Raw genomic sequence first — 50256 nt, 5'->3', positions numbered from 1 at the left:
CCCTGCTCGTTGCCGAGCAGGTCAGTGTTCTACGTGGGTCAATATTCGATGCAAATTACTGCGCGGGGTGGGTCAGGATTCCGTGCAAATCAACAGGTACTGCACAAAGCGATCGCGATGCCGTCACGTGGTACCGAAAGGCCGCCCAGCAGGGCAATCCGGATGCACAGATTAACTTGGGGTTCATGTACCAGGAAGGGCGGGGCGTTGACCAAAGTTCGACCGAGGCGATCAAGTGGTTACAGACGGCCGCCGATCAGGGCGATTCGACCGGTATGCTTAACTTGGGGGTCATGTACAAAAAGGGCCTGGGCGTCACAAAGAGCTATGACGAGGCGATCAAGTGGTTCCAGAAGGCTGCCGATCAGGGTGATCCACAGGGCCAAGTTGAACTAGGTTTGATGTACGAAAACGGTCTTGGCACCCTCAAGAACGGCGCAGAGGCGGTCAGGTGGTTCCAAAAGGCGGCAGAGCAGGGCTATCTAGTGGCGCAACTCAAGTTGGCTTGGATCTACGATTACGGCTTGGGCGTTCCCAAGAATGAAACCGAAGCGGCCAAGTGGTATCGCAAAGCCGCCGATCAGGGGGATGAGGGCGCTAAAGAGGCACTGCAGAAACTTGGTCACTAGGTCATTGGGCTTACGGACCTGCCCTCGCCGAACCGCCCGAAACTGAACGAAGCCGACACCTGAGTATCACCTCCACGACACCAACGAACGACTCTTCATGGCGGTAGACGGCCGCGTCCGGCGGAGGTAGCAGTTGCGTTTGGCTAAACGCAAACGTGACGCTCGGAGCTGAACGATGTAATGTGTCGCTGGCTGTTGCATACACATACCGAGCCATAACGAAATGGTAGCTGATGCTATTGCAACAGCGGGCCAACCAACGCGTGTCGGGCCCAATTTTCCCGTCAGCAGTTCAGGCCAGCTCCCATGTCTGCAGCTCGTGCAAGCCGGACCGCGTAAGGGGACAATAAGAATGCACAAAGATAATCGTAAGGAGCCGACGGCTCCGGTACTTGATGACCTCCTCCATGATGGCCGTTTGGCGCGGTTGCTCTGGAAGGACGGCCGCCACTGCGCGTTGCAACTGTGGATTTTGCAGATCAAGGCCGCACAATCGATTGAAAATCGCATCGTCTACGGCCGCCTGCTTCCCTACAGCCATTCCGACGGCCATTGGTACTCCAGCTACGACGATAACTTCTACACCTTCGAGCAAGCCCAAGCGCGGATTATCCGGCTCAACCTTTACATCAAAAGCGACCGCTGCGCGGACCTTCTACGGCTACTCAGCGCCGGCCGGACCGTCTCGGCAATCAGCGAAGAACTAGCGCTCGGGCTCTCTGACCAGTTGAAGGCGCGGTTCGGTGCGACTGCGCTTGCCGCAGACGGCGTGGTGTACCGCCCTGTGGCTTACCTGCTCAACCGCGACGCGCAAGACCGGCACTCACCTTCCAGCCCTCATGGCGGAGCAGGGGCTTTCAGCGCCTCGATCACCCAGACCGACAAAGAGGCATTTTTCCGCGTAGGTCAGGACTACGACGTCGCCCTAGCCGCGTTGGTGGTCAAGCACCTCAACGAAGATACAGGTCTGGACTTCGGTGGCGTCGACACCATCCGGTTCGGCGACCTCGAGCTACTGGTCTTTCCTGCGCTAGACGATTTAGAGCGCCCCTTGCTGACCACGAGTTGGACCGACGCCCCGCGCGCCCTGGTCGCCCGCTTCAATCCAATGCAATTGCCACATTTCAGTGGCTTCCAGTTCCGCTTAAGCATCGAGAATGGAGGTCAAGTCGTCTATTCAGCCATCACCACAGGAGAGTGCGATCGGGACGGCGTGTTCGAATGCAAGTTCGAGTTAAGCGACCAGTTACGCGCAAGGACCGACAGCACTGAACTGGAGATTTTCGGTTTTCGCGACAACAATTCCCGTGAAGGCATTCTGTGTTGCCGTTGGCGGGTTTGGTATGTTCGCGAGTTCCGCCTTCAGGGGCATGTGGTGGGCAGGGGCGTCAGCCCGGTCAAGTTTGACTGGCTGGAAAATACCGCAAGGCCGTCCGCATCCGCTCGGGTGAAGGCCGCTCTTACGATCAATCGCGGCAATATGGGATTCACCAACCTAATCGGCGAACGTGAAGCAGATCCTTGGGTCCCGGCCAACCGTGAACTCGCATCTCTTTTCGCGCGGCTCCATCCGACGAAGTCCCAAGGGCAGTTCTTTCTAAGCCGGAGCCAACTCGACGGCGAAGGACGACTGCAATTCGTAGAGTGGTTTAGGGCGCTGCTCGCCGAGTATCAGCAACACCAAGTGGCTGTCTTCGATCCTTATTTCGGTGACGCGGGCTTGGGTTTGATGATGCTTTGCGCGGCACCGCAGGCAGACTACATCGTCTTCACGTCCCTGCCCAAGCCGGTCAGGGAGGATAAACCCATGCGGCGCAAATCCGACAAGCTCCCACAGGAACGCATTAATAACCTGTTGGCGAACTGCGAGCACAACCGCCACCTGCTGAAACGCTTCAAGTTGCACATCTACGGCCTGAAGGAAGGTCGGCTACATGACCGTTACATCCTGATCATCGGACCAGACGGGCTACCGGTGGCGGGCTTTAACCTGTCCAATTCGTTTCAGAAGGCCGCAGAAAGCTTTCCGTTGCTCGTCACTCCAATCCCCGCAGATATCCTGCTCAAGGTCGCGCAATACAAGTCCGGGCTGGTACAAGAGGCGAAGGCCGCACCGTCCAATGGCGGGGCCGAGAATCCCTCCATGCGGCTTCTCTTCGACTCCAGTGCGTCGCCAGCGCCACGGCGACTCTACGAGACACTACGCTTCCTCGATAAGGCAAACGCAGGCGATGTGTTGAGCATATGGGCCGATGAGCCATCGCTCCAAGGCTTGAGCGGCGATCCGTTGAAGAAGAAAATGGCGGCGGCAGGCCTGCTCAAAGACGGCTCACTCGCCCTGCCCGAGACGGCGAGCCTGCGCAATTACCTCGTGCAGCAGGCGGGCGACTTTGCGGCCTTCACCGGGGCCTGGGAGGTGCTTGGCGAGATACTCGCAAATTCACGATCCGGAGACCGTCGGTTTAGAGAATTCGGATCACAGCATGATTTTCTGAGTTTCTTGGCACGCTTTCTCGATGCGTCATTCAACCGTACACACGACGAGAAGGACAAGGAATGGGTCGTGGTAGACGCCCGTATGTTTCAGGAACCGCTCGAAGCCCTGCTGCATACCTCTTATCAACCACAACTTTTGTTCCACGCGACAAAATACGCGGCTCTCACTTGGTCGGAGTACTTCGCCGTCAAGTTTCTTTGGTGGTATGTCCCAGACACCCTTCTGGCAATCGCGGAAGCCCAGATGACCAACTTGCCAGCGGAGCCACAGACCGCCGACGCGGTCCGGTTGTCTCTGTTGAGCCAGATTGTCAGCGACATTTCGCTCTCAGTGCAATTCGACATCAGTGACGCGCAACGGAACCGGCTCGTACACAGCGGCAGCGGTCTTCTACAATGGATGGGCTTGAACGCGATTGAACGGCAGTTGGAAAATCCGGGAGGCCTCGCTGCCGCACTGCGGTCGATGGACGCATTCGCATATACGGAGCGAATTCGCGCACTGGGCTGGATGATTAATCATGCGCAACGGAATCCAAAGAAAGCCGAGATATACACCGGCTTGGTAACAGCGCTTCACGAGGCACTGCCAGCGAAAATCCAGGCCGAAGACTTAAAGCACCTGGTCAACTCCACACGCGGTCATATGCGACAACTTGCCTGGTCTGAGCCATGGTTGTTCCGGGATGTAGTCTTTCCGTTGTTACAGAGCGACCGCGCCAGCATCGACGATGCCTGCGAAATCTGGATGCAGGAGCTGTCCCTCATGCTGGAACCGGAGTTAAAAAACCAGCCTAGGCTCTTTGACCGAGCCCGCGAGGGCCAGACGACCAATATCGCCGCTTTCCTCTTCGCGTATAGCAGCCCCGAGCGACAGCACGTCAGCCTGCAGTCTATGCAGGCGATCTTAAAGCGTCAGCGGAGGATCGTACAACAACCCCTTGCCAGCACCTCGAACTGGGCCCAGTGGGATGGCGCGCTAGTGGTCTCGATGTGGATTCTCACCTTTGCCGCTTGGGGGCAGTACTACCTACGCCAGCGCGGCACGACCGATCGCGAGCTCGAGGAACTGTCGTGGGACGCACGCGAGCTCGCGATAGTCAGGCCGATCAGCGAATGGCGATCGACGCTTGCCGGCAAGCAGGGCGAACTCGCCGCGTTCCTCGACCAAGTGGCGGAGCTCCTAGCCTCAAGCGACAAGTCAAAAAGCAAACTTGAATAGTCGGTTTAGCGGTGGCCCATACCATCGATGCTGTTGCACTTGGCTGATCTGTGCCAGCCTCCAGATTGGCTCTATGTGATCAATAATTCTTGGGACGTTCCGATACGGCGATGATTACCGAACAAGATATTGCTGCCTTCATCAACTGCGTTGATGAGGCCAAAAAGATTGACCCTTTGCAACCGAATGGTGAATCTCAGCAGGAGATTTGGACCCGTGTACACGAGACGATTTGCATTCCGGAAGGTCGTCCTGCGGGGGATATGAGAGCGCTTGGGCGAACCCTGTTTCGCCGAGCGCAACTTGAGCCCCAGCTTGGCATTTATGCTGCTCCGTCGCGCCACTTTATGCACGGTACTTCGAACGGTGAGAAGCTTCGGGATTTTTCAGAGGTGGATAAATGGTGTGAAGCAATCCGGTACCTCGACCTTCTCCAGAAATTATCCGGCCATAGGTTTGATCCTTCCAGCACTCTCGGGATGGAGCGCGACTTGGCAGTCACTGATGCTGTCGCGAGACTGAAAGGCGAAGGGTATCGGTTCTTCGCGAAGGATGAGAGGATCAACTTCGAAGAGGGGGAGCTGGAGCGTTGCGCATCTGACATTTTTGACGCGTTTCGTGAGGTTGATGGCTTTCGGATCTCGTACTTGGTGCTTAAACATCTTCAGGCCAACAAACGTTTCAAAGGCGGGCGCTACCTGACGGGAAGAATTTCCAGGTCAACAACCGAGAGGAATCCACAGCCCGCACCTCCGTTGGGATATTTGCTGAACCTCGCCGCGGCGAACCTGTCCGCCGAACGCGTCACGGGTTTTTCCGAGGAATCCGTTCGAAAAATATTGCAGAGGGCGACGGATATAGTCGCTGTGCTTGATGTCGAGACGTATACGACATATGCCCACATGGCTACCTCTCATGACCGATTGCCTATCTACCTTCAGGAACTGCTGATAGCCGATCACGTATTGGCATTTCGCCAGATTCATCCCGCCGATGCTACCGAAATGATGATCGGTCTATTCGACTGGGTCGACAACGAGGATATGCGCTCGAAGATCGGGTGGGCCATCGACGATTTGCAGGCGTTGATGCAATGGCTATTTGACTATGTTCCAGCTGAGACGATAAATGCAACTCTTAGTCGCGAGACGTTTGCGAAGGCCGGAATTCACGAGGATCGGTTGGGACGACTGCTGGCAGACGTTTCGCATGATCCGTCGACAGTGAATAAAGCTTATCGCACTCCACTTGACGCCACGAAGGCCGACGTAGGCATGAAGCCGTTGTTCGCGACTAACGACGGGCGGTATTTCCTGTTTTCGCCATCGCTGAGTTCAGTGGGCTTCTATGAGATTGCTGCAGCGAAGTTGCGAAGCGTATTTGGATCGCATGTAGATCAGGATATCGGGAACGCGATTGAACCAATGGTCGCAGGTATGTTTCGAACCCGAGGGATCGAGCCAGCAATCGTGTCGTGTAAATACGATATGCGGGGAACGGCGGGCGAGTGCGATATCGTGGTTGAAACAGATCAGGCGGTGATTCTCATTGAGCTGAAGAAGAAGTCGATGACGCGGGCAGCGCTGGCAGGGGATTCGTATAGCGGATTTGTCGATCTCTTTGGCGGAGTGCTCAGCGCCCAGGAACAACTTGGGCAACACGAAGTATTGCTGCGAGAGTTTGGACATATCAAATTCGTCGATGGTCGACAGATTGACCTTCATGGTCGTCGAGTTGAGCGGTTGGCCGTAACGCTTCTAGACTGGGGCGGTACGCAGGATGGCATGGTGCTTAGAGCTATCATGCCGACGTTGATAGGCGCATCACTTAACTATTCGGCGGCTACCGCTAAGCAATCGGATCAGCTCGCGAAATTAAACAGCACATTGGGTGCTCTTGGTACGCAGCACACTAAACTTCTGTCTCTTGGATACGAGCCACGAGACATGCTAACGAACTGGTGGTTCATGAGTGTCCCGCAGCTTATGGCGCTATTGAGGGGTGTAAATGATGCGAACGGGTTCTATGGCGCCTTAAGACGCGTCGGTTCCATCACAACCGGCTCTCTGGATTTCTATCAGGAGCTCGAGTGGCGGGTTGCACTGGAGCATAATGTACAGACCTCTGATGACTCAGGATCATCACCAGTGTCGAGATGACACTCGGTGTTGCATACGGATGCACGGCCTTCGCAGCGTTGCCATTGTCAATTAGCCATCCGGTTATAGTTTGCCGGATGGCGTACCGATGACGAGTCGACTTCTTCCCATCCCGCTCCCGCCTAGCGCTAAGTCCATATCGATTGGGAGTGGTCGCGTGGCGTGAAGATTCCTATAGAACTGAAATGTCCACCCGATCTCGTTAGTCGACTTGAATGCTTCAAAAATTAGAACGCCTGATATGTGCTTCCAGCGCTGAAAGTTTGCATCAAGTCCCTGTCGGTAAACCTCGAATGCGTCGGGAAGGTCTGTCACGTTGACTACCATTAGGTATGGGCGCGTAAGGGTCCCCTGGAACCTTCGTGCCTTTTTCTTTGCCGAATTCAGATAGCCTGTGAACGGCGCCGCGTAGCACACCTTCACGCGCGGCGGCGCTTCGGTACTGTCAGGGCCGGCTAACGTCAACGAAATTGTAAAAAGCGACACCATATCTGACGGCCACCATGACGGCTGAATCTCGACCTCGCCTGCTTTAAGGACTTCGTGAACTGGCCGCGTTGTTGCTTTGGCCGCTAGCAGCCAAGCATTCGGTTCTTCAATTGTTTGATCGATTGTGATCTCCCTCGAGGCGTCGAGCAGACGTGCCTCCGTAGCGGTGTCGAGCAGCTTCGAAACGTGAACGACAAGATCGAATTTTCCTATTGTCGAATTAATGCTTTGCGCGATCCTCTGCGCTTGAATCCGCAGCGATGTATGGACGTCTTTTGCCTCGGACTTTGTGACTTCCACCTCAATGTTCGTTTCGCTCCAAATCAGGTCAAAGTCTTGCGTTTTCTCGTGTGTTCGGTCGACAGGTGTTAAGCTCGCAGCGCCGCGACTCAACAACAACGCAGCCGCTTCCAGTTCAACAAAATCGTCCGAATTGAAGTCCGATTGCTTGGAGAAGGGTTTCGAAAATCGGGCCAAAAACGGATGCGTATATTGCTGCTCGCCTAGTATCGCAAGAGGTAGACCCCAACTGACCGCAGACGCAGCATCTATGGTGCTCGTACCGGATATGTCGACCGAATTTACCGTGAGAAATATCTCCAATGCGTCGAGACAACGACGTGCTGCCTGATCACTCTCTAAATAAGGAGGAACGGAAAGCTTATCGCGGAGCGTCATACTGGCAACCTTGGATATCGACTGGTCGGATCATTCGATGAACATAGCACGCGCACAGGTCTTCGTGTGGCAACGGTGCTTTCGCGTGGCCGTTTCTTCTGTTTAAACCCCTAGTAGTTGTCGCTGCATCGAGCATGACCATTCTAGGTGCGATTTTGTCAAAGTTATTCGCTTTGCACACATAATTCAGCTATTGATAAAATACATTATCAATATAATCGCCGCGCGCTTTTAATTCGCCAACTTTGGCGTATTCACCCAAAGACTGATTTCATTATATCCCGGTTAATCGCGTGCGGCGCAACCTGCCGGGAGAATCCGTGTCAACCAGAATCATTTCCACCCGCGACAATGCCTCTCGAGCACTCACCGCCGCCGAATTCCTCAAGTTATCGAATGTTCCTCCAGAGATCGAATGGTCCGCCAACATCGACGCGCCACAGACCCGCCGTGCTTATCGGATCGACCTACGCGATTTCATGGGTTTCGTGGGGATCGTACAGCCGGAGGAGTTTCGCACCGTCACGCGTGCGCACGTCCTCGCCTGGCGCAAACACCTCGAAGCTCGTCAGTTGTCCGGCGCGACAATCAGGAGAAAGCTGGCGGCATTATCGTCGCTCTTCGATTACCTGTGCGAACGCAATGCCGTTTTGCTGAATCCCGTCGCTAGCGTCAAGCGGCCCAAGGGTAACAGCAACGAGGGCAAGACACCTGCCATGGGAGATCACCAGGCCCGCGCCCTGCTCCATGCGCCTGACGCCGATACGCTGAAGGGCAAGCGCGACCGCGCCATGCTCGCCGTGCTGCTGTACCACGGTCTGCGCCGCGAAGAGCTATGTTTGCTCAAGGTCCGCGACATCCACCAGCGGCGCGGCGTGCTGCACCTGAGGGTGCATGGGAAGGGAAGCAAGATTCGCCACTTGCCGCTGCATCCAGCGAGTGCAGAACGGCTACACGCCTTCTTGAGATGGCGGGACATGGAAAGGAGGCGGACGCACCGCTGTTTCAGCCGCTGCGTGGAAGGGGCGCCGGAAGCGGCAAGGCGATCACCGGAGATGGGGTCTACAAGTGCGTGCGGGACTACGCGCGGCGTGCGGGGATCGCTGTTGACGGTCTCAGCGTACACGGCCTGCGCGCCACGGCGGCGACAAACGCACTGGAGCACCAGGCCGAGATCACCAAAGTCCAGTTTTGGTTAGGCCACGCGAATATCTCAACGACCCGTCTTTATGATCGCCGCCAGCAGCGCCCCGAAGAATCTCCAACCTATAAAGTGGAGTACTAATCAATACACCACAATAGACGACTGGCCGAACCAGAATGGATCACCGCGCGTCATTGCTATCGATCGTTGCATGTCGACCCGCAACGGTCTTCCATCAATTCGGATCCACCGGCTGCTTGAACTTGCTGAGCGGACGCTCGTCGCCGGGCAATAGGCGTCAAGCACGGTATTGGATCAAGCAAGGCGTGAGCGTCGCGTTGGCCGCCGAGATAATTCTTGCGAGGCTTTCCTCGCTATCCGAATAGCATTGTCGAAGCTGTTGTCGGTGGCAACGTGTCGGTTATCGACGCTCACCAGCCAATTGTCACCACTGCAACACCAGCGAATTCGCCTCTCTTCAAGGAGCAGAGCGAACCATCGCCAAATGGAAGCATCTTCGGCGTTAGCGACCAAGGCCGCCACCGCCCTAATGTGCCTCATATCGTTCAGATTACTCACCTGTCACCTCATCGACCTTGATCATCCTCGCAGCACAATCAAGACAGCATGGCCTCGAACTCCGGCACTGCCGTGAACAGATCGCCCACCAGACCGTAGTCGGCGACGCTGAAAATCGGCGCTTCCGGGTCCTTGTTGATCGCCACGATGACCTTCGAGTCCTTCATGCCGGCCAGATGCTGGATCGCACCCGAGATGCCCACGGCGACGTACAGTTGCGGCGCGACGATCTTGCCCGTCTGGCCCACCTGATAGTCGTTCGGCACAAAGCCGGCGTCCACTGCGGCACGCGAGGCACCTAGTGCCGCGTTCAGCTTGTCCGCCAGCGGCTCGAGCACCTTCGTATAGTTCTCGCCACTGCCCAGACCCCGGCCACCGGAAACGATGATCGACGCCGACGTCAGCTCTGGACGGTCCAGCTTCGTGACTTCACGGCTCACGAACTGCGACAGGCCGCTGTCGGCTGCGGCTTCGATCTTCTCGACCGTTGCGCTGCCGCCTTCTGCTGCTACCGGGTCGAAGCCGGTGGAACGCACCGTGATGACCTTGACCGGATCGCTCGACTGCACCGTTGCGATTGCATTACCTGCGTAGATGGGACGCTCGAACGTGTCGGCGGAATCCACGGCGGTGATATCGCTGATCTGTGCGACGTCGAGCTTCGCTGCGATACGCGGGGCGATGTTCTTGCCGTACGCGGTAGCGGGCGCGAGGATATGCGAGTAGTCCTTCGCAATGTTGAGCACCGTCGCTTCGACGTTTTCCGCGAGGCCCGCTTCGAGTTGCGGCGCATCGGCCAGCAACACCTTGGCGACACCTGCGACCTTCGCTGCAGCGTCCGCCGCGCCTTGCGCGTTGTGACCTGCGATCAGCACGTGTACGTCGCCGCCAATCTTGGCTGCCGCTGCCACCGTGTTCAGCGTCGCAGCCTTCAGCGACGCGTTGTCGTGTTCCCCAATTACCAGAATCGTCATTTCGTCCGTCTCCTCACAGCACCTTGGCTTCGGTCTTGAGCTTCTCGACCAGCGTCTTCACATCGGCGACCTTCACGCCAGCGGAGCGCTTCGGCGGCTCGACGACTTTCAGCGTCTTCAGGCGCGGGGTCACGTCAACACCGAGGTCTTCCGGCTTGAGCGTCTCCAGCGGCTTCTTCTTCGCCTTCATGATGTTCGGCAGCGTGACGTAACGCGGCTCGTTCAGGCGCAGATCCGTGGTGACCACAGCCGGCAGCGTCAGCGACAGGGTTTCCGCACCGCCATCCACTTCGCGCGATACCGTTGCCTTGCCATCAGCCACGACAACCTTCGATGCAAATGTCGCCTGCGGCAACCCTGCCAAGGCAGCCAGCATCTGACCAGTCTGGTTCGAATCGTCGTCGATGGCCTGCTTGCCGAGAATGATCAGCGATGGCTGTTCCTTGTCGACCAGCGCCTTGAGCAGCTTGGCGACAGCCAGCGGCTGCAGTTCTTCCGACGACTCGATCAGGATCGCGCGGTCCGCGCCGATCGCGAGCGCCGTGCGCAACGTTTCCTGCGCCTGCGTCACGCCCGCCGACACGGCGATCACTTCAGTCGCCACGCCCGCTTCCCGCAGACGCACCGCCTCTTCCACGGCGATCTCATCGAACGGATTCATCGACATCTTTACATTCGCAATGTCGACGCCCGTGCCGTCCGACTTCACCCGGACTTTCACGTTGTAATCGATCACTCTCTTGACTGGCACAACGATTTTCATGGTTCCTTCTCCGATCAGCTTGCACGCTAGTGTGAGCAATCAAACCAACGGTTGGAATTCGGCATTGTGGAACACCGCATTTCAGACCCTCGAATACCAGACACCCGGCAGCACGGAAATTCTGTACGACCGATCCATCCCGGCCGATCCGTTAACCCCAGCCTAATCGCGTCTTCCGCAATCAGTAATTGAGCAGCGACTTTTGCTGATGCACGCTATCACTCATCAAAGCACGGCAATCAATCAGCCTTGCTTGGCGCGACGGCTATCCGTTTTCATTCAACTTATCAATACTCGTCACCATGTCAGTCAACTGGCCGGAAACAATCTTCGAGCACTTCAAAGCCGCTGATGTGCGGCAAGTGGCATACGTGCCCGATGCGGGGCACAAACGTCTTATCGAACTCTGCGAGGCAGACGCCGAAATTCACGCGGTTTCCCTGACCACCGAAGAAGAAGGCGTGGCCATGATGGGTGGCGCATGGGTCGGCGGCCAGCGCGGCGTATTGCTGCTGCAGTCGAGCGGCGTGGGCAACTGCATCAACATGCTTTCACTGCAACATGAGTGCCGCATGCCCATCGTGATGCTGGTGACGATGCGCGGCGAATGGGGAGAATTCAATCCCTGGCAGGTCGCCATGGGCAAATCCACCCAGGAAGCCCTCGAATCGGCAGGCGTCTATGTCTACCGCGCGGATGATGCAGCCGAAGTCCCTGAAACGGTGCGTGCCGCGTTGAATTTTGGGTACAACACCTCCCGGATGGTTGCTGTTCTGATCGGACAGCGCGTGATCGGCACCAAAAACTTTAACAAGTGAGTACTAAAATGACTCAGCAGACGACGCCCCTGAACCGTCGACTGACGGTTAAGCGGATTCTCCGCGATCGCCAGCAGGACATTCTGGCAGTAACCAGCCTTGGCAACCCCACCTTCGATGTGGCCGCTGCCGGCGACACGGCTCAAAATTTCTACCTGTGGGGTGCAATGGGCGGAGCCGTCACCTTCGGCCTCGGCATTGCGCTTGCACAGCCTGAAAAACGCGTCATCGTGTTTGTCGGCGACGGCGAAATGATGATGGGACTTGGATCGCTAGCAACGGTGGGCGTCGATAAGCCCGCCAATCTATCGATTGTCGTGATCGATAACGAGCACTACGCGGAAACGGGAATGCAGCTGGCCCATGCAGGCCGCGGTGTGGACATCACGGCAATCGCACGCGCGGCTGGCTTCGAAAAGGCGGCGACAATCTACGCCGAAAGCGAACTCGAAGAATGTGTCGATGTGATTCTCAATGCTACCGGTCCAGTGCTCGCCACGGTGAAGGTCGGAACGGATCCCGAACCTACCTCCCTGCCGCCTCGCGACGGTCCTTATCTGCGCAGCCGCTTCCGCGAAGCGTTGCTTGGCGCCAAGGCCCACGCGAGCCAATAAGCGGACGGCTGGAAAGTCCCAACGTCATGGCGGTGGCGCGGCAACGGCCGCCCACCGCCTCACTGCATCAAGACCGATTTCACGCCCTGTACAATCGCGATCATTGTGACTTCACACTGATCCCTCTATGCCCACCAAGGCTGATTCCGATATGTTGGTGGAAGTCGTTCGACAGTTGGACCGGCAGCCCGAGATGCTCGAGCGCGTCTTTGACTGCTTTCCAGACGTGCTGTACTACATCAAGGACGCACAGGCACGCTACCTGTCCGTCAATCAAACGCTCATCGCTCGAAGCGGGCTGGCGCGCGACGACGTGATCGGCAAGACAGCCGATCAGCTATTTCCGGTGACCGGCGCCAGTACCAATGCGCAAGATCTGAACATTATCGAAACCCGGTCGCCCATCGTAGACCGGCTGCGGCTCTATTCCTCCGGATTGGGTCATCGATACTGGTGCCTGAGTTCGAAGTTTCCTGTGCTCGCCGAAGACGGACTGGCCATTGGACTGATCGGCATATCGCGAGATCTGCCTCGCCCTGATGAACGTCATCACGGCTACCGCCGCCTGCTCGCATATCTGGACTATCTGGAACGGAACCTTGGACAGAACATCCTGGTTACCGAGGCGGCGGAGCAAGTCTCCATATCTGTCGACACGCTGGAACGTCTAACCCGCGAAGTGTTTCATCTGACGCCCAAGCAACTGCTGATGAAATTGCGGATCGACCACGCATGCAAGCTGCTGGAAACGACTGACAACAGCATTACGGAAATCGCGACCGAATGCGGCTACGCGGACCATAGCGCGTTCACGCGTCAATTCAAATCTGCCACGCACCTCACGCCCCGACAGTACCGAAATGCACGAGGGCGTGGTCTGCATCCTCACTAATGCTTCGCCTGCCGGGCCCTAGTAAACACCTTCCTCGATCACCAGTTCACCCTTGGTGAACCGTGACGGCGACAGCGGCGAGAGATCCAGTGTTTTAAACTCGCCAAAGCTCAACAGTTCGGCAACAGCTCGACCAACCCCTGGGCTGTGCATCATGCCATGGCCGCTGAAACCGGCCGCCACGAAAGAGTTTTCCGCACCCGACTGCCCGACGATGCCATTCTGGTCGAGAATGTTGTATTCGTAGTAGCCAGCCCAGGCGTGTTCCACCCGTAAGGCCTCGAACGCCGGGATACGCCCTGCCAAGGCCGGCCAGATGATCTCGTCAAATTCAGAAAACTGCACGTCGAGTGGCAGGTGGTCCAGATCCGTCTCCGCCGACGGCGAAACGATACAGAGGAAATGATTCTGCTCCCTACGCAGATACACTCCCGAGGTGTCGATGAGGATCGGCATATCCGGAATCGCCGTCGGACATGACACGACAAACGCCGAACGCCGTCGCGGCCGAACCGGCAGATCCACGCCGATGCTTTGTGCAAGAGGTGCACACCACGCGCCGCTGGCATTCACGAACGCGTCCCCGGCGATTTCCCGCCCGTCCGTCAGTTCGACGTGGGTCACCCGGTTTCCGCGTGTACGGTAGCGCACCGCTTCACCCGTGACGAAATGGACGCCCGCTTCACGCGCACGGTTTCTCAACCACTGCATGACGCTATATCCGTCGAACCAGCCCTCGCCTGCCAGACCTTCGACGCCATAGGCCAGATCGCTGACATTCATCCACGGGTAGCGGCGCTGCAACGCCTCGACTGAATGCTCCTGCAGCTCCACCCCGAGCGATCGGGCAAGAGCGCTCCGCCGACGCAGCACGCTCTCTTGCTGCGCGTTGCCCACGAACAGGTATCCGCAATCCACCAGATCGACGCCAGCGCCATACCGCACCTTCTCCCGCTCGCAGGAAGAAAAAAAATCATAGCCAAACTGCGATAGCTGGATGCAGATGGGCGTTGAAAACTGCTGCCTGATCGAACTTGCCGAGAGCGACGATGATGCGATCTGATAAGTCGGATCCTTTTCGATCACCCAGATCTCGCGGCTCTCTGTCTTTTGGAGGCTCAGGAAATACGCTATTGAACAACCGATCGCCCCCCCGCCGGTGATGACAATTCTTTCGCTCATGATCTACCTTGGACGGTCGCGAGGTTTTGACGTGCGGCGCGAATGCGACCGAGCGCCTCGTTCAGGTCATCGAGTGACGCAGCATAAGAAAGCCGGAAGTAAGGCGAGAGCAGAAAGCCGGAGCCCGAAACCACGGCTACGTTTGCCTCTTCCAGCAGGTACATGACGAAGTCCTGGTCGCTTTCCAGAAGCGTGCCATTCGGCGTGCGGCTCCCCATGACACCATGGCAGCCGACGAATACATAAAACGCGCCTTCCGGCTGATTACTGTGGAGTCCCGGTATGCCGTCCAGCGCATTCACGACGAGCTTCCGGCGTTCGTCAAAGGCCAGTCGCGATGTCTCGACGAAAGACTGATCGCCATTGAGCGCTTCGATCGCAGCGTACTGCGACACCGAAGACGCACTGGTCACAATCTGACCTTGCACCAGATTCATGGCACGGATGAGCGTCGACGGTCCAGCCGAATAGCCAATCCGCCAGCCTGTCATCGAGTACATCTTGGACACGCCGTTGATGATGAGAGTCCGCTCCTGCAACTCGGGCGCGACGTTCAGGATATTGACGAAAGGACTTCCGGTGTAGATGAGCTTTTCGTAGATGTCGTCGGACAGTACCCACACATGGGGGTGTCGACGCAATACTTCCGCAATACTGCCGAGTTCGTCGGCCGAGTAAACGGCCCCCGTCGGATTCGATGGCGAATTCAGCATCAGCCACTTGGTACGAGGCGTGATCGACGCCTCCAGTTGAGCAGCAGTCAGTTTGAATCCCGCTGCCTCGTCGCACGGCACCACAACAGGCGTCCCTGTCGCCATCTTCACGATCTCGGGATACGACACCCAGCACGGTGCCGGCACGATGACTTCGTCGCCCGGATTGAGGGTCGCGAAAAAAGCCGCGAAAATTGCCTGCTTCGCGCCAACGGCGACGCTGACACCGTCCACGGGATAATCGACGCTATTGTCACGCTTGAGTTTCGCTACGATCGCTTCGCGCAACTCCCGGATGCCGGCGGCCTCGGTGTAACGCGTCTTGCCTTCGCGCATTGCGCGAATCGCGGCAGCCTGGATATGCTCAGGCGTACGAAAATCGGGTTCGCCTTGCGACAGGGAAATGACATTCTTCCCGTCCCGGCGCAGTTCTGCCGCCTTTGCCGCCATTGCCATTGTCTGCGCAGGGGCGATCTGGCCAATGCGGTCTGCAATGAAGCCCATTCTATTTGTCCCGTTCATTTGGAAAAGCTGATTCGCGCCAGGGCCGCCCAAAGGCAGCCCCAAACGACATGCGTGCTTAAAGACGCTCGGCCACAGCCTTCATTTGCAAGAACTGCAGAAGATAATCAGGACCACCCGTCTTGGTATCGGTGCCCGTGAGGTTGAAGCCGCCGAATGGCTGAACGCCGACAAGCGCGCCCGTACATTTGCGATTGAAGTACAGGTTGCCCACGTGGAAGTCGCGACGCGCCCGTTCGATGCGGCTTCGGTCATTCGAGAAGAGCGCCCCCGTCAGACCATAGACCGTGTCATTGACAACAGCCAGACCTTCCTCGAAATCCTTGACGCGAATCGCAGCGACGAACGGGCCAAATACTTCTTCCTGTGCAATGCGCGCGCGAGGGGACACGTCGCCAAAGATAGTGGGCTCAATCAGATAACCAGCGGCATTCTCTACGGCCTTGCCACCCGTTAACAGCTTGCCCTCGGTGTGGCCGATATCGATGTACGACAGCACCTTCTTGTACTGCAGTTCGTTGCAGACCGGACCGAAACTGGGATTGTCCCTGGCTTCGCTGACAACCAGTTCTTTCGCCTTTGCAACGACCTTCTCAAGCAATGCGTCGTAGACCGAATCCACTACGATCAAACGCGAGCAGGCGGAACACTTCTGGCCTGAATAACCGAACGCCGCCTGAATGACACCCGTCGCCGCGTCGTCGAGATTGGCTGTCTCGTCGACCAGAATGGCGTCCTTGCCACCCAACTCGAGGAAAACGCGCTTGAACCATTTCTGGCCTTCCGCGAGCTTCGCAGCGGACTCGTTGATCTGGGCCCCAGTCGCGAGCGAGCCCGTGAAGTTGATAAAGCGCGTCTTTGGATGAGCAACCAGATAGGAACCGATCTCCCGTCCAGTTCCAGGCAGGTAATTCACCACGCCCGGCGGCAGGCCTGCTTCCGTGAAGATGTCGAAGATCTTGGCCAGCGAAACAATCGTGTCTTCCGCTGGCTTGCAAACCACCGTGTTACCCACCACGATCGCGCCGACCGTCATGCCGGTCATTAGCGCCATCGGGAAATTCCAGGGCGAAATCGTTACACCTACCCCCAGCGGAATGTAGAAGCTCTCGTTCTCTTCACCGGGATAGTCAATCAGTGCCCCCAGGCCGCCCACGTGCTTGATTGCCTGACGCGCGTAGTACTCGGTGAAGTCGATCATTTCCGCGACTTCAGCGCTTGCTTCGACGTAGTTCTTGCCGATCTCATAGACCAGCCATGCCTCGAGCTCACGCTTGCGTCTGCGCATGATTGCTGCAGCCTTCAACATAAGACGGGAGCGATCTTCCTGGCTCCAGCGCTTCCACGATTCGAACGCGGCCCACGCAGCTTCGAGTGCGTCATCCGCATGCCGCGTCGTCGCCTTGGCGGTGTAGCCGACGATCTCTTCCGGATTCGACGGATTTGTCGAGACGAGCTTCGCTTCGGTCTGCACACGCTCACCGTTGATCAGAAGCGGATAGGTCTGGCCAAATTCCGAACGCACTCTTTTCAGGGCCTGCTGCATATGGGCTTTGGCACTTTCGGTGTCGAACAAATCAAATGGCTCGTTCTTGAACGGTGCAATCAGCATCGCTTTCTCCAGATTGAATTGGTTTGGGCTGCTCTGCCGCCCTGATGAGCACGGCATGCTTCCGTGAACCGATTGTCCGGCGCGAAAACTTTCCGGTCTTGATGCGGCTCCACCGATTTGTGCGGAATTCTGCATAGTCATAGCCATCGCTCCGTCGCCGTTGTTCTTCAATAGCCCGATAACATAGAGGCACGGACAAAACGTGCGAAAAATATCGCAAATACTGATTTGCGGATTTCTGCTATTTGCTACACTGGATCAACGGCGCGTCACTTCATTCGGAGCACGTATCATGACCATGCATTTCGATCTCGTTGATCTTCGTCTCATCACATGTATCGCCGAGACGGATAGCTTGACGCGTGGCGCCGAGCGCTTTCATATGTCCGTACCCGCAGCGAGCACCCGAATCAAGAATCTTGAAGAAAGTATGGGGGCGAAACTACTGTATCGGACTAGCCAGGGGGTGACACTCACGCCACCGGGCCAGGCATTCCTTCACCATGCGCGGGTTGTCCTGTCACAACTCGAGCAGTTGCGCGGCGACATGCAGGAGTACGCACGCGGTATCAAAGGCCACGTGAGGATCTTCGCGAACACCACGGCCACCACGGAATTCCTTCCTAACGACCTGCGAGACTTTCTCGCCGAGCATCCGGATGTGAACGTCGAGCTTCGCGAACGATTGAGTCATGACGTGGTGCGCGCGGTGAGCGAAGGCACAGCGGACGTCGGCATCGTGGCAGGCAATGTCAGGCCCGAATCGCTGGAAATCATGCCCTATCGCTCGGACCGGCTCATACTGGCGGTGTCGGAATCACACCCTTTAGCAGAGAAAACGTCTATTCCCTTTGAGGAGGCAACGGAGTTCGACTTTGTGGGGATGCCTGAAGCAAGCGCGATTCATACCTTTCTGAACCGCGTCGCGCACGATATGCACAAGAAACTTCGGGTGCGGATTGAAGTGGGTAACTTCGAGGCCCTGTGCCGAATGATCGAAGCCAACGTCGGGATAGGCGTGCTGCCTCGTTCGTCAGCGATAAGGTACGTCAAAACCATGAACATCCGGCTGGTTGAAATCGAGGATGCCTGGGCGACGCGCAATCTGCTGATCTGCGTGCGCAGCCTCGATCTGCTGCCGTCTTTCGCGCGTGAACTTGTCGACCTGCTCACCCAGAAGTGCAAAAGCGAGTGCGAGCCTCAGCCGGCCTAAGCGGCGGCAGTTAGTCTGCGTTTAAAGCCCTCTTCTCCAGACACAAATTGTAGTCAACAGGCCGGTGCGTCAATCTAGCGTGAACGACGCTATTCGATGCCCTCATGACTACCGAACTCAATTATCTGCGCACGTGGATCGGCCGAACCCAGGCTGAGCAGGAACTCGTATCCCCTCGTCTTGCGCAGCAACTCGCGGCTACGCTAGGCTATGAGGACGCGCCGCATGCCGGCTCTCCGTTGCCTCCGCTTTGGCACTGGGCACTCTTTCCTCATATCGTTTCGCAACCACAGGTTGGGGTGGACGGCCATCCCAAACGTGGTGGATTCCTGCCGCCGGTGCCGCTACCCCGCCGTATGTGGGCAGGCAGCCGGGTCCGGTTCGAGCGGCCGCTCCTGGTCGGCAGCCTCGTCACCAGAACCTCGCAGATTGTCGATGTCGCCGCCAAGGAAGGACGCACCGGAAAGCTCGTGTTTGTGCGTCTGCGTCATGAACTGGAAGACGCAGAAGGTCCGCTGCTTTCGGAGGACCAGGACGTCGTGTATCGCGAGTCCGCGACGACTGCGTATAGCCCGGCGAAAGGTCCAATTGCGCCCGAAGAGTTCACATGGAAGCGGGAGATCGTGCCAGACCCGGTCCTCCTGTTTCGTTACTCCGCCGATACCTTCAACGGACATCGTATTCACTACGACCGGTCCTATGCTCAGGGACAGGAAGGCTATCCCGCGCTGGTCGTGCATGGGCCGCTGACTGCGACCTTGCTGGTCGATCTCGTCCGACGCAGCCTTCCGGGAGAGTCGATCGCTTCGTTCTCCTTCAAGGCGGTCAACCCTCTCTTTGACGATGCCCCTTTTCATCTATACGCCGCCCGCGCAGCCGGATCGAACGAGGTGAGGCTTTGGGCGGCCAATTCCGAAGAAGTGTTGTGCGTCGCTGCCGTGGTAACGCTCACGGCACCCGCAAGTGCATTTCAAAAATGAACCCAAAGGAGTAGAGACAAGTGTTGGCTAACGTTGACCCCTATCAGGACATCCGTGAAGCGGTTCGCGATCTGTGTTCAAACTTCCCTGCCGAGTATTTCCGCAAGGTCGATGAAGAGCGAGCCTATCCCGAGACCTTTGTGCAGGCTCTTACCGACGCGGGTTGGTTGGCAGCCCTGATTCCGCAGGAATATGGCGGCTCCGGACTCGGGCTGACCGAGGCGTCGGTGATCATGGAAGAAATCAACCGCAGCGGCGGCAATTCCGGCGCGTGTCACGGGCAGATGTACAACATGGGGACACTGCTCAGACACGGTTCCGCCGAGCAAAAGGCCCGCTACCTGCCGGAAATCGCGAGCGGAAAGTTGCGGCTTCAATCGATGGGCGTGACCGAACCGACCACCGGCACCGACACCACCAGTCTCAAGACGACCGCCGTTCGCAAGGGTGACCGGTATGTCGTCAACGGTCAGAAGGTGTGGATCTCACGGATTCAACACTCCGATCTGATGATCCTGCTCGCACGGACCACACCGATCACTCAGGTGGCCAAAAAATCTGAGGGCATGTCGATATTCCTCGTCGACCTGCATCAGGCGGTCAAGCAAGGCATGACGGTTCGCCCGATCCCGAACATGGTGAATCACGAGACTAACGAACTCTTTTTCGACAACCTCGAGATCCCGGCCGAAAACCTGATTGGAGAAGAAGGCAAAGGCTTCAAGTACATCCTTGACGGCCTGAACGCCGAGCGCACGCTGATTGCTGCCGAGTGTATCGGCGACGGCTACTGGTTTCTCGACAAGGTTTGCAAGTACGTCAAGGAGCGGGTGGTCTTCGGGCGTCCGATTGGACAGAACCAGGGCGTGCAGTTTCCGATCGCACGCGCGCACGTCAACGTCGAAGCGGCCAGCCTGATGCGCTATAAGGCCTGCAAACTTTTCGACGCGAAACAACCCGCCGGCGCGCAAGCCAACATGGCAAAACTGCTGGCCGCTGACGCTTCCTGGGAAGCCGCCAACGCGTGTCTGCAGTTCCACGGTGGCTTCGGCTTCGCAAACGAATACGACGTGGAACGCAAGTTCCGCGAAACACGTCTTTATCAGGTCGCGCCGATCTCGACCAATCTCATTCTTTCGTACGTAGCCGAGCATTTGCTTGGGCTGCCACGTTCTTTCTAAGGGGCTGGGCATGAAACCGCTGGACGGCGTGAAGGTGATCACCCTCGAACACGCGATTGCAGCACCGTTTTGCACCCGTCAACTTGCCGATCTCGGCGCACGCGTGATCAAGATCGAGCGCCCCGGTACAGGTGACTTCGCGCGCGCCTACGACGAGCGTGTACACGGCATGGCCTCGCACTTCGTATGGTGCAACCGCTCGAAGGAGAGCCTCACGCTAGACGTCAAGGCTCCGCAGGCGCAGGGTATTTTCGAGCGCTTGCTCGAAAATACCGACGTGCTCGTGCAGAACCTGGCGCCCGGCGCTGCAGCTCGACTGGGTCTGTCCTACGAAGCGTTGCGTGAGAAGTATCCCCGCTTGATCGTCTGCAACATCTCGGGTTACGGGTCCGACGGTCCGTATCGCGACAAGAAAGCCTACGACCTGCTGATCCAGAGCGAGTCCGGTTTTCTCTCGATTACCGGCGGCCCGGACTCGCCCGCGAAGGCCGGCTGTTCCATCGCCGATATCGCTGCGGGAATGTACGCGTATACCAACATCCTCTCCGCGCTTCTGCAACGCTCGAAGACGGGCGTGGGAAGGGAAATCGACGTCTCGATGCTCGAGAGCATGGTGGAGTGGATGACGTATCCCCTTTACTACGCGTTCGATGGCGCATCGCCGCCACCTCGCGCCGGAGCCGCTCACGCAACCATCTATCCCTATGGGCCGTTCCCTGCCGGGGACGCGAAAACCGTCATGCTGGGGTTGCAGAACGAGCGGGAGTGGAGTGTCTTCTGCGCAAAGGTTCTGCTCGCACCTGAGCTGGCTACCGATCCGCGCTTCAGTTCCAATTCGAAACGGGTAGCGGCGCGCGAAGCACTGCGCGACATCATCGTCACCGCATTCAGCAAATTGACCTCGGAAGAGGTCATCCGCAGGCTGGATCACGCGCAGATTGCCAACGCCCGGATGAACGACATGTCCGATGTGTGGGCGCATCCGCAGCTTAAAGAACGCAATCGCTGGGTGAACATTGACTCCCCGGCCGGTTCCATTCCTTCGTTGCTGCCGCCAGGCGTCGTTACAGCAGCCGATGTCCGCCTCGACCCCGTTCCCGCATTGGGCCAACACACCGAAGCCCTGTTGAATGAGTTGGGCTTTTCGACCGATGCCATCCGCGAACTTCGTGACGCGGCCGTCGTATAACCTCCAGTTAAGGTAAGCCTGTTATGAGCAACACACAGATTCTTGCTTCGTTTGCGGCCAATCTCGAGTTTGAACAGATCCCCAGGGACGTGGTAGCACGGACGGAAGACCTCTTCCTTGACTGGTTCGGATCAGCATTGGCCGGCCGGGGAGCGCGTCCCGTTGAAACGATCCAGAAACTCGCATTGAACTTTGGTCCGCAGTCCGGTTGCTGCGAAGTATTGATCTCCCGCCGAACGAGCAGCCCGTTCTTTGCGGCAATGATCAATGCCGCTGCATCGCACTTCGCTGAACAGGACGATCTGCACAACAGCTCGGTCCTGCACCCGGCAACCGTCGTTTTTCCCGCGGCATGGGCTGCCGCTCAAGCACTGGGGAGAAGCGGAAAAGAGTTCATTGCGGCATCCGTCGCGGGCTATGAAGTGGGTATCCGCGTCGGCGAATTCCTCGGTCGATCGCACTACAAGATTTTTCATACCACCGGTACGGTTGGAACGATCGCAGCCGCGGCTGCGGTCGGCAGGCTTTTGCGGCTGAGCCGCGAACAGATGATGAATGCGTTTGGGTCCGCTGGTACCCAGGCAGCCGGGCTGTGGGAATTCCTGAAAGACGCTGCGGACTCCAAGCAACTGCATACGGCCAAGGCAGCAGCGAACGGTCTTCTAGCGGCCTACCTTGCGGCCGACGGTTTCACCGGCGCGAAAGATATCTTCGAGGGCGGCAAAGGCATGGGAGCCGGCATGTCCACGCAAACGCATCCGGACAAGCTCGTTGACGCGCTCGGAACGCGCTGGGCCCTGAGTGAAACATCGTTCAAGTATCACGCCTCCTGCCGGCACACCCATCCGGCGGCCGATGCCTTGCTGCAGGTAATCAAGCGAGAACAGATCGCACCTGACGATATCGAGACGGTGGTAACTCATGTTCACCAGGCCGCGATCGACGTCCTCGGGCCAGTGACCGATCCGCAGACGGTTCATCAGGCGAAGTTCTCCATGGGCACCGTGCTCGCCATCGCTGCGGAGTTCGGCCACGCGGGCGTACGTGAGTTCGACGCCCACTACGGGGAAAGCAGGATCGCGCACTTCAGCAAGAAGGTTTCGATGGTGCTCGACGCTGAGGTCGATGCGGCCTATCCGTCGCGCTGGATCGGCAAGGTCACCGTGCGGACCAAGGATGGACGCACTTACAAAGGTCGGGTGGATGACCCCAAGGGGGATCCGGGCAACACGCTCACGCGCACCGAACTCGAACACAAAACGATCACGCTTGGGCTGTATGGCAAGGCAGCCACTGAAGACGAACTCAAGCACTCCATCGCCTCGGTATGGGCAATTACCGATGCCCCCGTCGTACCCCAACTGCTCCCCGAATCGATATTGGAGGTTCATCATGGCTGAGCTCGCACCCCGGTCCTATCTCTTCGTTCCCGGCAACCGGCCCGACCGGTTTGCTAAAGCTGCGGCGTCGGGCGTCGACGTTGTGGTGATCGATCTGGAAGATGCCGTACCTCCCGCCGAAAAGAAGATTGCGCGGGCCGCCCTTGCCGAGTGGCTGTCCACCAATAGCACGCCGGTCGCCGTGCGTGTGAATGACGTGAACAGCGAATGGTTTCGCGACGACATTGCCGTATGCCGTGCGCCATCCGTGGCCGCTGTCATGCTGCCCAAGACCGAACGCATCGACGACATTTTCCTCTGCGAGTTCGCCGGCAAGCCGACCGACATCCTGCCGATGATCGAAACCGCCCAAGGCTTCCGCAATGTGGTCGCGATCGCCCAGCACCGGCTGACTACACGGCTCGTCTTCGGCAATGTGGATTTCCAGCTTGACCTCGGCATCGACGGGGACGATGAGCAGCTCCTGTACTTCCGCTCACAGATCGTCCTCGCTTCGCGCATTGGCAATCTGCTTTCGCCGGTAGATGGCGTCAGTACCACGCTGGACGATACCGAGCAGATCACGCGCGACACCGTCCGTGCAAAGCGGCTCGGCTTCGGCGCCAAGCTTTGCATTCATCCGAAGCAGGTGTCGGCAGTCAACGCTGCATTCATCCCGGGCGCGAAAGACGTCGAGTGGGCACAGCGGGTTGTAGAAGGCGCCGCCGCATCTCACGGAGCGGCTGTCGCGGTGGACGGCCGCATGGTCGACCGGCCGGTCATCTTGAAAGCCCAGGAAATTCTTGCAGAGTCCCAGCGTCGGCGCCTTGGCGAATGAGTCAACATCAAAGGGAGACGAAAGTCATGCAACAGTTTGAGATGTTTATCAACGGCGAATCCTGCGCGCCGGCTTCGGGCGAATGGTTCGACACCGAGAACCCCTTCACCGGCGAAACGTGGGCACAGATTGCGAAAGGCAACGCGACAGACGTCGATCGGGCTGTGCAGGCGGCGCATGCCGCCTTCAGCGCAGGACCATGGTCACAGATGTCGCCAAGCCAGCGAGGTCTGTTGCTTCATCGGGTAGGAGACCTGATCGCACGTGACGCAAAGCGGCTTGCCGAGCTGGAAGTTCGTGACAACGGCAAGCTGATGGCTGAAATGCTGGGCCAGTGCCAGTATTTGCCGCAATGGTACTACTACTTTGGCGGCCTGGCGGACAAGATTCAGGGCGCCGTGGTTCCGCTCGACAAGAAAGGCTACTTCAACTACACCCGCAACGAGCCGCTGGGTGTCGTCGCCGCCATTACGCCCTGGAACTCGCCGCTGTTGCTCGCCACATGGAAAATTGCACCCGCGCTGGCCGCGGGTTGCACGGTGGTAATCAAGCCATCCGAGTTCACTTCTGCATCCACCATCGAGTTTGCGAAGCTGTTCACTGAGGCCGGCTTTCCGCCGGGCGTAGTGAACGTTGTCACAGGCTTCGGTGCAGACGTCGGCTCTCCTCTGGTAGAACACCCGCTGGTCAAGAAGATTACCTTCACCGGTGCAGACTCCACCGGCCGGGCAATCAACGAGGCGGCAGCCCGTCAGTTCAAACACGTGAGTCTCGAACTGGGTGGCAAGTCGCCCAACATCGTTTTCGAAGATGCAGATCTGGAAGACGCGGTGAATGGCGCGGTTTCAGGCATCTTTGCTGCGACTGGGCAGACCTGTATTGCCGGTTCGCGCCTGTTGTTGCAAGAAAGCATCTACGACACGTTTGTCGACAAACTTCTGACGCTGGCACGGACCGCGAAAATGGGCGATCCGTCGAGTATGGACACGCAGGTCGGACCGATCACGACCCGCCCGCAGTACCGCAAGGTCCTGTCTTACATTGAAACCGCAACACAGGACGGCGCGACGTTGCTGCTAGGCGGAAAGCCCGGCAGCGCCCCCGAATGTGGCAATGGCTGGTTCGTCGAACCCACGATCTTCGGCGACGTTAGCAACAGGATGCGAATCGCGCAGGAAGAGGTCTTTGGTCCCATCCTCTCGATCATCAGGTTCAAGGATGAAGACGAGGCGGTTGCGTTGGCCAATGACGTGCGCTTCGGACTTGGCTCGGGTGTCTGGACGAAAGATATTGGCCGGTCCATTCGCGTTGCAGAAAGACTGCAGGCCGGCATGGTCTGGGTGAACAGCTATCGCGCGGTGAGCTACATGTCGCCCTTTGGCGGCTACAAGGATTCCGGACTGGGCCGCGAGAACGGCATCGACGCGATCCGCGAGTATCTGCAAACGAAGAGCGTCTGGATCAATACCGGGGTCAAGACCGCGAACCCGTTCGTGATGAGGTAATGGCAGATGGCCCCGTGGTATTCCCAAGGGGCCATCTGGAATGTCAGTAAGACGCTCGCGAAAGCGCCTTGAACTCAGGACTTGATGCCTTGAGCGGCCTTGGTACTCGGCGCCCGGACCTCTAGCGTAACCCCAGCCCCTTCATTTACCGTCTTGAAGTACGTGAAGCCACTTCGATCTTCGAGGCGTCCGCGCGAGAGCACATCCAGCCCGGCGTTCGCAGCAAGTTCCTCGGCCTTGTCGCAACTCTCGACAGAGAAGCCGAGATGAAAGACGCCCTCGCCTCGCGTTTCCAGGAACCGTCGTTGCGGCGTGTCACCGTCTCCTGGCTGGCAAAGCTGCAGTTGGGCGTTATCGATATTCGCAAACTTGTAGCGCATCTTCAGAAAAGCCGGACGATCGTAGCCGTCCAACTGGTATGCATCCATCGGCGGAAAATCGTTCCATGGACCAACGCCAATTGATTCGTAATACTTCACAGCGTTTTCGATATCGCGAACCACGATGCAGACGTGGTGCAGTTTCTGAAAAATCGGCAGCTTTTCCATGGTGAACCTCATCTCTGGTCAGTTTTGACGCTGGGCCGCAGAACCTTTCCAGGCTACCGCGGCCCGACCTGAAGCAGCTGCAGTATCAACCTGCCTTCGCAATCTTCTTCGGCGTATACGTTTTTGCCGCATCGTCATGCGACTGGCCGACCGACGGGTTCCATTGGAAACCGGAACGGGCCACGACGCCCGGCTTCAGACGTTGGTCCGGACCAAAGTCTGCAAAGGGATGGAAAAACAACGGCTGCGTGCCCTCAAGCGTGCGCAATCGTGCCGCATAGGAGTCGAGGTAGGCTTGCCGCTCCTCGGCACTCACGCGGCCAGGCATCCAAGATACGTGCGGCGGCAACACCTCGAAGCCAAGGTAATTGAAAATGCCATTGTGAATCGGCCAGAGAATGTGATTGATGTCTCCATCGACGCCGTCCGGTTCGTAGAGGCTCGCGGCCGTTCCAGTCGTGGTCGAAACCATCGCCTTACGTCCCTTGAACATGCCGTTCTCGTACTTGCGGCCGGTGGCGTAGGCGAAACCACGCGTCATCACGCGGTCCACCCAGCCCTTCAGAATGGCGGGCATGCCGAACCACCACATCGGATACTGGAAAATGATCAGATCCGACCAGAGCACCTTCTGTTGCTCGGCGTAGACATCCGGCGTCGGCTTCGTGGAGGTTCCGAACATGTGCTCCTGTTCCGCCGAAAGGTCGAGGAAATCCGTATTGAGACGTTCGCCCACAAAATCTTCCACGCCGAGCTCAGGCCGCCATTTCAGTTGGTACAGGTCCGTCACTTGAACCTCATGTCCCTGCTCTGTCAGAGTCGAGACAGCCGTGTCCTTCAACGCACCGTTGAAAGACCGGGGTTCAGGGTGAGCGAAAACGATGAGCACTTTCATGCGGCAACTCCATAAAACCGGTTCGTTGAGCGTTCTGGCCTCGCTGGCCTGCGCTTGAATTCGTGCCTTCTTCGGATGCAGTTCCGGAGCGGCGATCGATTAGGTCTATTGGCATTCTGGACGTTTACAAAATTCCGGTCTTGAAGAGGTTCGGCTAATTTCTGCGGAATTTTGCACATTTTTTGATAGTGATCCAGCCCGTCAAGGCTTGATAAGCCTTGTTCGAATCGCCATTTCATCTTTTAATCTTCCCACACTCAAGTTGCGGAGAATTGCTAAAATTCCCATCCACTGAGAGCGGGAGAAAGGGCGAAGCAAGCCAGGTTTCCAGTCGCATCGGTTCACGCCGCATCGAGTTGGGACGTATCGCCCTCCAGATACGCTGCCCGGACCGACGGGCTGGCCAGCAAGTCAGCACCACTCCCTTCGAGGGCAATCTGCCCATGCTGGAGAACATACCCTCGATGCGCCACTCGCAATGCATGATGGGCGTTCTGTTCGACGAGCAGAATCGTCATACCGAACTGCTCGTTCAACTCCCTGATGACCGAGAAGATCTTCTTGATGAAAAGCGGCGCGAGGCCCAGCGACGGTTCGTCGAGTAACAGCAATCTCGGTTGAGACATCAATGCGCGACCGATCGCAAGCATCTGCTGCTCGCCTCCAGACAGCGTACCGGCACGCTGCGAGATCCGGCTCCGCAGGATTGGAAACATCTCGTAGATCCGTTCTAGGTCCTCAGCAGTCTTACGATTGGACGACGTATCGCCCATCAGGAGATTCTCAAGCACAGTCATCCGCTGAAAGATGCGACGCCCTTCGGGCACAACCGCAATATCGAGCTTGCCGACCGCATGTGAAGGCAGGTCCGTAATATTCTGTCCGTCGAATTCGACCGTGCCGCCGCTGGCGCGGGGATAACCGAAAATGGTATTCATCAGCGTGGACTTGCCCGCGCCGTTCGCACCGATCAACGTAACGATCTCGCCCGTGTTCACGTCCAGGGTAACCTCGCGTAGTGCCTGGACGCTGCCGTAGTGGGCACTGAGTCCGGTAAGCTTAAGCATGAGCGGTTTTCTCCTGCGATGAACCATCGGGTGAAGAGGTCTCGTCGTCCTCCCCAAGATACGCGCTGATCACCTCGGAATTTGTCTTGATCTCGGCAGGCGGCCCCTCTGCGATCTTCTTTCCGTGATTGAGCACGACAATATGATCGGAAACCTTCATGACGACGCTCATATCGTGTTCAATCAATAGTATGCCGATACCTTGATCCCTGGAGAGGGAGGTCAACAGCGTCGTGAGTTCCCCCGACTCGCGCGGATTGAGACCGGCGGCTGGCTCATCAAGGCAAAGCAGAATCGGTTCAGCGCACATCGCGCGCGCGATTTCGACGCGACGCTGTACGCCATACGGCATGTCACCGGCAGGTTTGTTGGCGATATCCCGGACGCTTAGGCGCTCGAGCCACGTCAGGGCGTTATCTATCGCCTTGTCGTTGGCGCGGCGAAACGATCTTGAGTTCAGCGCTCCGGCAATCGAGAATCTCGACGCTTCCTGCAAGACATTGTGCTGAGCGATCATCAGGTTTTCGAGCACCGTCATACGGGGAAACAATCGTATATTCTGAAACGTCCTGACGACCTGGCCGACCCGCGCGACGTCCACGTTCCTCATCGCATCGAGCCGAAGTTCGCCGCGATAGGGATGGCGCAGTTTGATGGAGCCTTTTGTCGGTTTATAAAAGCCGGTCAGGCAGTTAAAGAATGTCGTCTTTCCCGCGCCGTTCGGCCCAATCACTGCAGTCACCTCGCCTGCACGCGCGCTCATGGACAGGTCCTCGATTGCACGAAGTCCGCCAAACTGCATCGTCAGATTCTCAACGCCAAGCAACGAATTGGAACCGCTCATGGGTTCACCTCCACGCCCGGAGCGCTGACGGTCGCACGGCGATGGCTGATGAGTCCGCCGGGCCGCACGATCATGATAAAGACCATGGCAATACCGAAGAGCAACATTCTGTACTCGGCGAAATCACGCCCCAGTTCAGGCAAGATCACCAGCAAGGCGGCCGCGAGCACGACGCCCAACTGGCTTCCCATGCCACCCAGCACCACGATCGCGAGAATCGTGGCCGACTCCGAAAATGTGAAGCTCTCCGGAGAGATAAACCCCTGCCGTGCCGCGAAGAACACGCCGGCGAATCCGGCCAGCATTGCACCGGTCGCAAATGCGGACAGTTTCACGTTCGTCACATTAATGCCCATGGCCTTGCAGGCAATTTCGTCTTCGCGCACCGCTTCCCACGCGCGCCCCACAGGCAGGCGTCTTAGCCTCGAGACGAGAAGGTTTGTCAGTAACGCGAGTGCGAGGATCAGGTAATACAAAAAGATGACCCTCTGAACGGGTGAGTATTCGATACCAAATACGGTCGCAAATGTCGGACCATCGCTGGATGCCTGCATCGGAAGCCCAAAGAATGTCGGCTTTGGAATCGAAGAAATGCCGTTTGGTCCGCCCGTGAGATCACCCCAGTTCACAAGCAGCAGCCGAATGATCTCGCCGAATCCGAGCGTGACGATCGCCAGATAGTCGCCTCTAAGTCTGAGTGTCGGATAGCCAAGCAGCATGCCGAATGCCGCGGCCAGTCCACCGGCGATGGGTAGCGATTCCCAGAAACCAAAGCCGAAATGCGTCGAGAGAAGACCGTAGGTGTATGCGCCTACCGCGTAGAACGCTACGTAGCCCAGATCCAGCAGACCAGCCAGTCCAACGACGACATTCAGGCCCCAGCCCAGCATCACGTAAATGAGTACCGTCGTGGCCGTATCGACAACGTAGCGGTTTCCTGCAAACAATGCGGGCAACAGCACGGCGAAAGCCACGCATGCCGCGCCGACCCAAACCAGCGCACCGTTACCCGCGATTTCAGGCGCGGGCCTTGCACGCAGGCGCCGCTTTGTCAGTAAGCGGAACCGTTGCAGCATCCACTGCAGTATCAGGCGGCCGGCAAAGGCCACCAGAATGAAGGCGGCCAGCAGTGCCCAACGTGTTTCGACATGCAGGCCATTTGCTCCGTCTCGCGTCGTCAGTCCCAGCATCGGCAAACCTACGAGGCCGGCAACCAGCGCGGCGCCCAGAGCATCCCTGATGCGAAACTGAAGATCTAATTTTTGCATGATTGTCGGGCTCATCAGACTTTCTCCACCTCTGGCCGGCCAAGCAGGCCCGAAGGACGAAACATCAGAACAATGATCAGGATGACGAACGTTGCCACATCCTTGTATTCGGGAGAAAGATATGCCGCCCAGAACGCTTCGATCAATCCGATGATCAGACCGCCAAGCATCGCGCCAGGGATCGAGCCGATGCCGCCCAGAACCGCAGCAGTAAAGGCCTTGATACCCGCCTGGAAGCCAATTGAGAAGTCGATCACGCCGTAGTAGATCGTCACCATGACACCAGCGACGGCAGCCAGCGCAGCGCCGATCATGAAGGTCAGGGCGATAATCCTGTCGACGTTATAGCCGAGGAACTGCATCATCCGTTGATCCTGTTCGCACGCCCGCTGCTGCCTGCCGAAAGGCGTCTTGTTGATGAGCAATGTGAAGGCGGACATCAGGACAATCGTCACGATGACGATGAGGAGCTGGACATAAGAGACGTACGTTCCGCGCAATCCCTCATTGGAGAAGAGATTCGTACCACCCGTCACAAGCGGCGGGATCGACTTGACCCGCGCACCCTGGGTCAGCTGAACCATGTTCTGCAGAAAGATAGCAATTCCGATCGACGAGATCAGCGGCGCGAGACGATTGGAGCCTCGAAGCGGCCGATACCCGACCCGTTCGACGGTCCAGCCGAATACGGAGGTCAGCGCAATCGAGACGATCAATGTAATGGCAATACTCGCCACCACCGACGAGACCCCGCCGCTCCCAAGAAGCGTGAAACACGTCACGGCGATGAAAGCGCTGACCATATAAACATCGCCATGCGCAAAGTTGATCATGCCGATGATGCCGTAGACCATCGTATAGCCGATCGCAATCAGGCCGTAGATGGCGCCCAAGGTCAGCCCATTAATAAATTGTTGCAATGCCTGGCTCATGTCCTCTCCGGTGAATCTGCTTCGGAGGCGGAGCACTGGACAGACGCACCGCCTCTTCCGTATTACATAGACGGGACAGGACTTGTCACTTCACGTAGTCATAGTTGTTGCCGTTCCAGCGATAGACCACATAGCCAGGGCTCTTGAGATCGCCTTTCGAATCGAAGTCCACTTGTCCGACTACGGTATTGAAGGAGCCGTTGTGAAGCTGCTTCACGATCGCCGCATAGTCCGTGGAATTAGCCTTTTTAGCTGCCTCTGCGAAAACCTGCAAGGCGGCGTACGAATACAGCATGTAGCCTTCCGGCTCGATCTTCTGCGCGCGGAAAGTCGCCACCACCTTTGCGGCTGCCGCACTCTTGCGCGGGTCTGGCGGGAAGGTAAAGAGGACCTTGTTGATTTCCGCCCCCGCTGCGGTAACCAGTTCATTATTCGTTAGCGTATCGCCGCCCAGGACCGTCAGATTTAGCCCGGCCTGCGCCGCCTGCCGCAGAATCAGCGCGACTTCCTGGTAATACCCGCCGTACGCAAGGATCTGAACGCCATTCGCCTTCAGTTTGCTGATAAGGCCTGAATAGTCCTTTTCACCGGCCGTGATCGACTCACGCAGCACAACGGGCGTCTGCTTTGCAGCGAGATCCTTGGCGACCTCGTCGGCCAGACCGCCGCCGTATGCGGTCTTGTCATCGATGACCGCGATTTTCTTGCCCTTGAAATGCGCAGCGATATAGTCGGCTGCAACCTGCCCTTGCTGATCGTCCCGGCCGGTAATACGAAAGATCCCCTTGATGCCGCGTTCCGTGATTTTCGGATTGGTCGAGACGGTGACCTGCGGGATCTGCGCGTCGTTGTAGACGTCCGAAGCGGGTAAAGTGGAACTGGAACACCAGTGACCGTCGACGAATGCCACCTTCTGATTGACAAAATTGTTGGCAACCGAAACTGCCTGCTTGGGATCACACACGTCGTCGCCCACAACCAGGTCGAGTTGCTGCCCTAGCACACCGCCCGACGCGTTGATGTCTTTCACCGCCTGCTCTGCGCCCTTGCGAAACTGGTCGCCCCCCGAGGCGTACTCGCCCGTCATTGGGCCAGCCACACCCACCAGAACACTTGCATCCGCGACGGCCGAGCATGCCAAAGCCAACCCGCTCATGCTAAGTACCGCACCCATTCCAACCAATTTTTTCCGGCCGTTCATAACCATCTCCAAGAGCAGGCTTCGATGCAGGAACGAACAGGTCTCAGCAATCGTTCCCGGGTATCACCTCGCGTTCACAGCCGCAAGGTAGATCGAAGATTGCCGTCACCAAAAACGGGCTGGAATTTGATTGTGCGAAAGCGGGGATTAGGTGGAGGCTAAAGATGCGCAACGGCGGCATTTGGCTGCGGGAAATCGCATAGTTTTGTCAGTCCGCTCTCCAGATGGCCGTGTAAACGACTATGCGACTATGCGTTAAAACTTCCCGCTTATCCTGGCTTGTACGAGACTATGCGTACTTATCGCCAACGGTGCTGCGGATAGGATGAGTGTCGTAGACGATGATCATGCGCTCGATCAATCCGTTGCCGTCGAACTCGAATACATCGACACACTCGAAGCGCACGGAGGAACCGTCTTTCAGCACCCGGTCGTAGATAAAATAGCTCGTCGCACTCAGAACGCCGATTGTGCCGTCGCAGATGTCGATAAGCGTAATCGTGCTCTCTCCCGAGTTGACCTGCTACGACGCTAGCTTTGCATCGCCTGCGTCACGCAATTGATCTCGGTAGTCGCGGGTTCCGTTGCAAAGAAGGTGAGCGTTCGGTGATGCGTGGACTGGCGTCCGTTTCGACGATATCACCGGCCGCAAACTGTTTGCGGTAAGCGGCGGGTGTCAGTGCCTTCAACGCCTTGAACTGCCGGTTGAAGTTCGCGACGTTCGGAAATCCAGAGCGGGCCGCAACGACCGACACGGGGGTCGAGGTGTGCGCAAGCATCCGGCAAGCATGGCCAATCCTGACCCGCGCGATATATCTCCCAACGCTCTCTCCAATGTGCTGCTCAAAGTAGCGGGCGAGAGAACGTTCCGACACATTTGCAGCCTCGCAAAGTTCGGATAGACGCAGCGGTTCGGCGAAGCGCAAATCGATCATCGAGAGCACGCGATTTATACGTTCCGGTTCGTGGCCCGAAGGACCCTCCGTCCGGTCGCTAAACGCGGTAGGCGAAGCGAGTGGTTCACCGGGCGCTTCCGCTAGCGTACACAAAACATTTAGCACTGCGGCAAGGCGTTCTCGCGGGGCGCTGGAAAGCAGATCGCCGACCTGGGTGTGCATCGCGGTGCCCACCTGCGGACTGAATGCCAGTCCGCAGGCCGCCCTGCGTAACAGGTTGCGCAAAGGCACGTATTCCGGACAGACATCTGCAAGCCGCCGCGCCCAGTCGCCGCCGAACCAGATCACGATTGCGACCTGGGGAGACGATGAATTAATCGATCGGTTCGACGCCCAGGTATGAGGAAGATTTGGCGGCACAAGAACCAGATCTTCGTCCCCGTAGTCTGCGATCGAGTCCCCGATATAGCGCTTGCCGTGACTGTTCAACGTCAGGGTCAGTTCGTATTCGGGATGGTGGTGCCATTCAAACGGGATACGCGGCAAACGCCGGTGGTAAACCCTGACCGAGCAGTCATCGCCGAATTCGACGCGTTCGTATGCTGGTTTCATGGCAGAAGTCGCAAAGAAATTGTCTGGATGGTATCACTTTTTGGGGCGTGTCCGGTCTATGCTCCAGACATAGCAGAACCCACAAGGAGACAACCATGGCACTCAATGTCGACGACCTGCCGGCAGCCATCCGGCAGGCCAAGCAGGAGCTTCGCGAAAGACTTCCGAACTATCGGGATGTTTTCGCCGAAGTGGACGAAGCAATCCGTACCGAAGCCAGCAGAATTGCCGAGCAACGGAGTCGCGGCGAAAACGTGATCCCCGAAATTCAATTCTCCGACATAGCTGGGCAGCGAGTGAGCGCGGAGCAGATCGAACTCGTCAAAGCACGGGGTGCATGCGTCATCCGCAATGTGTTTGACCGCTCTCAGGTGGAAGCCTGGGACCGCGACATCGCGGACTACGTCGAACGGAACGACCTCGATACGCGACTGAAGACCCGTGCCGAGGACAAATACTTCGGCCAGCTGGCATCGAGCAAGCCACAGATTTACGGCGTGTACTGGTCAAAGCCGCAGGTCCTCGCGCGTCAGTCTACGTCGCTGACTACGGCTCGCGTGTTTCTGAACCGTTTGTGGCGCAGTGAGAGCGAAGGTCAGGTCCACTTCGATCCGGAGCACGTACCCGCTTACGCGGACCGGTTGCGCCGGCGGCCGCCCGGGTCAGAGTCCTTGGGCCTGTCCGCGCATTGCGATGGTGGCTCGGTCGAGCGTTGGATCGAAGCGAATTTCCGGAACGTGTACCGGCATGTTTTCAGCGGCAACTGGCGTCAATACGATCCATTCGACGCCGCCTTCCGGCCGGACGTCGAGGAAATTGCTTCGCCAGCCGTATGTTCGATGTTTCGCACGTTTCAGGGCTGGACAGCCCTGACACCTCAGGGTCCCGGAGATGGCACGCTGCAACTCGTGCCCATTGCGAACTCGATGGCCTATATCCTGTTGCGCGCCCTTCAGGACGATGTTGCTGACGACGACCTATGCGGCGCAATGCCTGGCCGCGCGCTGTCGATCAAGCCGGAATTCCATGCGCCGCTCTTCGACGCGTTGTCATCGATTCCGCACATGCAGGCGGGCGACACCGTGTTCTGGCACAGCGACGTCATCCACGCAGTAGAAGACGCGCACCGTGGCACGGGCTACAGCAACGTAATGTATATCGCGTCAGCGCCCGCGTGTGCCAAGAACGACGAATACCTCAAGCGCCAATTGCCCAGCTTCCTTGAAGGCAAAAGCCCTCCTGACTTTCCGACTGACCATTTCGAGGTCGACTTCGTCGGACGAGCTACGGCCGAAGATCTGACGCCCCTCGGTAAAGCCCAACTCGGCTTCGGCCTGTAAGCGCTACCCATCGAAACGATCTGACGCATGCCCATCACGGTGTGCGCCCTGCCCGGTGATTCATAAGGAAAACTAAAGGAGACAGCAATGAAAAGAACGCTCATTTCAGCCACAGTTGTCGCAGCGGCGCTCGCCACAAGTGCACAGGTCGCAAGTGCTGCCGAGTCTCTTTCGGTGTTGCACTGGTGGACCTCGGGCGGCGAATCGAAGGCCATCAGAGTGCTTAAGGACGACATGAATAAACAGGGCTACGAGTGGAAAGACTTCGCCGTAGCCGGCGGGGCGGGTGCAGCTGCCATGACCGCGTTGAAGACCCAGGTCATGTCGGGGAATGCACCGTCGGCAGCACAGATCAAGGGCCCGTTGATACAGGACTGGGCAAATCAAGGTGTATTGGTCGATATAGATAAATCGGCTACCGACTGGAAAACCCAACTGCCAGCGCAAATTGACAAGACCATGAGGTCAGACGGCCACTATGTGGCCGCGCCGTTCTCGATACACCGGATCAACTGGCTGTGGATCAACAAAGCCGACCTCGATAAAGTTGGAGGTAAGCCACCTGCGACGTGGCCGGAGTTCTTCGCGCTCGCCGACAAGTTCCGTGCTGCGGGCATTACGCCTGTCGCACGCGGCGGCCAGCCCTGGCAGGACATGACCATCTGGGAGACCATTGTACTTTCTCAGGGCCCAGATTTTTATCGCAAGACCATGATTGATCTCGATCAGAAAGCACTGACTTCGCCGCAGATGGTGCAGGTGTTCCAGATTGTCCGCAGGATCCAGGGTTACTTTGATAAAGGCTCTACCGGTCGTGACTGGAATCTCGCAACCGCCATGGTCATTAATGGATCGGGTGGGATGCAGTTCATGGGCGACTGGGCGAAGGGCGAGTTCGCGAATGCGAACAAGCAGGCGGACGTTGACTATATCTGCGCGGCTGCGCCAGGCACATCGAACGCCTTCACCTACACGGTAGACTCGTTCGTGTTCTTCCAGCAGAACGGCAAAAAAGACGCGACTCCTGGGCAGCTCGCGCTTGCCAAGACGATCATGTCCGTCGATTTCCAGGAGCAGTTTAGCCTTTACAAGGGTTCGATTCCTGTCCGGCAAGATGTTCCCATCGGCAAGTTCGACGCCTGTGCCAAGAAATCATACGCAGACGAGCAATCCACGATCAAAGCCAACAGTTTCTTTCCGTCGTTGGCTTTCGGTGATGTTCAGTCGTCGGCCACCGAGGGCGCGATTACCGACGCCGTGACGAACTTCATGAACTCGAATGAGGATCCGCAAGAAGCAGTACGCAAGCTCGCTGCGGCAGCAAAGGTCAAATAGGCGGGACTTTGCGGGTCGACGCTCGCGAAATCGAGCGTCTTTGGACTGACGACGCGACGAACGGAATCTGAGAGAAAGACATGTCGATGATCGAGGAATCCAGCCTGATGGGAACTGCCGGAGAAAAAGAGCAAGGAATACAATTTCCCGTTGGACGCCGAGCTTGAACCGCAGTAGCCGACAACCTCTGTACATTATCGCCGGCACCGCGAATCGTGGAACCCGTCGTGCGTATATGGGCGTCGACGATAAAGCAGTGAATGAGATCGGCGGTCGTGAGCACACAATTCTGCTGGTTGATGACGAGCCGGAAGTCCTCGCCGCGTGGCACCGCATTCTTGAAAATTCAGGCTACAGGGTCGTATGTGCGAGCAACGGCATTGAAGCGCTTGCCTAACTGAAAGCGGGTCGCGTTGACCTGGTTGTTACCGACTGGATAATGCCAGTGATGGACGAACTAACACTGTGCCGCCACACATTAGATCTCATCCTGACTGACCTCTCGGATATCCCGATTCTAGGTTACTAGGCCGCGCCGCCCGACGACGTTCTCCTGCACGAATGGAACCGTTGCCTGAAAAAGCCAGTGGCTGAGTTACTCTTTCTTGCAACGGTGCGTAAGTTATGCACGCGCGCCGTCTACCGGAACGCCAGCCACAGCAGTAAGCCAATCGACTGCTACGGGCGTGGCTTCGGCCATTCGCTGTGATTCCACGAGTGGCGCTTCATGGCCGCGTGCTGCCCGATGCGCCAAGCATATGTCTACGTTGGACTGCCGTTCGGATTCGGACACCGCAACGCCCGCTTCCGGAATGCAATCGTCGCTCGACCGTCACGGGGGGACGGCGCCATCGGCCTTTCCCATAAGCACGCAAGGCCGCTTTCGCGCCCCTCTCTGTTCTTCATCGAATCAATTCGTGCTTGGGAGCACGCTACCGCTGCAATAGAATTTTTTGGGCGCAGGTGCAAGTTGCGCGACGCGTACCCACTGAGTCGGCGGGTTGTAGGCCGTGTTTTGAATGAGGACCAACGGCAACTTTACGTCAATCACCATTCCCAGGTTGGTGTCCATGCCGGGCTGGGGATTTTGCTGAATGGATCTCAACTGGTCCTGATAACACTGCTGATTATTCTGATCGATTTCGCGCTTTGTTTGCTCGCCCAACACTTCTTCCTTTTCCCGTTGCGCGTAACCGTCCTGATTGTAGTAATAGAACGTCGCGTATCCCGCAGTCATCTGGTCACCGTAGCTCGCGGTTCTAGTGATTTCAACCTGATACGCACCCAAGGCCTTCTCTAGAGCTTGTTTATCCACACAAACTCCTTTCAAATCGTCGCTACTCCCTCGATAAACCCCGCCGTTTCCTTCGCACCATGCCTCGAGTTTCGTTCGGAAAGTGATGTAGTAGCCTCGTCGATCGATGAAGGTCCAAAGGTTCTTGTTCACCCGCTTGGCACGGTAGGCATCGTTGGGGAAATCCCCTTGATGTCCCACCTCCCTGCCCGGCGCGCTGTCGACGAACTGGTCGAAGGTTGTCGGCGACGTATCGTCCGCGTGAGCGTACAAGGGCAATGCGACTATAGAGACAAAGGCCAAAAACACTGTTTGCGGGACAAGATCGGTGTATTTCATCGCGACCATAGTGAGTAGGATTTTTTATAACAGGACCAAATTGACATGTCGGCATCCCGGGTCAATATCTTTAGCGCCTAGGGTTCCTGGGAGTCGTCAAGCGTCATCTTGAATTGTCCCAGCGCATCCGCGAGCCGGGTCTCGGCGAAATCGCCCAGTTGGTCGAAGCGCGTCACACCCTTGAGAGAATCCTGTCGGACGACCCGAACGGCTTCGTCGCTGCGATCCAGAATGAGGCGTGCATATGAAAGGATCAGATCGACAACGGGCGTTTGGAAGTATCACGCCCCGGGATTCGGCCATAAAAAAGCGCCGCCTTGTGGACTGCGCCGATGAGAAGTTCCAGCCGTATTTCGAGGGCGCGCTGGAACCTGAGAGACCGTTGCTGGTGCCGCCATTGACCACCTGGGCATTGGTAACCGGTATTGCCGCTGGCGTCATGCAGTCACAGTCTGTTTATCGGCAGCATTGACGCCGATAGACAGGTGGGAGAAGCTTTAATCCAGCTTTAAATTCTTTCCATATATTTCGCCCATTTGCCGGTCGGACAAATGCTCTTGAGCAGAAGACGCCGACGCCGCAGGGGAGATTTGAATGCCCTCCCTGAGAGCGTGTAAAGCAGCCTGTTCATGGTTCACGAACTGCTTTTTTGGTTGCTGCCCATCCTCTTGCGCCCTCGGGATTAGCGTCGAGGTTCAAACAGGACTCCACACCAACGCCGTATGATCGAGTGACAAAAAACGGGGGGCTGGATGAACGATGCGCAGAAGCGATGCGGCTTGATGACCGATCGGGGTACTTCGTGCGGGCTATTTGGCCTGACGGTTACCAACAGCGAATCACCGGCTTTACCGACGATGCCGAAGCCCGCGAATGGATAGCCAACGATAGACGGGGCTGGCTCGACTGGATGCTGCACCGCCCGCCGCTTGGCACCTAAGGCCAGCAACCGCCGCCACCTGCCAATCGACGGCCCGTGCCCGGTGCGATTAGCGCAATGCAGGAAATCTAATCAAGTGACTTCGTTCGTATGCAATCCCATGCGTTCACATTAAGGGGGACGCAGCGAGCGACGAACCGCATTACAAGTTCGACAGCAACAATGTATCCGAGTCCGAAGACTCCGATAGTAGACTTCCAACGGTCGTGGTGACGCTTGAGGAGGGCCAACGATATGGCGTCGCGAAGGACCGTTTGTCGCCGAACATTGGCTGATGCGTCCCGCATATGCGGGACGCATCTCACAAAATCGTAATCGGCAGCATTCGGCCCGACCCGGACAATCGAATGCATAGTTCATATGTCCGCTTGTTAGCAGCGGACCGGACACTCGCGATCGCTAATCCAGTGTGGGAAGTAACTTTGAACGTTACCGTACCGAATTCCTTGTAGACATCTGGGATCATAGCGCGGGGCCGTCTAAGCCAGATTGCGGTCCGCTCGCCAATACCACGCCAAACGCAAAGCCACGCCGCGATCTCCCGAGGACGCTCGTCACATTGCCGCAATATTCAATGCGGTCCAGACTCGCTTCCGTGATGCTCGCGCTACAGCTCATCTTATAACCGGACGGCGCACATGATTAGGCATCAGTTTCATGAGTTCAGTGAAGACGAACAAGCCGACGCGGAGTCAATTTTCGCCAGCCACAGCTTCGATATCATCGATTTCGACATCCGGGACGAAGATCAGTACCTGGCGGAAGATGGTACGAGTCTGATTCGCCGACAAGTCATGGTTACCCGGCGGAGCACTGACAAGTCTGCCGTTTATGCTGCTGGCCAAGGCACCGCATGGCACGCCGATTTCGAGCGTGATCTGGCGGCTGGAGTGTTCGGCGTCAGCTCGGTTTAGTTCGGCATTGCGCGACCGCATGTGTTTTCCGCAGCATTGACCCCTAGGAGCGCTCTCCGATGGATACGCTGATACGCGACCCGGTGAAACAACCGCCGCAGCCGAAACTGTTCGAGGTGATGGGCCCCGGTCTCATTACGGGCGCCTCCGACGACGACCCGAGCGGCATCGCCACCTATTCGCAGGTCGGCGCCCAGTTCGGCTATGGACTCGCCTGGACGTTGCTCTTCAGCTATCCGCTGATGACGGCCATTCAGGAGATCAGTGCGCGAATTGGACGTGTAACCGGATACGGCATCGCCGGCAATCTGCGCCGCCACTATCCGCGCTGGCTTTCGACCAGTGTCGTCGCTCTGCTGATGACCGCGAACGTCATCAATCTCGGTGCGGATCTCGGTGCAATGGGTGCCGCGCTCAAGCTTCTGATCTCAGGCCCGGCATTGCTCTATGTCTGCCTTTTCGGCCTGCTTTCGATCGCACTGGAGGTTTTCACACGCTATGCGCGCTACGTCTCCGTTCTGAAGTGGCTGTGCCTGTCTCTATTCAGCTATGTGATCTGCGCGTTCGTCGTGAAGGTGCCGTGGCGTGAAGTGGGCTGGGCGACCATCTGGCCGCCGCTATCGGCCAGCCCCGACTATCTCGTCGCGATAGTCGCGGTGATGGGCACCACCATCAGCCCCTACCTTTTCTTCTGGCAAGCCGAACAGGAAGTCGAGGACCAGCGCGAGCGGCCTAGCGCACACCCGCTGACCCACGCGCCATGGGAAGCAAAGTCGGAATTCACGCGGATTCGCATCGACACCTACCTGGGAATGGCGTTATCGAACGTCATTGCGTTCTTTATCGTCGTGACAACGGCAGCGACGCTACACGCCCACGGCATGAGCGACATCCAGACATCCGGCCAGGCGGCCGAAGCGCTTCGGGCTGTGGCTGGCCCCTTCACGTTTGTGATTTTTGCTGCCGGGATTATCGGCACCGGTCTGCTGACCGTTCCCGTACTTGCGGGCTCGGCAGCTTATGCGGTAGGCGAACTACTATCGTGGCGTGTCGGCCTCGCGCGCCTTCCACTCCGGGCAAAAGCGTTTTACGGCGTGATCGCAGCGGCGACGCTAATCGGCGTCGCGCTGAATTTCACCAGTATCGATCCCGTCAAGGCGCTGTACTGGAGTGCCGTGCTAAACGGTGTGGTCGCTGTCCCAGTGATGATGGTGATGATGCATCTGTCCATGCGCACAGGCATCATGAGCGGTTTCACCTTGCCCATGCCGCTGCGCGTCCTTGGTTGGCTGGCAACCACGACGATGGCAATGACCGTCGTCGCCATGGCGGTCTCGGTGTTTGCGTAAGATATTTCGCTACTCAGGAGCAGCGTTCGATAGCGCTGCCCTATAATGAGATAAGGGTTCCCCCAAATCGCCTCACCTAAGGTCGTGCCGCAGAGGCACAACAGCACGTTTAGCCAGCTCCACGTCTAACCCCAGTTGAAGTCTGGCCTCAATAGGTAATTTCTTGGCGCGCTCGTTCAAAACAACGCCAGTTTTCAACAGAATGCCTAGGAGTGGCGATGCCCAACGCGCATCATCCCAAAGAGAATCACCTGCTATCGGTCCTGCCGGAAGCAGAGTGGAAACGCATCGAGCCGCATCTCATGCCGCTCGATATGTCACTGGGACAGGTGGTATACGAATCGGGTGACCGCCTCGATCACGTCTACTTCCCCACTACCGCCATCATCTCGCTGCTGTACGTGATGGAAGACGGTGCGTCCGCCGAGATTGCGATTGTCGGTAACGAAGGGCTCGTCGGCATTGCGCTCTTTATGGGTGGAGAAACCACACCCAGCCGCGCCGTCGTGCAAAGCGCAGGGCACGCTTACCGGCTGGACGCCCACATCCTGAAGGAAGAGTTCCATCGCGCCGGCCCCGTGCAGCGGTTGCTGCTTCGCTACACGCAGGCGCTGATTACCCAGATGGCGCAAACCGCGGTGTGCAACCGGCATCACTCCATCGATCAACAGTTGTGCCGCTGGCTGCTCCTGAGTATCGACAGACTGCCCTCCAACAAGTTGAAGATGACGCAGGAACTGATCGCCAATATGCTCGGCGTGCGCCGCCCTGGCGTGACCGAAGCCGCCACGAAGCTCCAGGACGCCGGGTTGATCCGTTATAGCTATGGCCATATCGAGGTGCTGGACAGACCGGGACTAGAAAAGCGCGTCTGCGAATGTTACGGCGTCGTAAGACGCGAGTTCGATCGGCTTCTACCCGATCTGCGCGCAATCTAAACCCTCTGCTTCGACCAGTAGCCCTCGCGGCCGTAAAACTCGTACAGTGCGGTCTCGTAGTCCCGGTTGACCGGAATCGCATCGTCGTACGCCGGACTCTGCTTGATCGCATCGCGCGTCAGCATCGTGGAAACGCTTGAGCCGAACCAGTCGATCGACTCGATCCATTCGGTCGCCAGCAGGACTTCCTTGCCGCCGGGCCACCAGTTGCGCGTATCCACGGTCAGATAGCGTATGACCCAGGCCTCATCGTCGAAGATAAAGCCGGAAACGTGACCAATGCTGCCGTCGATCGCCTCGATGTGGTAACCCTTCACCCCTTCCGTGCTACGCAGATGCGTATCCGCCAGCGGATCATCGGCCCCGGGGGCCGGGCCGACAACCGGGAAAGCACCCAGTGGCAAAGCGGCCGTCGCTGATTCGTCGAAGGCGGGATAGGCACCCATCCCCCAAATGTTCGCACCGCCCCAATACGTCGGATAGCCGTAGTAGCGCAGGTACTGGATCTCATGCTGACGCGACACGGGCTTATGGGTGTCGATATTCGGGCTGTCGCGCACCTGTAGTCGCGTGAGTTTTACGTGCACGGCGCTGGACGCGGGATCCGAGTGAGATACGGCATACGGCGAAATCAGCACCTGCCGATCCCTGAGCCAGTCACCTGTTTCGACCACCAGATAGCGAACGCCCCACGCTTCGTCGTCGAAATAGATTTGCCTCACGGTGCCGACATCGCCATCACTTGCCTTGACGGCGGATCCCTGCAAAAACGCTATGTTGCGCAGCATGATGGCCTCCACGTCTGCAGATATTGACTCTGACAATACGCGCGATCAGTTCGGAAAGCGGTACGTCAACGTACAAACCGCGAGCTATCTGCGATCCTCGCGCCGCCTTGCGGGCAGCGCAGGAGACGGCGAGCCCAAAGGCTGGTGCTTGTAGCGGTAGAGCGAGGTGGCGAACATCAACGCCATTCCCACTACGATTCCCCACATTGCCGATGTCATATCGTTCCTATTGCTCGGTTCGCGATCCAATCCTTCGCAGTGAAACATCTCTCGGCGGCAAGTCCACGATGGGTAGTCGAAGCGTGAATTCGCTGCCGGGACCTGGGCCGGCGCTGAGCACCGACACAGTCCCGCCATGTTACTCAGCAACGGCCTTCACGACGGCAACAGTCGTGGGGCACGTCGAATGATCCGCACGCACCTACTACTTCAGCGGCACCGCTGCGGGACGAACGAGCGTTGCTTCATGCACAGTCGCCCAGTCGCTGCGGCGAACGTGGTGGATGATCAATGGAATACCCCCGAACACGACGATGCCGAGCACGACCAGTCCCGTATAAAGCCAGGGCGAACCGACCGGCAACTGGTCCGGCGGAAAAAAAGAAACGACAAAGCTGAACAGCACGCCAGCAAAGCCGATTCCGGCAGTCAACCACATACCCGCCAAACCGCCCGGCACCGTAAAGGGGCGCGGCAAAGCCGGTGCAGAGTAGCGCAGCCGGATCGCCGCTGCATACATCAGCATATAGGCGATCAGGTAAAGCGCGATCGTCATGGCGGAAATCAGGAAGAATGCCACCGAGACGTCCTGGATCACGAAGTAGAAGCATGAAATAACGGTCACGATCAAACCTTGAACCAGCAGAATATGCGTGGGCATGCCCTTGCGATTCTTCGCCTGAAGGATCGGTGGCAGCTCACCTTCATGAGCTGTCTCGAGCAAGCCGCGCGACGGACTGCCGAGCCATGCCAGCACGCCACTGATTGCACCAACGCCAACCAGCAGCGACAACGCAGACACCGCCCAGCCCATGTGCCAGATGTCTACAAGCACGGCACCGAACGCGTCGAATACGCCGGATTGCAGCGAGATCTTGTCGTAGGGCAAAATCGCAGCAATCGGCAACGCGCCGAGTGCGAAGATCAGCACTGAGATCAGCGCACCCAGTCCGATGGCCGCCGGATACCCTCGACTTGGGCTGCGCATGTCCATCACGTGAACCGCTTGCACCTCGACGCCGGCAAACAGCAACACGATCCCTGCAAGAAACGAGATCGTGCCGAAGCCGTGGATTGCGGGCCAGAAGCGAGCATGACCGTCCTGGGACAGAGCGGCGTCTCTCAGGTGCTGCCAGCCCAGCGGATGTCCACTGCTAATCCAGTAGCCAAGCAGCGCGAGCAACACAATGCCTGGTACGATGGTGCCGATCACGAAGGTCCAGTTGGCAATCTTCGCGAACACTTCGACGCCTTGCAGCACGACCCACGTCGCGAGCCAGTACGCGACTATGCAGAAAATTCCGACGTAGGTCCCGTTCTTCGCCAGCTCGGGGCGACCGATCGTGTAGGCGAGTGCCGCCGCCCCAAAGGTGAGCGCAACGGGAAACCAGACGACGTTCTGAATCCACTGCAACCAGATAGCGAGGAAGCCCCAACGCGTGCCGAACGCTTCCGCGACCCACGTGTAGATGCCGCCGCGGCGGTCAGCAAAGGCACCGCCCAGCTCAGCAGAAATCAGCGATGCGGGGATCAGATAGAACACGACGGTAAACGCGAGATAGACGAACATCGTCATCTCTTCCTTGGCAAGCAAAGGAAGTCCACGCAGGCTTGTCACCACCGCGGCGGCCGTCATAAGTCCTATCGAGGTGACGCTCAGATACTGGCCGCGCTTCGAGGCATCGGCTGTGTTGGCGGTCGGTAGAGCGGCCACCGTGCTAACAGTGTCATTCATTTCGTGCGCTCCTTTGAAGAGGCGACATCAATCGTGGTGGAAGGTCGGGCCGGCGGTCGAATGCGGGACCGGATTCTTCGTCAGATGCGCGATGGCATGCCTGATGTCCTCGAGCAGCATCGACGCCATGTCACGCGTCACGCCGCGCCGGATCAATACGCGTTGCACGATGGTGTCCTCGCGTCCCGCCGGCAGTTCGTACGAGGCAATCTGCCAACCGCGCATCCGTACCCGATCGGACAGGTCGAAGAGCGTGAAGCCTGCTGTCTGCGGATGCTTCAGCTTGTAGCAAACAGCCGGCAACGCCCCGCGCCCGTCATAGATCATCTCCAGTGCATCGATTTTCGCCAGACCGTCGGCCAGCGCCTGCGCCGTATCGGCGCATTCCTGCTGGATATGCCGATATCCCTCACGTCCCAGACGCAGCAGCATGTAGTACTGCGCGATGATCTGCCCAGCCGGTCGCGAGAAATTCAGCGCAAACGTCGGCATGTCGCCGCCCAGATAGTCGACCCGGAAAATCAGCTCCTCAGGCAAGTCCTGAGTGCTACGCCACACTACCCAACCGACCCCAAGCGGTGCTAGCCCATACTTATGGCCCGACGCATTGATCGATTTGACGCGCGGCACGCTGAAGTCCCATTCGAGGTCCGGCTGGATGAACGGTGCGACGAACCCGCCACTGGCCGCATCGACGTGAATCGGAATATCGAGGCCCACATTGGTTTGCAGGTCGTCTAGCGCGGCCGCCAGTGCCCTCACCGGTTCATAGACGCAGGTGAACGTGATGCCGAGTGTCGCCACGACGCCGATCGTGTTCTCGTCGCAGTACTGAGCCAGATCTTCCGGGCGAAGTCCGGTGGCGTCGCCGCTAAGTGGCACCTGACGCATCTCGACGTCGAAGTAGCGAGCGAACTTGGCCCAGCACACCTGCACCGGACCGCAGACGAAGTTCGGCTTGTTGGTCGGCTTGCCTTGCGCTTCCCTGCGCTTTTTCCACTGCCACTTCAGTGCGAGGCCACCGAGCATGCAGGCTTCGCTCGATCCTGTCGTCGAGCAACCGGTGGTCTTCCACGACTTTGGTGCATGCCACAGATCCGCGAGCATGTGCACGCAGCGCATTTCGATTTCCGCGGTTTGCGGATATTCGTCCTTGTCGATCATGTTTTTGTCGATCGACAGATCCATCAGACTGCGAACTTCGTCGTCGGCGTACGTGGTGCAGAACGTCGCGACGTTTTGCCGCGAATTGCCGTCCATCAGCAATTCGTCGCGCACAAGATCGAATACCGCACGACGGTCGGAAGATGCTTCCGGAATCCGGTACTTCGGTAACGAAGATCCGGAGATCGTTGCGGCGTATTCGTCGGCGACCGCATCGGGCGACGATGGCGGAGACTTGAGAAAGGTCATGGTGCGGTACTCCTGATGTGAAATGAACACGTCGGCGAGCGCGGGAGACACGTGCAGAAGCAAGCGCGACGGTTTCGCGAGCGAACGCCGAAGAGAGTGAGATGGGGATAGGGAGCGGACCGGAGAGCTTCAGTCACCACCATGCACGAACGGTCGGGCAAAGTCGGTACGGTGCCGTACCGCGCTGCGGCCGTTCATAAAATCCGTTCATTGCATTGCGCCGCCATTGAGCGCAAGGTGGGGCATTCGCTGCGCTCGACGATGCGCATGCCCATTTGGAGAACCATCGTGGCAAAACACAATGCAGGCGCGGCAAGCGTCATTACGCAATCTACCGACGCGGCGCTGGCGGGCCTCGCACGTCACATCCAGAAGTTGGTGTTTGACCAGACCCTCGACAGCCGATGCGCGGCGAAGTTCGTCAAACGCCTGAAGAAGGAAGGCGAAGCCGTGGCCAAAAGCGATGGCGGAAGCAAGACGGATCGAAAGTTGCTGCTTGAGATGTTCGAATCCCTCGACGCGGCGCTGTTCGAACAGAATGCTACCTTGCTGGTGGCAGCCAATGCGTCGCTTCGCGAAAGTAATGCGGAGGTTGAGCTAGAGGTCGAAGGCAAACACAAAAAGCACCGTGCGCCCGGCGCGACGCTGGCTTCCTGACGCAGGCTTTTGGAAGCTCAAGGTCGAAGCGGCGATAGCAATAGCCGCCGCTCGTGCCCGTAAAACTCGAACAGTGCCGTTTCGTAGTACCCGTTTGCGCGTTACAGGGTCTTGAGCCGGCTGACCTTCGTACCGTCTAGCGTCACACCGGCCATCAAGCCAGTATTGGTCAACACGAATGCGTCCACCTGACCGGTTGCTGTACTCGTGTCGACGTTACCATTTGCTCCAACCTTCAGCAATGCCACCGAGGCATCGCCCCCCGCCGACCAACCCTCGCTATTGCGGAATTTCACCAGCGATTCGTCCGTCATGAACAGAAATATGATCGCCTTCGACTGCGCGCCAGCTTGCCAGCCGATCGAACCCGTTGCCGTACTGTAGTACCCGACAGTGCGGCCGCCGACCCGCAGCGAGCCCTCACCATACTGGCCACCTACGACAAAGCCGGCGTCGATGACTGAAGGGAACACCAACACTCCACGGGACTTCGCAACCAGTTCGCGCGATCCATTTGCGTCGTTGTAAAGCCGCGCCAACGTAGAGTCCACGCCAGCGTCGATGCTGTGACGCTTGTCCATCTTCGCGCTAGTGGCGTCGGAAGCGCCCGTCGTCGTGCAACCTGACACAGCAAGCCCGATCGCCAGAATCGAACCAGGCGTCGTCAACAGAAAATTTCTTCGCAGCATGATGGCCTCCACGTCTGCAGATAGAGACATTCACACTATGCTTGATCAGCTCGGAAAGCGGTACGTCAGCGTACAAACTGCTGTCTGTCTGGTGCGTCGACGCTAATTCGCAACTTGTACGGTAGCGTGCAGACGCCGGCCCTCAGTCGGCCTACCCTTCAAGTGAGGTACTGACCAGCCTCTCAAAGGAAAACGGATGTCGCTGCATGACTTCGCCAAAGATCTCGCTCACCTTGAATACGTTCTGCCATTACTCAAGCACGGCAATCCGCTGTCGTTACCGTACTGGCGGCGACGAGTCGTCGCTCTAGAAGCGCAGCAAGCCCTCTTGCCCGACGGCCGCAGGCGCGTGGCCCGGTTACTCAGGCTCTTTAACGAGTTCGAGCGAGCAGTTGTGCCGTCCCGGTAGCAGCTCGACACCATCCCGACGTTGGACGACGCTCACCGTCCTGACGAATTCTTCGAGGCCGATATGTATAGACGCATTCTGGTAGCGATCGATGGCAGCGAGACGTCTGAACATGCGTTTGACACCGCATTGCAACTCGCACGCGATAACGACGCGCAGTTGCAGCCGCTCTACGTCGTCGACAACCCATTGATGACTTACGACGCGGCCGGCTACGATCCGACGACCCTGCGCGATGCCATGGTTGAGGAAGGCCAGCGGTTATTGGCCGATGCATTGGCGCGGATGAAGAACGAGAATGTGGCAGGCGTGCCACGGCTTGTCGACGTCGCGCCAATCGGCGAGGACATTTCGGAGCGGATCCGCATCTCGGCCAACGAATTCAATGCGGATCTGCTGGTGCTCGGTACGCACGGGCGCCGGGGTTTCAGGCGTCTGTTTCTGGGCAGCGTGGCCGAACGCGTCGTGCGCAGCGCAAGCCTTCCAGTGTTGCTGGTGCCGAGACGGCAAGCGCAAAACACAGTCGCGGATGCGGCCAAACCCAGCCACACCAAGGCCGCCGCGGCGACGCATGACCAGCACAGATAAGGCTCTCGAAAACTTGCTGTGCCTTCAATTGCATCTCGTCCTATGAGTATCTCGCCACTCCACGCCGCCAGCGTTCCGCTTGCGCAGCCAAAGCCAGCACCCACACCTGTCGCCGAAACCGGCCTCGTGCACATCGCGCCAGGGTTACTCGGCAAAACGTCGCGGCTGCGCCTGCTCATGTTCTGGATCGTCGGACTGATGGGCTTTCTCACCGTCATTCTGGTGGTGCTGCACCTTGGCTCGCTGCAGAAGATGGCAGAACTGATACGCTCGGCTCGTCCTGGCTGGATGCTGGTCGCGCTCGCGGTTCAATCAGCTACCTATGTCAGCGCGGCGCTTGTTTGGCGCCAGGCCTTACGCCAGGCCGGCCATCCGCTGTCCCTTCGCACATTGATTCCCCTCGGCATCGCCAAGGTCTTTATCGATCAGGTGCTGCCAAGCGGCGGCGTCAGCGGCACGATGCTCGTGGTGCGCGGCCTGACCGGCCGACGAGTGCCCGCCGGGATCGCGATGGCGGCCATGTTGGCCGGCATGGTGTCGTACGACATCGCCTACCTGTTCGTGGTGCTCGCAAGTACCAGCGCGCTGTGGCTTCAAAATCGTCTGAACGTAGCCCTGATCGTTGGTATGGTGATCTTTGTAGTGGTTACAGTCGCGGTACCATGTGCGGTGCTGGGACTCAAACAATGGGGCCGACGCGCGCCGATCGCGTGGCTCAGCAAGTGCCTGGGCGTCACCGCGCTGCTACAGGAGTTGACCGATGCACCGACTCGCTTGCTCCGCAGCCCCAGCCTGCTGCTGCAGACAGTGGCACTACAGCTTGCGATCTTCGTATTCGATGCCATGACGCTATGGCTCGCGTTCAAGGCGATCGGCGAGATCCCACCGCTCTGGGTCGTATTCGTGAGCTTCATTGTCGCGTCTATGGTAGCCACCATTGGCCCCATTCCGGTTGGTCTGGGGACTTTCGAAGCCTCCTCCGTGGGAATGTTGAGTTTGCTTGGTGTGTCGGTGGAAGCGGCGCTCGCCGCCACGCTTCTGTTGCGAGCCCTGACTTTCTGGCTGCCGATGCTGCCTGGCATCTGGTTGACACGCCTGGAAGTACGACGCAGTTAGCGCGATTTCGCCTCCCCAGCGAGCAGACGCGTCAACGCCGCAATATCCACTGGCTTGACCATGTGGTGATCAAATCCTACCTCGGCGGATCTGAGCTGATCGCCTGGTTGGCCGTAGCCGGTGACAGCAATCAGCATAGCGCCTAGTGTGGCGGCCGAC

Annotated in this window: 45 protein-coding genes and 2 pseudogenes (1 of these 47 running past the window's edge); 26 read left to right on the top strand and 21 right to left on the bottom strand. The window is 58.0% G+C overall.

All coding sequences use genetic code 11. From position 1 onward, the window contains the following. The 3 genes from P3T20_RS17380 to P3T20_RS17370 form a co-directional block, all read left to right on the top strand. On the top strand, window positions 1–629 hold a 629-nt coding region (locus P3T20_RS17380; protein WP_429287441.1), incomplete at its 5' end, for a tetratricopeptide repeat protein. A gap of 352 nt (window positions 630–981) precedes the next feature. Further along, the gene (locus P3T20_RS17375; protein ID WP_074266818.1) at window positions 982–4347 is read left to right on the top strand and encodes a VPA1262 family protein; all 3366 of its coding nucleotides are present in this window, start codon (window positions 982–984) and stop codon (window positions 4345–4347) included. A 110-nt stretch (window positions 4348–4457) separates the two neighbouring features. Further along, the gene (locus P3T20_RS17370; RefSeq protein ID WP_074266819.1) at window positions 4458–6506 is read left to right on the top strand and encodes a hypothetical protein; all 2049 of its coding nucleotides are present in this window, start codon (window positions 4458–4460) and stop codon (window positions 6504–6506) included. A gap of 63 nt (window positions 6507–6569) precedes the next feature. Here the strand turns inward: P3T20_RS17370 and P3T20_RS17365 are convergent, their stop codons facing one another. Continuing rightward, window positions 6570–7673 carry a hypothetical protein gene (locus P3T20_RS17365; protein ID WP_074266820.1) on the bottom strand — a complete coding sequence of 368 codons (1104 nt, stop codon included), beginning with the start codon at window positions 7671–7673 and terminating at the stop codon, window positions 6570–6572. 479 nt (window positions 7674–8152) lie between these two features. Between P3T20_RS17365 and P3T20_RS17360 the strand changes: the two are divergent. Beyond that, a pseudogene (locus P3T20_RS17360) lies at window positions 8153–8620 on the top strand (tyrosine-type recombinase/integrase); the annotation flags it as partial. Continuing rightward, window positions 8509–8958 (top strand): tyrosine-type recombinase/integrase, encoded by a 450-nt coding sequence (locus tag P3T20_RS17355; protein WP_429287462.1) that lies wholly within the window; start codon window positions 8509–8511, stop codon window positions 8956–8958. The pseudogene P3T20_RS17360 and the gene P3T20_RS17355, both read left to right, overlap by 112 nt. A gap of 476 nt (window positions 8959–9434) precedes the next feature. On the opposite strand, the gene P3T20_RS17350 is transcribed toward P3T20_RS17355, so the two are convergent. Then, a complete protein-coding gene (locus P3T20_RS17350; RefSeq protein WP_074266822.1) occupies window positions 9435–10370 on the bottom strand; it encodes an electron transfer flavoprotein subunit alpha/FixB family protein in 936 nt (311 codons plus the stop codon). 13 nt (window positions 10371–10383) lie between these two features. After that, window positions 10384–11133, bottom strand: coding sequence for an electron transfer flavoprotein subunit beta/FixA family protein (locus P3T20_RS17345; RefSeq protein WP_074266823.1), 750 nt, complete (start codon window positions 11131–11133; stop codon window positions 10384–10386). Window positions 11134–11504: 371 nt separating this feature from the next. Between P3T20_RS17345 and P3T20_RS17340 the strand changes: the two genes are divergently transcribed. The 3 genes from P3T20_RS17340 to P3T20_RS17330 all read left to right on the top strand — a co-directional run bounded on the left by P3T20_RS17340 (window position 11505) and on the right by P3T20_RS17330 (window position 13457). Next, window positions 11505–11951, top strand: coding sequence for a thiamine pyrophosphate-binding protein (locus P3T20_RS17340; protein ID WP_254368946.1), 447 nt, complete (start codon window positions 11505–11507; stop codon window positions 11949–11951). Window positions 11952–11959: 8 nt separating this feature from the next. After that, window positions 11960–12565, top strand: coding sequence for a thiamine pyrophosphate-dependent enzyme (locus tag P3T20_RS17335; RefSeq protein ID WP_074266825.1), 606 nt, complete (start codon window positions 11960–11962; stop codon window positions 12563–12565). A 127-nt stretch (window positions 12566–12692) separates the two neighbouring features. Further along, the gene (locus P3T20_RS17330; RefSeq protein WP_074266826.1) at window positions 12693–13457 is read left to right on the top strand and encodes a helix-turn-helix domain-containing protein; all 765 of its coding nucleotides are present in this window, start codon (window positions 12693–12695) and stop codon (window positions 13455–13457) included. 18 nt (window positions 13458–13475) lie between these two features. Here the strand turns inward: P3T20_RS17330 and P3T20_RS17325 are convergent, their stop codons facing one another. The 3 genes from P3T20_RS17325 to pruA all read right to left on the bottom strand — a co-directional run bounded on the left by P3T20_RS17325 (window position 13476) and on the right by pruA (window position 17486). Beyond that, the gene (locus P3T20_RS17325) at window positions 13476–14639 is read right to left on the bottom strand and encodes an NAD(P)/FAD-dependent oxidoreductase (protein WP_074266827.1); all 1164 of its coding nucleotides are present in this window, start codon (window positions 14637–14639) and stop codon (window positions 13476–13478) included. Then, a complete protein-coding gene (locus tag P3T20_RS17320; RefSeq protein ID WP_074266828.1) occupies window positions 14636–15856 on the bottom strand; it encodes a pyridoxal phosphate-dependent aminotransferase in 1221 nt (406 codons plus the stop codon). The genes P3T20_RS17325 and P3T20_RS17320 overlap by 4 nt, the downstream gene beginning before the upstream one ends. A 76-nt stretch (window positions 15857–15932) precedes the next feature. Further along, window positions 15933–17486: an L-glutamate gamma-semialdehyde dehydrogenase gene (gene pruA, locus P3T20_RS17315; protein WP_074266829.1), complete on the bottom strand. Its 1554-nt coding sequence runs from the start codon at window positions 17484–17486 to the stop codon at window positions 15933–15935. 292 nt (window positions 17487–17778) lie between these two features. On the opposite strand from pruA, the gene P3T20_RS17310 reads away from it, so the two are divergent. The 7 genes from P3T20_RS17310 (at window position 17779) to P3T20_RS17280 (ending at window position 25771) form a co-directional block, all read left to right on the top strand. After that, the gene (locus tag P3T20_RS17310; RefSeq protein ID WP_074266830.1) at window positions 17779–18699 is read left to right on the top strand and encodes a LysR substrate-binding domain-containing protein; all 921 of its coding nucleotides are present in this window, start codon (window positions 17779–17781) and stop codon (window positions 18697–18699) included. 104 nt (window positions 18700–18803) lie between these two features. Continuing rightward, window positions 18804–19679, top strand: a complete 876-nt coding sequence (locus P3T20_RS17305; RefSeq protein ID WP_074266831.1) for an FAS1-like dehydratase domain-containing protein — start codon at window positions 18804–18806, stop codon at window positions 19677–19679. Between the two features lie 20 nt (window positions 19680–19699). Beyond that, a complete protein-coding gene (locus P3T20_RS17300) occupies window positions 19700–20860 on the top strand; it encodes an acyl-CoA dehydrogenase family protein (protein WP_074266832.1) in 1161 nt (386 codons plus the stop codon). A gap of 10 nt (window positions 20861–20870) precedes the next feature. Next, on the top strand, window positions 20871–22049 hold the full coding sequence (locus P3T20_RS17295) for a CaiB/BaiF CoA transferase family protein (protein WP_074266833.1): 1179 nt from the start codon (window positions 20871–20873) through the stop codon (window positions 22047–22049). Between the two features lie 23 nt (window positions 22050–22072). Continuing rightward, complete coding sequence (locus tag P3T20_RS17290; protein ID WP_074266834.1) at window positions 22073–23449, top strand: MmgE/PrpD family protein; 1377 nt, start codon at window positions 22073–22075, stop codon at window positions 23447–23449. Beyond that, a complete protein-coding gene (locus P3T20_RS17285; protein ID WP_074266835.1) occupies window positions 23442–24266 on the top strand; it encodes an HpcH/HpaI aldolase/citrate lyase family protein in 825 nt (274 codons plus the stop codon). Before P3T20_RS17290 ends, P3T20_RS17285 begins: the two co-directional genes overlap by 8 nt. A gap of 26 nt (window positions 24267–24292) precedes the next feature. Continuing rightward, complete coding sequence (locus P3T20_RS17280; protein WP_074266836.1) at window positions 24293–25771, top strand: aldehyde dehydrogenase; 1479 nt, start codon at window positions 24293–24295, stop codon at window positions 25769–25771. Window positions 25772–25845: 74 nt separating this feature from the next. Here P3T20_RS17280 and P3T20_RS17275 read toward each other — a convergent pair whose 3' ends face one another. From P3T20_RS17275 to P3T20_RS17235, 9 genes and pseudogenes are all read right to left on the bottom strand, one after another. Beyond that, the gene (locus P3T20_RS17275) at window positions 25846–26319 is read right to left on the bottom strand and encodes a VOC family protein (protein WP_074266837.1); all 474 of its coding nucleotides are present in this window, start codon (window positions 26317–26319) and stop codon (window positions 25846–25848) included. 85 nt (window positions 26320–26404) lie between these two features. Then, complete coding sequence (locus P3T20_RS17270) at window positions 26405–27214, bottom strand: NAD(P)H-dependent oxidoreductase (RefSeq protein ID WP_074266838.1); 810 nt, start codon at window positions 27212–27214, stop codon at window positions 26405–26407. A 341-nt stretch (window positions 27215–27555) separates the two neighbouring features. Beyond that, window positions 27556–28281, bottom strand: coding sequence for an ABC transporter ATP-binding protein (locus P3T20_RS17265; RefSeq protein ID WP_074266839.1), 726 nt, complete (start codon window positions 28279–28281; stop codon window positions 27556–27558). After that, the gene (locus P3T20_RS17260) at window positions 28274–29125 is read right to left on the bottom strand and encodes an ABC transporter ATP-binding protein (RefSeq protein WP_074266840.1); all 852 of its coding nucleotides are present in this window, start codon (window positions 29123–29125) and stop codon (window positions 28274–28276) included. The genes P3T20_RS17265 and P3T20_RS17260 overlap by 8 nt, the downstream gene beginning before the upstream one ends. Then, window positions 29122–30393 (bottom strand): high-affinity branched-chain amino acid ABC transporter permease LivM, encoded by a 1272-nt coding sequence (gene livM, locus P3T20_RS17255; RefSeq protein WP_429287440.1) that lies wholly within the window; start codon window positions 30391–30393, stop codon window positions 29122–29124. The genes P3T20_RS17260 and livM overlap by 4 nt, the downstream gene beginning before the upstream one ends. Window positions 30394–30407: 14 nt before the next feature. Beyond that, window positions 30408–31325 (bottom strand): branched-chain amino acid ABC transporter permease, encoded by a 918-nt coding sequence (locus P3T20_RS17250; protein WP_074266842.1) that lies wholly within the window; start codon window positions 31323–31325, stop codon window positions 30408–30410. An 85-nt stretch (window positions 31326–31410) separates the two neighbouring features. Beyond that, window positions 31411–32481 carry a branched-chain amino acid ABC transporter substrate-binding protein gene (locus tag P3T20_RS17245; protein ID WP_254368947.1) on the bottom strand — a complete coding sequence of 357 codons (1071 nt, stop codon included), beginning with the start codon at window positions 32479–32481 and terminating at the stop codon, window positions 31411–31413. Between the two features lie 334 nt (window positions 32482–32815). Beyond that, window positions 32816–33040: pseudogene (locus P3T20_RS17240) on the bottom strand (nuclear transport factor 2 family protein); the annotation flags it as partial. A 37-nt stretch (window positions 33041–33077) separates the two neighbouring features. Further along, window positions 33078–34034 (bottom strand): helix-turn-helix domain-containing protein, encoded by a 957-nt coding sequence (locus P3T20_RS17235; RefSeq protein ID WP_074266844.1) that lies wholly within the window; start codon window positions 34032–34034, stop codon window positions 33078–33080. 95 nt (window positions 34035–34129) lie between these two features. Here P3T20_RS17235 and P3T20_RS17230 point away from each other — a divergent pair, with 95 nt between their 5' ends. The 3 genes from P3T20_RS17230 (at window position 34130) to P3T20_RS17220 (ending at window position 37106) form a co-directional block, all read left to right on the top strand. Next, the gene (locus tag P3T20_RS17230) at window positions 34130–35374 is read left to right on the top strand and encodes a DUF1479 domain-containing protein (protein WP_074266845.1); all 1245 of its coding nucleotides are present in this window, start codon (window positions 34130–34132) and stop codon (window positions 35372–35374) included. Window positions 35375–35461: 87 nt separating this feature from the next. After that, on the top strand, window positions 35462–36709 hold the full coding sequence (locus tag P3T20_RS17225; protein ID WP_074266846.1) for an ABC transporter substrate-binding protein: 1248 nt from the start codon (window positions 35462–35464) through the stop codon (window positions 36707–36709). Window positions 36710–36872: 163 nt separating this feature from the next. Then, window positions 36873–37106, top strand: coding sequence for a hypothetical protein (locus P3T20_RS17220; RefSeq protein WP_174567546.1), 234 nt, complete (start codon window positions 36873–36875; stop codon window positions 37104–37106). 513 nt (window positions 37107–37619) lie between these two features. On the opposite strand, the gene P3T20_RS17215 is transcribed toward P3T20_RS17220, so the two are convergent. Beyond that, window positions 37620–38342, bottom strand: a complete 723-nt coding sequence (locus P3T20_RS17215; protein ID WP_143787641.1) for a hypothetical protein — start codon at window positions 38340–38342, stop codon at window positions 37620–37622. Between the two features lie 113 nt (window positions 38343–38455). Here P3T20_RS17215 and P3T20_RS17210 point away from each other — a divergent pair, with 113 nt between their 5' ends. The 5 genes from P3T20_RS17210 to P3T20_RS17190 all read left to right on the top strand — a co-directional run bounded on the left by P3T20_RS17210 (window position 38456) and on the right by P3T20_RS17190 (window position 42483). Continuing rightward, on the top strand, window positions 38456–38590 hold the full coding sequence (locus tag P3T20_RS17210) for a hypothetical protein (RefSeq protein WP_302050861.1): 135 nt from the start codon (window positions 38456–38458) through the stop codon (window positions 38588–38590). Further along, window positions 38587–38814 (top strand): hypothetical protein, encoded by a 228-nt coding sequence (locus P3T20_RS17205; RefSeq protein ID WP_074266848.1) that lies wholly within the window; start codon window positions 38587–38589, stop codon window positions 38812–38814. The genes P3T20_RS17210 and P3T20_RS17205 overlap by 4 nt, the downstream gene beginning before the upstream one ends. Before the next feature lie 1106 nt (window positions 38815–39920). Further along, window positions 39921–40196, top strand: a complete 276-nt coding sequence (locus P3T20_RS17200) for a hypothetical protein (protein ID WP_074266849.1) — start codon at window positions 39921–39923, stop codon at window positions 40194–40196. Between the two features lie 59 nt (window positions 40197–40255). Beyond that, window positions 40256–41545 (top strand): NRAMP family divalent metal transporter, encoded by a 1290-nt coding sequence (locus tag P3T20_RS17195; RefSeq protein ID WP_074266850.1) that lies wholly within the window; start codon window positions 40256–40258, stop codon window positions 41543–41545. Window positions 41546–41763: 218 nt separating this feature from the next. Next, complete coding sequence (locus P3T20_RS17190) at window positions 41764–42483, top strand: Crp/Fnr family transcriptional regulator (RefSeq protein WP_074266851.1); 720 nt, start codon at window positions 41764–41766, stop codon at window positions 42481–42483. Here the strand turns inward: P3T20_RS17190 and P3T20_RS17185 are convergent. From P3T20_RS17185 to P3T20_RS17175, 3 genes are all read right to left on the bottom strand, one after another. After that, complete coding sequence (locus P3T20_RS17185) at window positions 42480–43271, bottom strand: PRC-barrel domain-containing protein (RefSeq protein ID WP_429287439.1); 792 nt, start codon at window positions 43269–43271, stop codon at window positions 42480–42482. The genes P3T20_RS17190 and P3T20_RS17185 overlap by 4 nt on opposite strands. A 424-nt stretch (window positions 43272–43695) precedes the next feature. Further along, on the bottom strand, window positions 43696–45225 hold the full coding sequence (locus P3T20_RS17180) for an amino acid permease (RefSeq protein WP_074266853.1): 1530 nt from the start codon (window positions 45223–45225) through the stop codon (window positions 43696–43698). 27 nt (window positions 45226–45252) lie between these two features. Next, window positions 45253–46638: a glutamate decarboxylase gene (locus P3T20_RS17175; RefSeq protein ID WP_074266854.1), complete on the bottom strand. Its 1386-nt coding sequence runs from the start codon at window positions 46636–46638 to the stop codon at window positions 45253–45255. Between the two features lie 141 nt (window positions 46639–46779). Between P3T20_RS17175 and P3T20_RS17170 the strand changes: the two genes are divergently transcribed. After that, window positions 46780–47295, top strand: a complete 516-nt coding sequence (locus P3T20_RS17170) for a hypothetical protein (protein WP_083611569.1) — start codon at window positions 46780–46782, stop codon at window positions 47293–47295. Between the two features lie 101 nt (window positions 47296–47396). Here P3T20_RS17170 and P3T20_RS17165 read toward each other — a convergent pair whose 3' ends face one another. Then, complete coding sequence (locus P3T20_RS17165) at window positions 47397–47984, bottom strand: BPSL1445 family SYLF domain-containing lipoprotein (protein WP_074266855.1); 588 nt, start codon at window positions 47982–47984, stop codon at window positions 47397–47399. Between the two features lie 472 nt (window positions 47985–48456). On the opposite strand from P3T20_RS17165, the gene P3T20_RS17160 reads away from it, so the two are divergent. Both P3T20_RS17160 and P3T20_RS17155 read left to right on the top strand, forming a co-directional pair. Further along, on the top strand, window positions 48457–48981 hold the full coding sequence (locus P3T20_RS17160) for a universal stress protein (RefSeq protein WP_074266857.1): 525 nt from the start codon (window positions 48457–48459) through the stop codon (window positions 48979–48981). A gap of 177 nt (window positions 48982–49158) precedes the next feature. Beyond that, window positions 49159–50097: a lysylphosphatidylglycerol synthase transmembrane domain-containing protein gene (locus P3T20_RS17155; RefSeq protein WP_254368948.1), complete on the top strand. Its 939-nt coding sequence runs from the start codon at window positions 49159–49161 to the stop codon at window positions 50095–50097. Here the strand turns inward: P3T20_RS17155 and P3T20_RS17150 are convergent. Continuing rightward, on the bottom strand, window positions 50094–50256 hold the final stretch of the coding sequence (locus P3T20_RS17150) for a CheR family methyltransferase (RefSeq protein WP_429287438.1). 3866 nt of this gene lie beyond the right edge of the window; only the last 163 of its 4029 coding nucleotides appear in the window; the start codon falls outside the window, past its right edge — the gene reads right to left on this strand; its stop codon occupies window positions 50094–50096. The genes P3T20_RS17155 and P3T20_RS17150 overlap by 4 nt on opposite strands.

Source organism: Paraburkholderia sp. GAS206C (genome assembly GCF_050435645.1).
GTDB classification, from domain to species: Bacteria; Pseudomonadota; Gammaproteobacteria; order Burkholderiales; family Burkholderiaceae; genus Paraburkholderia; species Paraburkholderia phenazinium_B.
This window is presented reverse-complemented; position numbering and strand designations above follow the sequence as displayed.

Coding starts and splice junctions, on each gene's coding strand:
- P3T20_RS17375 (WP_074266818.1), top strand. CDS start 982: ATGCACAAAGATAATCGTAAGGAGCCGACGGCTCCGGTACTTGATGAC.
- P3T20_RS17370 (WP_074266819.1), top strand. CDS start 4,458: ATGATTACCGAACAAGATATTGCTGCCTTCATCAACTGCGTTGATGAG.
- P3T20_RS17365 (WP_074266820.1), bottom strand. CDS start 7,673: ATGACGCTCCGCGATAAGCTTTCCGTTCCTCCTTATTTAGAGAGTGAT.
- P3T20_RS17355 (WP_429287462.1), top strand. CDS start 8,509: ATGTTTGCTCAAGGTCCGCGACATCCACCAGCGGCGCGGCGTGCTGCA.
- P3T20_RS17350 (WP_074266822.1), bottom strand. CDS start 10,370: ATGACGATTCTGGTAATTGGGGAACACGACAACGCGTCGCTGAAGGCT.
- P3T20_RS17345 (WP_074266823.1), bottom strand. CDS start 11,133: ATGAAAATCGTTGTGCCAGTCAAGAGAGTGATCGATTACAACGTGAAA.
- P3T20_RS17335 (WP_074266825.1), top strand. CDS start 11,960: ATGACTCAGCAGACGACGCCCCTGAACCGTCGACTGACGGTTAAGCGG.
- P3T20_RS17330 (WP_074266826.1), top strand. CDS start 12,693: ATGCCCACCAAGGCTGATTCCGATATGTTGGTGGAAGTCGTTCGACAG.
- P3T20_RS17325 (WP_074266827.1), bottom strand. CDS start 14,639: ATGAGCGAAAGAATTGTCATCACCGGCGGGGGGGCGATCGGTTGTTCA.
- P3T20_RS17320 (WP_074266828.1), bottom strand. CDS start 15,856: ATGGGCTTCATTGCAGACCGCATTGGCCAGATCGCCCCTGCGCAGACA.
- pruA (WP_074266829.1), bottom strand. CDS start 17,486: ATGCTGATTGCACCGTTCAAGAACGAGCCATTTGATTTGTTCGACACC.
- P3T20_RS17310 (WP_074266830.1), top strand. CDS start 17,779: ATGACCATGCATTTCGATCTCGTTGATCTTCGTCTCATCACATGTATC.
- P3T20_RS17305 (WP_074266831.1), top strand. CDS start 18,804: ATGACTACCGAACTCAATTATCTGCGCACGTGGATCGGCCGAACCCAG.
- P3T20_RS17295 (WP_074266833.1), top strand. CDS start 20,871: ATGAAACCGCTGGACGGCGTGAAGGTGATCACCCTCGAACACGCGATT.
- P3T20_RS17290 (WP_074266834.1), top strand. CDS start 22,073: ATGAGCAACACACAGATTCTTGCTTCGTTTGCGGCCAATCTCGAGTTT.
- P3T20_RS17285 (WP_074266835.1), top strand. CDS start 23,442: ATGGCTGAGCTCGCACCCCGGTCCTATCTCTTCGTTCCCGGCAACCGG.
- P3T20_RS17280 (WP_074266836.1), top strand. CDS start 24,293: ATGCAACAGTTTGAGATGTTTATCAACGGCGAATCCTGCGCGCCGGCT.
- P3T20_RS17275 (WP_074266837.1), bottom strand. CDS start 26,319: ATGGAAAAGCTGCCGATTTTTCAGAAACTGCACCACGTCTGCATCGTG.
- P3T20_RS17270 (WP_074266838.1), bottom strand. CDS start 27,214: ATGAAAGTGCTCATCGTTTTCGCTCACCCTGAACCCCGGTCTTTCAAC.
- P3T20_RS17265 (WP_074266839.1), bottom strand. CDS start 28,281: ATGCTTAAGCTTACCGGACTCAGTGCCCACTACGGCAGCGTCCAGGCA.
- P3T20_RS17260 (WP_074266840.1), bottom strand. CDS start 29,125: ATGAGCGGTTCCAATTCGTTGCTTGGCGTTGAGAATCTGACGATGCAG.
- livM (WP_429287440.1), bottom strand. CDS start 30,393: ATGCAAAAATTAGATCTTCAGTTTCGCATCAGGGATGCTCTGGGCGCC.
- P3T20_RS17250 (WP_074266842.1), bottom strand. CDS start 31,325: ATGAGCCAGGCATTGCAACAATTTATTAATGGGCTGACCTTGGGCGCC.
- P3T20_RS17245 (WP_254368947.1), bottom strand. CDS start 32,481: ATGAGCGGGTTGGCTTTGGCATGCTCGGCCGTCGCGGATGCAAGTGTT.
- P3T20_RS17235 (WP_074266844.1), bottom strand. CDS start 34,034: ATGAAACCAGCATACGAACGCGTCGAATTCGGCGATGACTGCTCGGTC.
- P3T20_RS17230 (WP_074266845.1), top strand. CDS start 34,130: ATGGCACTCAATGTCGACGACCTGCCGGCAGCCATCCGGCAGGCCAAG.
- P3T20_RS17225 (WP_074266846.1), top strand. CDS start 35,462: ATGAAAAGAACGCTCATTTCAGCCACAGTTGTCGCAGCGGCGCTCGCC.
- P3T20_RS17215 (WP_143787641.1), bottom strand. CDS start 38,342: ATGAAATACACCGATCTTGTCCCGCAAACAGTGTTTTTGGCCTTTGTC.
- P3T20_RS17205 (WP_074266848.1), top strand. CDS start 38,587: ATGAAAGGATCAGATCGACAACGGGCGTTTGGAAGTATCACGCCCCGG.
- P3T20_RS17200 (WP_074266849.1), top strand. CDS start 39,921: ATGATTAGGCATCAGTTTCATGAGTTCAGTGAAGACGAACAAGCCGAC.
- P3T20_RS17195 (WP_074266850.1), top strand. CDS start 40,256: ATGGATACGCTGATACGCGACCCGGTGAAACAACCGCCGCAGCCGAAA.
- P3T20_RS17190 (WP_074266851.1), top strand. CDS start 41,764: ATGCCCAACGCGCATCATCCCAAAGAGAATCACCTGCTATCGGTCCTG.
- P3T20_RS17185 (WP_429287439.1), bottom strand. CDS start 43,271: ATGCTGCGCAACATAGCGTTTTTGCAGGGATCCGCCGTCAAGGCAAGT.
- P3T20_RS17180 (WP_074266853.1), bottom strand. CDS start 45,225: ATGAATGACACTGTTAGCACGGTGGCCGCTCTACCGACCGCCAACACA.
- P3T20_RS17175 (WP_074266854.1), bottom strand. CDS start 46,638: ATGACCTTTCTCAAGTCTCCGCCATCGTCGCCCGATGCGGTCGCCGAC.
- P3T20_RS17170 (WP_083611569.1), top strand. CDS start 46,780: ATGCACGAACGGTCGGGCAAAGTCGGTACGGTGCCGTACCGCGCTGCG.
- P3T20_RS17165 (WP_074266855.1), bottom strand. CDS start 47,984: ATGCTGCGAAGAAATTTTCTGTTGACGACGCCTGGTTCGATTCTGGCG.
- P3T20_RS17160 (WP_074266857.1), top strand. CDS start 48,457: ATGTATAGACGCATTCTGGTAGCGATCGATGGCAGCGAGACGTCTGAA.
- P3T20_RS17155 (WP_254368948.1), top strand. CDS start 49,159: ATGTTCTGGATCGTCGGACTGATGGGCTTTCTCACCGTCATTCTGGTG.